General features: G+C 61.9%; 58 protein-coding genes (1 of these 58 only partly in view). 33 read left to right on the top strand and 25 right to left on the bottom strand.

The genetic code is table 11. The features are described from left to right. Positions 1–1,212: the 3' portion of an FAD-binding oxidoreductase gene (locus tag AC3WG5_RS13265; protein ID WP_492569020.1), read on the top strand. Its footprint begins 177 nt before the window's first position; 1,212 of the gene's 1,389 nt are visible here — the last part of the coding sequence; its start codon lies off the left edge, out of view; it ends in the stop codon at positions 1,210–1,212. Positions 1,213–1,517: 305 nt separating this feature from the next. Here the strand turns inward: AC3WG5_RS13265 and AC3WG5_RS13260 are convergent, their stop codons facing one another. Beyond that, positions 1,518–2,234, bottom strand: coding sequence for a glutathione S-transferase N-terminal domain-containing protein (locus AC3WG5_RS13260; RefSeq protein ID WP_492569019.1), 717 nt, complete (start codon positions 2,232–2,234; stop codon positions 1,518–1,520). Between the two features lie 360 nt (positions 2,235–2,594). Here AC3WG5_RS13260 and AC3WG5_RS13255 point away from each other — a divergent pair, with 360 nt between their 5' ends. Further along, positions 2,595–3,032: a GFA family protein gene (locus AC3WG5_RS13255; RefSeq protein WP_492569018.1), complete on the top strand. Its 438-nt coding sequence runs from the start codon at positions 2,595–2,597 to the stop codon at positions 3,030–3,032. A gap of 195 nt (positions 3,033–3,227) precedes the next feature. Here AC3WG5_RS13255 and AC3WG5_RS13250 read toward each other — a convergent pair whose 3' ends face one another. The 11 genes from AC3WG5_RS13250 to AC3WG5_RS13200 all read right to left on the bottom strand — a co-directional run bounded on the left by AC3WG5_RS13250 (position 3,228) and on the right by AC3WG5_RS13200 (position 15,615). Then, positions 3,228–4,469, bottom strand: a complete 1,242-nt coding sequence (locus AC3WG5_RS13250) for an EAL domain-containing response regulator (protein WP_492569017.1) — start codon at positions 4,467–4,469, stop codon at positions 3,228–3,230. Further along, positions 4,459–5,559: a protein-glutamate methylesterase/protein-glutamine glutaminase gene (locus AC3WG5_RS13245; protein WP_492569016.1), complete on the bottom strand. Its 1,101-nt coding sequence runs from the start codon at positions 5,557–5,559 to the stop codon at positions 4,459–4,461. The genes AC3WG5_RS13250 and AC3WG5_RS13245 overlap by 11 nt, the downstream gene beginning before the upstream one ends. Before the next feature lie 73 nt (positions 5,560–5,632). Then, on the bottom strand, positions 5,633–6,478 hold the full coding sequence (locus AC3WG5_RS13240) for a CheR family methyltransferase (RefSeq protein WP_492569015.1): 846 nt from the start codon (positions 6,476–6,478) through the stop codon (positions 5,633–5,635). Positions 6,479–6,651: 173 nt separating this feature from the next. Then, positions 6,652–7,164, bottom strand: a complete 513-nt coding sequence (locus AC3WG5_RS13235; RefSeq protein ID WP_492569014.1) for a chemotaxis protein CheW — start codon at positions 7,162–7,164, stop codon at positions 6,652–6,654. Between the two features lie 56 nt (positions 7,165–7,220). Beyond that, on the bottom strand, positions 7,221–8,861 hold the full coding sequence (locus tag AC3WG5_RS13230) for a methyl-accepting chemotaxis protein (RefSeq protein WP_492569013.1): 1,641 nt from the start codon (positions 8,859–8,861) through the stop codon (positions 7,221–7,223). Between the two features lie 39 nt (positions 8,862–8,900). Next, positions 8,901–11,069, bottom strand: coding sequence for a chemotaxis protein CheA (locus AC3WG5_RS13225; protein WP_492569012.1), 2,169 nt, complete (start codon positions 11,067–11,069; stop codon positions 8,901–8,903). A 20-nt stretch (positions 11,070–11,089) separates the two neighbouring features. Further along, the gene (locus AC3WG5_RS13220) at positions 11,090–11,407 is read right to left on the bottom strand and encodes an STAS domain-containing protein (RefSeq protein WP_008953775.1); all 318 of its coding nucleotides are present in this window, start codon (positions 11,405–11,407) and stop codon (positions 11,090–11,092) included. An 8-nt stretch (positions 11,408–11,415) separates the two neighbouring features. Beyond that, entirely contained in the window at positions 11,416–12,678 is a 1,263-nt protein-coding gene (locus AC3WG5_RS13215; RefSeq protein ID WP_492569011.1) for a methyl-accepting chemotaxis protein, read from the bottom strand. Between the two features lie 2 nt (positions 12,679–12,680). Then, complete coding sequence (locus tag AC3WG5_RS13210) at positions 12,681–13,046, bottom strand: response regulator (RefSeq protein WP_008953777.1); 366 nt, start codon at positions 13,044–13,046, stop codon at positions 12,681–12,683. Positions 13,047–13,448: 402 nt separating this feature from the next. Beyond that, positions 13,449–14,762, bottom strand: a complete 1,314-nt coding sequence (locus AC3WG5_RS13205; protein ID WP_492569010.1) for an MFS transporter — start codon at positions 14,760–14,762, stop codon at positions 13,449–13,451. 103 nt (positions 14,763–14,865) lie between these two features. Next, entirely contained in the window at positions 14,866–15,615 is a 750-nt protein-coding gene (locus AC3WG5_RS13200; protein ID WP_492569009.1) for an amidohydrolase, read from the bottom strand. Between the two features lie 103 nt (positions 15,616–15,718). Here AC3WG5_RS13200 and AC3WG5_RS13195 point away from each other — a divergent pair, with 103 nt between their 5' ends. From AC3WG5_RS13195 to AC3WG5_RS13130, 14 genes are all read left to right on the top strand, one after another. Next, complete coding sequence (locus AC3WG5_RS13195) at positions 15,719–16,978, top strand: tyrosine-type recombinase/integrase (RefSeq protein WP_492569008.1); 1,260 nt, start codon at positions 15,719–15,721, stop codon at positions 16,976–16,978. 276 nt (positions 16,979–17,254) lie between these two features. Beyond that, positions 17,255–17,605 carry a helix-turn-helix transcriptional regulator gene (locus AC3WG5_RS13190; protein ID WP_492569007.1) on the top strand — a complete coding sequence of 117 codons (351 nt, stop codon included), beginning with the start codon at positions 17,255–17,257 and terminating at the stop codon, positions 17,603–17,605. Next, complete coding sequence (locus AC3WG5_RS13185) at positions 17,598–19,694, top strand: AAA family ATPase (protein WP_492569006.1); 2,097 nt, start codon at positions 17,598–17,600, stop codon at positions 19,692–19,694. Before AC3WG5_RS13190 ends, AC3WG5_RS13185 begins: the two co-directional genes overlap by 8 nt. A gap of 158 nt (positions 19,695–19,852) precedes the next feature. Continuing rightward, a complete protein-coding gene (locus tag AC3WG5_RS13180; RefSeq protein ID WP_492569005.1) occupies positions 19,853–20,191 on the top strand; it encodes a hypothetical protein in 339 nt (112 codons plus the stop codon). 213 nt (positions 20,192–20,404) lie between these two features. Beyond that, complete coding sequence (locus tag AC3WG5_RS13175; protein WP_492569004.1) at positions 20,405–20,671, top strand: hypothetical protein; 267 nt, start codon at positions 20,405–20,407, stop codon at positions 20,669–20,671. A gap of 78 nt (positions 20,672–20,749) precedes the next feature. Continuing rightward, the gene (locus AC3WG5_RS13170; protein WP_492569003.1) at positions 20,750–21,202 is read left to right on the top strand and encodes a hypothetical protein; all 453 of its coding nucleotides are present in this window, start codon (positions 20,750–20,752) and stop codon (positions 21,200–21,202) included. A 44-nt stretch (positions 21,203–21,246) separates the two neighbouring features. Next, positions 21,247–21,729 carry a hypothetical protein gene (locus AC3WG5_RS13165; protein ID WP_492569002.1) on the top strand — a complete coding sequence of 161 codons (483 nt, stop codon included), beginning with the start codon at positions 21,247–21,249 and terminating at the stop codon, positions 21,727–21,729. Then, positions 21,726–22,214: a hypothetical protein gene (locus AC3WG5_RS13160; protein WP_492569001.1), complete on the top strand. Its 489-nt coding sequence runs from the start codon at positions 21,726–21,728 to the stop codon at positions 22,212–22,214. Before AC3WG5_RS13165 ends, AC3WG5_RS13160 begins: the two co-directional genes overlap by 4 nt. Further along, positions 22,201–22,554 (top strand): hypothetical protein, encoded by a 354-nt coding sequence (locus AC3WG5_RS13155; RefSeq protein WP_492569000.1) that lies wholly within the window; start codon positions 22,201–22,203, stop codon positions 22,552–22,554. The genes AC3WG5_RS13160 and AC3WG5_RS13155 overlap by 14 nt, the downstream gene beginning before the upstream one ends. Then, on the top strand, positions 22,547–23,440 hold the full coding sequence (locus tag AC3WG5_RS13150) for a hypothetical protein (RefSeq protein ID WP_492568999.1): 894 nt from the start codon (positions 22,547–22,549) through the stop codon (positions 23,438–23,440). The genes AC3WG5_RS13155 and AC3WG5_RS13150 overlap by 8 nt, the downstream gene beginning before the upstream one ends. A 14-nt stretch (positions 23,441–23,454) precedes the next feature. Then, on the top strand, positions 23,455–23,766 hold the full coding sequence (locus AC3WG5_RS13145; RefSeq protein WP_492568998.1) for a hypothetical protein: 312 nt from the start codon (positions 23,455–23,457) through the stop codon (positions 23,764–23,766). After that, positions 23,763–24,164 carry a hypothetical protein gene (locus tag AC3WG5_RS13140; RefSeq protein WP_492568997.1) on the top strand — a complete coding sequence of 134 codons (402 nt, stop codon included), beginning with the start codon at positions 23,763–23,765 and terminating at the stop codon, positions 24,162–24,164. Before AC3WG5_RS13145 ends, AC3WG5_RS13140 begins: the two co-directional genes overlap by 4 nt. Positions 24,165–24,173: 9 nt before the next feature. After that, positions 24,174–24,341 (top strand): hypothetical protein, encoded by a 168-nt coding sequence (locus tag AC3WG5_RS13135; protein WP_492568996.1) that lies wholly within the window; start codon positions 24,174–24,176, stop codon positions 24,339–24,341. A 121-nt stretch (positions 24,342–24,462) separates the two neighbouring features. Continuing rightward, positions 24,463–24,936: a hypothetical protein gene (locus AC3WG5_RS13130; RefSeq protein WP_492568995.1), complete on the top strand. Its 474-nt coding sequence runs from the start codon at positions 24,463–24,465 to the stop codon at positions 24,934–24,936. 386 nt (positions 24,937–25,322) lie between these two features. Here the strand turns inward: AC3WG5_RS13130 and AC3WG5_RS13125 are convergent, their stop codons facing one another. The 4 genes from AC3WG5_RS13125 to AC3WG5_RS13110 form a co-directional block, all read right to left on the bottom strand. Continuing rightward, complete coding sequence (locus AC3WG5_RS13125; protein WP_492568994.1) at positions 25,323–25,691, bottom strand: Rap1a/Tai family immunity protein; 369 nt, start codon at positions 25,689–25,691, stop codon at positions 25,323–25,325. Positions 25,692–25,898: 207 nt separating this feature from the next. Further along, the gene (locus AC3WG5_RS13120) at positions 25,899–26,951 is read right to left on the bottom strand and encodes a hypothetical protein (protein ID WP_492568993.1); all 1,053 of its coding nucleotides are present in this window, start codon (positions 26,949–26,951) and stop codon (positions 25,899–25,901) included. A gap of 122 nt (positions 26,952–27,073) precedes the next feature. After that, positions 27,074–27,397, bottom strand: a complete 324-nt coding sequence (locus AC3WG5_RS13115) for a helix-turn-helix domain-containing transcriptional regulator (protein WP_492568992.1) — start codon at positions 27,395–27,397, stop codon at positions 27,074–27,076. Between the two features lie 5 nt (positions 27,398–27,402). Then, complete coding sequence (locus AC3WG5_RS13110) at positions 27,403–27,771, bottom strand: type II toxin-antitoxin system RelE/ParE family toxin (RefSeq protein ID WP_492568991.1); 369 nt, start codon at positions 27,769–27,771, stop codon at positions 27,403–27,405. A gap of 90 nt (positions 27,772–27,861) precedes the next feature. Between AC3WG5_RS13110 and AC3WG5_RS13105 the strand changes: the two genes are divergently transcribed. Further along, positions 27,862–27,993 (top strand): helix-turn-helix transcriptional regulator, encoded by a 132-nt coding sequence (locus AC3WG5_RS13105; protein WP_492568990.1) that lies wholly within the window; start codon positions 27,862–27,864, stop codon positions 27,991–27,993. Between the two features lie 70 nt (positions 27,994–28,063). Here AC3WG5_RS13105 and AC3WG5_RS13100 read toward each other — a convergent pair whose 3' ends face one another. After that, on the bottom strand, positions 28,064–28,615 hold the full coding sequence (locus AC3WG5_RS13100; RefSeq protein WP_492568989.1) for an amidohydrolase: 552 nt from the start codon (positions 28,613–28,615) through the stop codon (positions 28,064–28,066). Positions 28,616–28,741: 126 nt separating this feature from the next. Between AC3WG5_RS13100 and AC3WG5_RS13095 the strand changes: the two genes are divergently transcribed. After that, positions 28,742–29,695, top strand: a complete 954-nt coding sequence (locus tag AC3WG5_RS13095; protein ID WP_492568988.1) for a LysR substrate-binding domain-containing protein — start codon at positions 28,742–28,744, stop codon at positions 29,693–29,695. A gap of 47 nt (positions 29,696–29,742) precedes the next feature. Here the strand turns inward: AC3WG5_RS13095 and AC3WG5_RS13090 are convergent, their stop codons facing one another. The 3 genes from AC3WG5_RS13090 to AC3WG5_RS13080 form a co-directional block, all read right to left on the bottom strand. Next, complete coding sequence (locus AC3WG5_RS13090; protein WP_492568987.1) at positions 29,743–30,732, bottom strand: CobW family GTP-binding protein; 990 nt, start codon at positions 30,730–30,732, stop codon at positions 29,743–29,745. A gap of 276 nt (positions 30,733–31,008) precedes the next feature. Further along, positions 31,009–31,212 carry a YbdD/YjiX family protein gene (locus tag AC3WG5_RS13085; protein ID WP_482582566.1) on the bottom strand — a complete coding sequence of 68 codons (204 nt, stop codon included), beginning with the start codon at positions 31,210–31,212 and terminating at the stop codon, positions 31,009–31,011. Between the two features lie 12 nt (positions 31,213–31,224). Further along, on the bottom strand, positions 31,225–33,288 hold the full coding sequence (locus AC3WG5_RS13080) for a carbon starvation CstA family protein (RefSeq protein WP_492568986.1): 2,064 nt from the start codon (positions 33,286–33,288) through the stop codon (positions 31,225–31,227). A gap of 280 nt (positions 33,289–33,568) precedes the next feature. Here AC3WG5_RS13080 and AC3WG5_RS13075 point away from each other — a divergent pair, with 280 nt between their 5' ends. Together AC3WG5_RS13075 and AC3WG5_RS13070 are read left to right on the top strand one after the other, a co-directional pair. After that, positions 33,569–34,909 (top strand): cache domain-containing protein, encoded by a 1,341-nt coding sequence (locus AC3WG5_RS13075; protein WP_008953784.1) that lies wholly within the window; start codon positions 33,569–33,571, stop codon positions 34,907–34,909. Positions 34,910–35,054: 145 nt separating this feature from the next. Continuing rightward, positions 35,055–35,702 carry a response regulator gene (locus tag AC3WG5_RS13070; protein ID WP_008953785.1) on the top strand — a complete coding sequence of 216 codons (648 nt, stop codon included), beginning with the start codon at positions 35,055–35,057 and terminating at the stop codon, positions 35,700–35,702. Between the two features lie 272 nt (positions 35,703–35,974). On the opposite strand, the gene AC3WG5_RS13065 is transcribed toward AC3WG5_RS13070, so the two are convergent. Both AC3WG5_RS13065 and tsaD read right to left on the bottom strand, forming a co-directional pair. Further along, positions 35,975–37,882 carry an ATP-binding cassette domain-containing protein gene (locus AC3WG5_RS13065; protein ID WP_492568985.1) on the bottom strand — a complete coding sequence of 636 codons (1,908 nt, stop codon included), beginning with the start codon at positions 37,880–37,882 and terminating at the stop codon, positions 35,975–35,977. A 188-nt stretch (positions 37,883–38,070) separates the two neighbouring features. After that, on the bottom strand, positions 38,071–39,096 hold the full coding sequence (gene tsaD / locus AC3WG5_RS13060; RefSeq protein ID WP_492569040.1) for a tRNA (adenosine(37)-N6)-threonylcarbamoyltransferase complex transferase subunit TsaD: 1,026 nt from the start codon (positions 39,094–39,096) through the stop codon (positions 38,071–38,073). 306 nt (positions 39,097–39,402) lie between these two features. Here tsaD and AC3WG5_RS13055 point away from each other — a divergent pair, with 306 nt between their 5' ends. The 12 genes from AC3WG5_RS13055 (at position 39,403) to flgL (ending at position 50,150) form a co-directional block, all read left to right on the top strand. Beyond that, entirely contained in the window at positions 39,403–39,822 is a 420-nt protein-coding gene (locus AC3WG5_RS13055; protein ID WP_008953788.1) for an OsmC family protein, read from the top strand. A gap of 220 nt (positions 39,823–40,042) precedes the next feature. Continuing rightward, complete coding sequence (gene flgB, locus AC3WG5_RS13050) at positions 40,043–40,453, top strand: flagellar basal body rod protein FlgB (RefSeq protein WP_008953789.1); 411 nt, start codon at positions 40,043–40,045, stop codon at positions 40,451–40,453. 2 nt (positions 40,454–40,455) lie between these two features. Further along, positions 40,456–40,866, top strand: a complete 411-nt coding sequence (flgC, locus tag AC3WG5_RS13045) for a flagellar basal body rod protein FlgC (RefSeq protein WP_008953790.1) — start codon at positions 40,456–40,458, stop codon at positions 40,864–40,866. A 17-nt stretch (positions 40,867–40,883) separates the two neighbouring features. Continuing rightward, positions 40,884–41,576: a flagellar hook assembly protein FlgD gene (locus AC3WG5_RS13040; RefSeq protein WP_008953791.1), complete on the top strand. Its 693-nt coding sequence runs from the start codon at positions 40,884–40,886 to the stop codon at positions 41,574–41,576. Between the two features lie 36 nt (positions 41,577–41,612). Beyond that, positions 41,613–42,872 carry a flagellar hook protein FlgE gene (gene flgE, locus AC3WG5_RS13035; RefSeq protein ID WP_482582559.1) on the top strand — a complete coding sequence of 420 codons (1,260 nt, stop codon included), beginning with the start codon at positions 41,613–41,615 and terminating at the stop codon, positions 42,870–42,872. A gap of 22 nt (positions 42,873–42,894) precedes the next feature. Beyond that, positions 42,895–43,635 (top strand): flagellar basal-body rod protein FlgF, encoded by a 741-nt coding sequence (flgF, locus tag AC3WG5_RS13030; protein ID WP_008953793.1) that lies wholly within the window; start codon positions 42,895–42,897, stop codon positions 43,633–43,635. Between the two features lie 36 nt (positions 43,636–43,671). Continuing rightward, complete coding sequence (gene flgG / locus AC3WG5_RS13025; protein ID WP_008953794.1) at positions 43,672–44,454, top strand: flagellar basal-body rod protein FlgG; 783 nt, start codon at positions 43,672–43,674, stop codon at positions 44,452–44,454. A 30-nt stretch (positions 44,455–44,484) separates the two neighbouring features. Then, positions 44,485–45,168, top strand: coding sequence for a flagellar basal body L-ring protein FlgH (locus tag AC3WG5_RS13020; protein ID WP_492568984.1), 684 nt, complete (start codon positions 44,485–44,487; stop codon positions 45,166–45,168). Between the two features lie 36 nt (positions 45,169–45,204). Then, positions 45,205–46,305, top strand: a complete 1,101-nt coding sequence (locus AC3WG5_RS13015) for a flagellar basal body P-ring protein FlgI (protein ID WP_492568983.1) — start codon at positions 45,205–45,207, stop codon at positions 46,303–46,305. A gap of 92 nt (positions 46,306–46,397) precedes the next feature. Then, the gene (gene flgJ, locus AC3WG5_RS13010) at positions 46,398–47,366 is read left to right on the top strand and encodes a flagellar assembly peptidoglycan hydrolase FlgJ (protein ID WP_492568982.1); all 969 of its coding nucleotides are present in this window, start codon (positions 46,398–46,400) and stop codon (positions 47,364–47,366) included. Between the two features lie 48 nt (positions 47,367–47,414). Continuing rightward, the gene (flgK, locus tag AC3WG5_RS13005) at positions 47,415–49,211 is read left to right on the top strand and encodes a flagellar hook-associated protein FlgK (protein ID WP_008953798.1); all 1,797 of its coding nucleotides are present in this window, start codon (positions 47,415–47,417) and stop codon (positions 49,209–49,211) included. Between the two features lie 24 nt (positions 49,212–49,235). Continuing rightward, a complete protein-coding gene (gene flgL / locus AC3WG5_RS13000) occupies positions 49,236–50,150 on the top strand; it encodes a flagellar hook-associated protein FlgL (protein WP_492568981.1) in 915 nt (304 codons plus the stop codon). A gap of 63 nt (positions 50,151–50,213) precedes the next feature. Here the strand turns inward: flgL and astE are convergent, their stop codons facing one another. The 3 genes from astE to AC3WG5_RS12985 all read right to left on the bottom strand — a co-directional run bounded on the left by astE (position 50,214) and on the right by AC3WG5_RS12985 (position 53,053). Next, the gene (astE, locus tag AC3WG5_RS12995) at positions 50,214–51,227 is read right to left on the bottom strand and encodes a succinylglutamate desuccinylase (protein ID WP_492568980.1); all 1,014 of its coding nucleotides are present in this window, start codon (positions 51,225–51,227) and stop codon (positions 50,214–50,216) included. Between the two features lie 225 nt (positions 51,228–51,452). Then, complete coding sequence (locus AC3WG5_RS12990; protein ID WP_008953801.1) at positions 51,453–52,244, bottom strand: enoyl-CoA hydratase-related protein; 792 nt, start codon at positions 52,242–52,244, stop codon at positions 51,453–51,455. 20 nt (positions 52,245–52,264) lie between these two features. Then, a complete protein-coding gene (locus AC3WG5_RS12985) occupies positions 52,265–53,053 on the bottom strand; it encodes an alpha/beta fold hydrolase (RefSeq protein ID WP_492568979.1) in 789 nt (262 codons plus the stop codon). Between the two features lie 206 nt (positions 53,054–53,259). Between AC3WG5_RS12985 and AC3WG5_RS12980 the strand changes: the two genes are divergently transcribed. Further along, positions 53,260–55,032, top strand: coding sequence for a GGDEF domain-containing protein (locus AC3WG5_RS12980; protein ID WP_492568978.1), 1,773 nt, complete (start codon positions 53,260–53,262; stop codon positions 55,030–55,032). Positions 55,033–55,281: the final 249 nt, after the last annotated feature.

Genomic DNA, 55,281 nt, shown 5'->3' with positions numbered 1-55,281 from the left:
GCCAACCGTGAGCAGGTGGCGCTGGTGCCCTCCGGCGGCCGTACCGGATTGTCTGGCGGGGCCGTGGCCCGGCAGGGCGAGGTGGTGGTGTCGTTCGACCGCATGAAGGCCATCAGCGACTTCGATCCGGTCGCGCGCACCGTGCGCTGCCAGGCCGGCGTCATCACCGAGGCACTGCAGCAGTTCGCTGCCGAAAATGGGCTCTACTACCCGGTGGACTTCGCCTCGCGCGGATCGAGTCAGATCGGCGGCAACATCGCCACCAACGCAGGCGGTATCAAGGTGGTGCGCTACGGAATGACGCGCGAGTGGGTGGCGGGGCTGACCGTGGTCACCGGCAAAGGTGAAGTGCTGCGGCTGAATAATGGGCTCGCCAAGAACAATACCGGCTACGACCTGCGCCACCTCTTCGTCGGCTCGGAAGGGACGCTCGGCTTCATCGTCGATGCCACCCTGAAGCTGGCTCGTCAGCCGGCCGAGCTGGGGGTAATGGTGTTGGCGGTGCCGCAGTTGACCGACATCATGAAGCTGTTTCACGCCTTCCGCGAACGGCTCGATCTCAACGCCTTCGAGTTTTTCTCGGAAAAAGCGATGCGCCACGTCCTGGCGCGCGGCCACGTGAAGCGGCCGTTCGAGGGCGAAGCCGACTACTACGTGCTGCTAGAGTTCGAGAAACTGGCCGCCGATGCCGAGGAGGTGGTCCTGGCCGTGTTTGAGGCGTGCGCCGAGCAGGGCTGGCTGGTGGACGGGGTGCTGTCGCAGTCCGAGCAGCAGGCCAAGGAGCTGTGGCGGCTGCGCGAGGACATCAGCGAGTCGATCACCCCCTACAAGCCTTACAAGAACGACATCGCGGTAACGGTGAGCCGGGTGCCGGCCTTCGTCGAACGGCTCGATGCCATCCTGTCGCGCGAATACCCGGATTTCGAGGTGCTGTGGTATGGCCATATCGGCGACGGCAACCTGCACATCAATATCCTGAAGCCCGACGAGCTGGAACTGGACGACTTCCGCCGCGCCTGCGAGCAGGTCAACGAACACGTTTTCTCCCTGGTGGGGGAATTCGGCGGCAGCATGTCGGCCGAACACGGCGTCGGCCTCTTGAAGCGCGATTATCTGGATGTGACGCGCAGTGTCGAGGAGATCGCGCTGATGCGTGCCATCAAGGCAGTGTTCGATCCGAACGGGGTGATGAACCCGGGTAAATTGCTGTAAAACCTTGCCGAAGAGGGCGCGTATGTCACGAGGGATTTCGTTGGTGTAACACGCTTTTGCCTATTTTTTAACCGGCTTGATTTTCCTCTTTTGTAACAATATCTTGTTGCTGTTTTCCACAGACTGTCCACGGCACTATTCAGCCGGGTTGTGAGTTTGTGGGGAAATCTTGCAGGATTTTGACGGTTTTTTGGGCGGTAACGGCAAGTGGCTAACCCGAAAAGGGTTTTTCGGGTTATTCATGGTTTATCCACAGGGTTATTCAGCGATGGCTGTGGATAGCTTGATGAGGCTTTCGTACGGTCTTACACAGGAGCTGCGTTTCGGCTGGGAATGGTCAGTCCTCTTGCCACGGCGGAGCGTGCAAGGAATTGATCCAACGCGCGTGTGACATGCGGAAAATCCGCAATCCCCACCAGTTCACCGGCCTCGTAGTAACCGATCAGGTTGCGCACCCAGGGGAAGGTCGCTATGTCGGCAATCGTGTAGGCCTCTCCCATGATCCACTTGCGGTCGGCGAGTCTCTGGTTGAGTACGCCAAGCAAGCGTCTGGACTCGGCAATGTAGCGGTCGCGCGGTCGCTTGTCTTCGTACTCCCTGCCGGCGAACTTGTTGAAGAACCCCACCTGTCCAAACATCGGGCCGATGCCGCCCATCTGGAACATCAGCCATTGCAGCGTCTCGTAGCGGCCCGCCGGATCCTGCGGCATGAATTTCCCCGCCTTGTCGGCAAGATGGACGAGAATCGCGCCGGATTCGAACAGCGGCAGCGGCTTTCCACCCGGACCGTTCGGATCGATGATTGCCGGAATCTTGTTGTTCGGATTGAGCGACAGGAACTCCGGCGACATCTGGTCGTTGGTTTCGAAGCTTACGAGATGCGGCTCGTAAGCCAGGCCGGTTTCTTCCAGCATGATCGATACCTTGACGCCGTTGGGTGTCGGTAATGAATAGAGTTGGATACGGTCGGGATGGCGCGCGGGCCACTTCTTCGTGATGGGAAAGGCGGAAAGATCGGTCATGGTTTCCTTGGCATGTTGTTTGCAATCAAAGTAACCAATATAAACACTGGGGCGATTTTTGTCCCGAGAGGGCTTTTTCGTCTGCTTTGGCACAGCCATATCGCCCCTCTCGATATATTGTGCCTATGATTGGTGAACATTTTTCCTGGCTAGGCAAAATTTTGCGGCGACAGTGGGGGGCTATGATGAGCTCCTCCTCTTGAAGACCGATCTCCATGTCGAGGACCGGCCCGCAGGGTGTTTCAGGGGTAGAGCAATAGCCACCGTCGGCAAGGAACAAAGCAGGTCGGGGGCGGCAGGGACATGGGAATGGATGTCTGTCAGGATGTTGTCTTTGATTCAGGCATCGGGGGAGTTGTCATGCACAGACTGAACGGCGGGTGTCATTGCGGAAATATCCACTTCGAAATGACGCTTCCCCATGCCCCGGCAACCTATCGCCCGCGGGCATGCGACTGCGATTTTTGCCATAAGCACGGCGCGGCGTATGTGGCTGACCCGGATGGTTCGCTGCTCATTCGTCTGCAAGACGAGCACATGGTGACGCGATATCGCCAAGGTGCGGGGATCGCGGATTGTCTGGTGTGCACGGCATGTGGTGTGCTGGTTGCCATTCATTATCAAGATGACCAAGGCGAGCGGCGGAGTTTCGCTGTCGTAAACAGCCGGGCTATCGATGGTGTTGTGCGCTTTGGCGAGAGCATTCCGGTTTCGCCGAAGGCGCTGACCGCCAGCGAGAAGGTGGAGCGCTGGAAAAGACTCTGGTTTCAGCGGGTCCGCATCATGACCTCCGCTTGATGTTCCTCAGGAGGGCATGGATAGAATTTGGCAAGATGAACGAGGTCTATTCGGCTTGCTTTGAAAGGGTGTGCCGCCTGTTCTGGCAGCTTCAAGCTAAGGACGGTTTGGTGCCCTGAGACCCAGGGGCAAACCCATCGAATTACGCTCGCGGCGCAACCGGCTGGGGCGGCTGGTCCGACAGACAATACGGGTTCAGCTGCCACGCCGACCATGGCGTCGCGTGTTTTGTGTTTTTACCCAGCCGGTGAAAGTTTCGCTGGGCATGGGCTTGGCAATAAAGTAGCCCTGCGCCAGGTTACATCCAAACTCCCGCAGCAATTTCCAGTCCTCGAGCGTTTCTATGCCTTCTGCCACCGTAACCAGGCTCATCTTGTGAGCCATGTCCAGGGCGGACTGCAGAATGACCCGCAGGTGCTCGCGCTGGTGGGCGCGATGCACGAAAGAGCGGTCGATCTTGAGTTCGGTGAAGGGGATGCGCGAGAGCTGCTGCATTGACGAAAAGCCGGTGCCATAGTCGTCGATGGACAGGCCGAACCCCTTCAGGCGCAGTCGTGCCAGATTGGCCAGTGCTATGCCAAGGTCGGCAGCCAGGGAGCTTTCGGTGACCTCCCAGATCACTTGTGCTGCGGGTAGCTGATACTGCTGCAACAAGGCGTCAACCTCGCTGACGAAATCGGGCAAATCCAGCAACCGAGGTGACAAGTTGACGGCAACCGTCAGGTGTACTCCGCTCCGTCGCCAATGGGCGGCCTGGGCAAAGGCCTGGCCCGCGATCTCCAGCGTCAGGTCGTGTATCAGCCTGTGCTTTTCGGCCAGTGGGATGAAGTGGTCCGGGGGAATGAAGCCCTTTTCAGCGTGGGGCCAGCGTGCCAGCACTTCCACACCGGTGATCGTGCCGCTTTTCAGGTCTATTTGAGGTTGATAATAAGGCAGGAGTTGATGGCGGGAGATGGCCAAAGCCAGCTCGTGGGCACCGGTGCTGGAGGCCTCCTTGTGGGTCTCTGGTGCTGAAGGGGAGGGGGGCGGCCGATCCGGACTGTGGTGCAATATCTCGGCAAGGTGTTGCTTGGTCAGCGGTTTTTTCCAAGCGGCTAGGATGGGTATTCCCAGTGCTTGTGCCATATTCTCGACGCTGCAGATCAAGGAAAGATCCCTGTTCGATGAGATGACCAGGGGTGCCATGACGTTGCGCTTCATCATCTGCAGGATGAATTCGACGCCATCCATGCCCGGCATCTCGAGGTCGACTACGATCAGGTGTGGGAGCGTGTCGAGACCGGCCAGCAGCTCAAGTGCCTGCATGCCATCGACGGCCTCAAGAATGCCTTGTATGCCAAACTGTCGAAGTAGCCCCACCACATGCAGCCTTTGCACCAGGCTGTCATCGACGATCAGTACCGTTTCAACCCGCGGTGGTGACATATCAGTAACCATAATGTTCGATGATTGGGGCGATGCGATGCAGCGAAACGACCTCACTGACACCGCCGAGCGCGATGGCCTCCTTGGGCATGCCAAACACCACGCAGGTCGATTCGTCTTCGGCGATCGTCCTGGCGCCGGCCTCGTGCATTTCCTTGAGGCCACGTGCCCCGTCATCCCCCATGCCGGTCATGATCATGCCGAGGGCATTGCGTCCGGCGAACTTCGCACATGAGCGGAACAGGACATCCACCGAAGGGCGGTGCCGGTTAACCAGCGGTCCGTCGATGATTTCAACGGTATATTGGGCGCCATTGCGTGCCAGCAGCATGTGCTTGCCTCCGGGGGCAATCAGGGCCCGCCCCGGCATCACGCGGTCGCCGTGGCGGGCCTCGCGCACTTCTATCTGGCACAGGCTGTTGAGGCGTTCGGCAAACATCGCGGTAAAGCGCTCCGGCATGTGCTGGACGATGACCATGCCCGGACATGTGGCAGGCAGCCGGGGCAGTACCGTCTCCAGTGCCTGGGTGCCGCCGGTGGAGGTGCCGATGGCGACGATACGTTCGGTGGTGCTGATCATGCTCGCCCCGCGACCGAGCCCGCTGCTGATGACGGCGTCGGCCGATAGCTTGGGCGAGGGGGCCAATGGCGGCCGCGCGCGTGACGCCAGGCGGCTGACATTGGCGCGAGAGGCGGCCCGGACGGCGTGTATGACGTCGTTGGCACTGTCTTCGAGAAACTGTTTCACCCCCATTTTGGGTTTGGTGATGATCGAAACGGCGCCGGCAGCCAGCGCATTCATCGCCGCGGCGGTGCCGGTTTCGGCCAGCGACGAGCAGATCACGACGGGGGTCGCCCGCTCGCTCATGATTTTTTTCAGAAAGGTCAGGCCATCCATACGCGGCATTTCGATGTCCAGCACGATCACATCCGGCCAGTCGCGTTGCATATGCGTCAGGGCGAACAGCGGGTCCGAGGCGGCTCCAATAACACGGATGCCTGGCTCGCGTTCCAGTGCCTGCCGGACGACTTGCCGTACCACGGCGGAGTCGTCGACGATCATTACCTTGATTGGCTCGCTCATTGTCTTGTGCTGGCTCATGTTGTGGATCGTTTCATCCCCTCTGCGGGAGGCTGTGTCACGCGCTGGTTTTCATCTGCCGCAACAGAGTCTTTCATCGTTTGCATTCGGGCCGGCAATACCGCGTCGGGCGCAGTGAAACCAGTTCGTCGGTCACCCCGTTCAGGGTTTCGGAGTGGCCGACGATGAACATGCCGTCGCGCTTGAGATGCGGCAGCATTTTGGCCACGACGCTGCGCTTGGTGTCGCTATCGAAATAAATCATTACATTGCGCAGGAAGATGATGTCGAACTGGCCAATGCTATTGGCGCCGAGCGCTGCCAGGTTCAACTGGCAGAAGCGAACCCGCTCACGTAATGCCTGCCCGATCAGAAAGGTTCCGGTCTGGCTGCCGACTCCTTTAAGGCAGTAGGTTTTCAGCAATTCATCCGGGATGTTCTTGGCGCGCTCGATCGGATAGTGGCCGTGCTTCGCTTGTTCCAGTGTCGGCAGGCTGATGTCGGAAGCCACGATCTCCCAGGAGGCGGACAAGCCGAGGGTTTCGGCCAGCACCATGGCGATGGAGTAAGGCTCTTCGCCGGAAGAACAGGCGCCACTCCATACCCGGAACGCTGTGCCGCGCCGACTGACGGCGAAATCGTGCAGGAAGTCAAAGTGAGCAGCTTCACGGAAAAAACAGGTTTCATGGGTGGTTAGCAGGTCGACCATCAACTGCACCTCGGCCGGGTGCTCGCCGCTGGCGAGCAGGCGGTAGTATTCGTCGAAGTGGCTCAGCCCGTGATGGCGCAGGCGTTTGGCGAGACGACCGGCCAGCAGCACCTTCTTGCCGGTGGTCAGGTTGATGCCGGCCAGGCGATGGATCAGCCGCTGGAAGAGGGCAAACTCGTGATCGGAGAGGGGGGGATTGTCCATAAGCACCTCGGTCTGGAACGAGAACACGCAATATTCATTGGCATGGCTTCAATACAGTGCTGCCGTCGTCTCATCGCCGACGAGATGACGCAAGGTGTGTGATTTGCTGGTGTGACCCGAGAGGGAACAAGGCAACGCCTGGCGATCGCTGGGCGTTGCCGGGTTCTCTCCATCCTTTCCAACCGTATCGCTGCTGTGCTTCAGGGCGGTGCCAGTGCAGTCCCGGGATGAGCGAGCGTGGCAATCTGGCTCATCTCGGTGATCGACAGCACACGGTCGAGATCGAGAATGATGACGAAACCGCCCGCCACTTTGCCCATGCCGCGGATGAAATCGGCACGGATGTTGGCACCGAAGGCCGGCGCCGGTTCGATTTCGCCGGCGGGTATCTCCAATACCTCGTTCACGCTGTCGACCAGGATGCCGATATCCTGCTGGACCTCGCTGTCATCCACCTGGTGATGCATCTCGACAATGACGATGCAGGTGCGACGTGCAACTGCGGTCGGTCTTGCGCCGAAGCGTGCCGATAGGTCGATCACCGGGACCACCGCACCGCGTAGATTGATCACGCCGCGGATGAAGGCCGGCATCAACGGGATGCCGGTCAACTGGCCGTATTCGATGATCTCCTTGATGTTGAGGATGCCAACAGCAAATGCCTCGGCGTTCAGCATGAAGGTGAGGAATTGCTGGACTCCGGGGGCGGCCACGAATGTGCCGGCGGGTCCTGACGGACAAGCGCAGTGCTCTGGTCCATGACGGCTCCTCAGAAATGTTCGAATTCCGGTTCGGTGCTCGCCAGGACGGGCGGCTTGCTCGCCGGATGGCTCCGTGCCGGAACGGGGGAATGGACCTGGGCGGCAGCGCCGTGGCGGGCAGGGCTACGTTGGCGGGCCGTGCTCTCGGTGCGGAAGAATGCCATCAGTCCTTGCAGCTGCTCTGCTTGGGCGCCCATTTCCTCGGCCGTGGCGGCCAGTTCCTCGGATGACGACGCACTCTGCTGGGTGGTCTGGTTGAGTTGGCCGACGGCCTGGTTGATCTGGGCCACGCCGGCGCTCTGCTCCTGGCTGGCGGAGGCAATTTCCTGCACCAGGTCGGAGGTCTTGCTGATCGACGGCACCATCGCGTCGAGCAGTTGGCCGGCGTGTTCGGCCAGCTTCACGCTGGAGCCGGCCAGCTCGCCAATTTCCTGAGCCGCCACCTGGCTGCGTTCGGCCAACTTGCGTACCTCGGCGGCAACCACGGCAAAGCCCTTGCCATGCTCGCCGGCACGGGCCGCCTCGATCGCGGCGTTCAGCGCCAGCAAGTTGGTCTGGTAGGCGATGTCGTCGATGATGCCGATCTTCTGTGCGATCGCCCGCATCGCGGTGACGGTTTCCTTGACCGCCGCGCCACCCTGGCCGGCTTCGCTGGCCGCTTTGGCGGCCATGCCATCGGTGACCCTGGCGTTTTCGGTGTTCTGTGCCACGGTGGCGGTGGTCTGCTCGAGGGTGGAGGAGATTTCCTCGACGGAAGCCGCCTGTTCGGCAGCGCCTTGCGACAGCGACTGTGAGGTGGCGCTGACCTGCTCGGCGGCGGCCGAGAGGTTGTCGGCCGCCGAGCGCACCTGGCCGATGGTGAGCGACAGCCGCTCGACCATGTTGCGCATCGCCGCCAGGAGGCTGGAGTTGTCGTTGGCGCGCAGCTCGATCTGCTGGGTCAGGTCGCCCTCGGCCACCTTGCGCGCAATGGCGGCGGCATGGTCGGGCTCGCCGCCGAGCTGTCGCATCAGATTGCGGGTGATCCAGAAGCCGACCGCGGCGGCGATGACGATGCCCGCTGCGATGAGCGCCAGCGTCAGGTTGCGTGCCTCGGCGTAAACCGCCTGGGCGTCCTTGGCCGAGCTGTCCATCAATTCGCCCTGGAACTGGACGAACTTCAGCGCATGTTCCTGGTAGGCGCGCAGGGTCGGCCGCAACTCGTTCTGCAAGAAGGCCCGCGCTTCATCCTGGCGTTCCTCCTCGACCAGGCGGATCAGCGTTTCCTGTCCGGCGATGTATTTGATGCGCAGTTCCTTCAACTGGGCCAGCATTTCCTTGCCGCGCGGCAAGGCGATCAACGGTTCGAGCTTGTCGAGCGTGGCGCCGATGACCTTGCGTGATTCCAGCACCCGCTCCTTGTCCCGCTGTCGATCCTCCTTGCTTGTCGACAGCATCATGTTGCGCAGGGCGATGGCGGTCTGGCTGGAGTTGTCGACGATCTGGTTCAGCAGCACGGTCTTCGGCCAACGGTCGTTGGCCATGGTATCGATCGCGTCGTTGAGGCGTCCCATGCGCACGATGCCAATGGTTGAGATGGTGATCATGACCAGAATGACGATGCCGAAGCCGAAGCTTAGTTTGGCACCCACTTTCATGTTGGCGAACATAACGAACTCCCTTCTTCCTTCTAGGCTAACGTGGTCGGCTCAGGTGGCCGAAGTGGATGCCGCTTCGCGCGACTCGCGCCGAGTCGCGATGGCGACGAGTGCGGGAACATCAAGAATCAGTGCCACCTCGCCGCTGCCGAGGATGGTCGAGCCGCCGATGCCGCGCAGGCTCTGGAACAGATGGCCGAGCGGTTTGATCACCGTCTGGAATTCGCCCAGCAGTTGGTCAACGACGATGCCGACCTTCTGCGCGCCGGTACGCACCACGACCACGTTCTCGCGCGCCGGCCGCTTGCCCGGCAGGTTGAACAGCTCGTGCAGACGGATGAACGGCAGTACTTCGCCGCGCAGGTTGAGGTAATGGTTATCGCTGGTTTGCGGCGACAACTCGAGGCATTCGACCACCATGTCGAGCGGCACCACGTAGTTGGCCTGTCCCGTGCCGACCAGGAAGCCGTCGATGATGGCCATGGTCAGCGGCAGGCGGATGGAAAAGCGGGTGCCGGCGCCGGGAGCCGAGCGGACATCGACGTGGCCGCGCAGGCTCTGGATATTGCGCTTGACGACGTCCATGCCGACGCCACGGCCGGACAGGCTGGAGACGTGATCGGCGGTGGAGAAACCCGGCTCGAAGATTAGGTTGTCGATTTCCGCTTCGCTCAGGTTGTGGCCCGGCTGGAGCAGGCCGCGCTCGGTCGCCTTCGCCACGATTTTGTCGCGGTTGAGGCCGCCTCCGTCGTCGCTGACGGTAATGACGATGCTGCCCGAATCATGCGAGGCGTTCAGCTCCAGCCGGCCGCGGGGTGGCTTGCCGGCGGCGGTACGGCGCGCGGTGGGTTCGATCCCGTGGTCGATGGCGTTGCGTACCAGATGGATCAGCGGATCGCCGATCTTCTCCACCACGCTCTTGTCGAGTTCGGTTTCTCCTCCGGTAATGACCAGTTCGATGTCCTTGCCAAGCTCTTTGGAGACATCGCGCACGATGCGGTTGAAGCGGCTGAAGGTTTCTCCAATCTGCACCATGCGCAGTTGCAATGCCGAATCGCGTGTGCTTTCGACCAGGCGCATCATCAGCGAGCTCGCCTCCAGAAGCTCGGCGCGGCCGCTGCGACTGGCAAGCAGGCTGACGCTGGCGCTGGCAATCACCAGCTCGCCGACCAGGTCGATCAGGCGGTCGAGCTTGTCGGCCTGGATGCGGATCAGCCTCGCCTCGGCGGTTTTCTTGTCGCTGACCTGAGCCTGCCGGATGATGGCCGCCTCGACCAGCTTGGGCTGTACCACCTGCTGTTGCACCAGAATTTCTCCCAGTGGTACGACTTCGGGTGGCGCTGCGCCGGCCATGGGCGGCTGCTGCATAAGCAGCCCGTCATCGAGCTCCGCTTGCGTGAGCGCGCCGATGCGAACCAGGATTTCGCCCAGCCGCATCGTGTCTTCCGGCAGGGACTGCACCAGATCGATGTAGTCGGCCAGGCGGCTGTCCGGCGGCAGGATGTGCAGGGTGCAATCGTCGCGGACGAACTCGAATACCCGCTCGATCGTCGCCTTGTCGGCGCAGGAGGCAAAACGAATCTCGAAGCCGAGATAGCAGGCTTCCGCATCCATCTGATCTGCCGGCGGCATGGCATCGGCCACGGTTTCGAGGTGCACGATGGTGCCCAGCGTACCGAGGTAGTGCAGGAAGGACAGCGGGTCCATGCCGTTCTTCAGCACATGGCGCTCGAAACGCAAGGAGATGTGCCAACATTCGCTCTCGAACAGGTCCCGGCCCAGGCTTGGCTGGGTGGTGGTGGATGCCCCGGCCGGGGGGAGGCCGGGCGGTGCGGTCCGTGCGTCGCGCTGTAAACGTGCGAGCAAGGCATCGCCGGCCAGTTGCAATTCGGCCGTTGGGTGAACCCGGCGGATTTCGAACTCGCCCAACAGCAAGCCGATATGATCGCCGCAGGCCAAAAGCAAGGCGATGAGTTCGGCGCTGACAGCGATGTCGCCATTGCGCAGTTGGTCGAGCACGTTTTCGACCACGTGGGTGAAGGCGACGATGTAGTCGCATTCGATGACGCCGGCACCGCCCTTGATCGTGTGCGCGGCGCGAAAGATCGCATGCAGCGTGTCGGCGTCGCCGGAAGCTGCTTCGAGCTGTAGCAGCGCTGCTTCGAGCGCGGCCAACTGTTCGCGACTTTCCGTCACGAACACGGTCAGGAGTTCGTCCATGGGCGTTGCCTGTTCAGGATTCAGCTTTCCCGCGCGGGGATCAGCATCGGGTCGCCGAAGTCGGCGGCCACGTTGAAAAAGTCCACCACCTCACGCACCGCCGGACTGTGCGCGACGATCAGCAGCGGCTTGTCCTGATGGCGTGCTTCCCGCTTGGCCAGCAGCAACAGCTGAAATCCGGCCGTGTCGATTTCGGCCACGGCGGAAAGATCGAGCTCGAGGCCGTCTCCCGCCTGTAGGGCGTCGAGCAGCAGCTGCTTCTGTGCCGTGGCGTTGTAGATGGTCATGTCGTCGAGGAGGGTGAGGCGTTGGTGCTCCGGAGCCGGGCTGGGTGCCATGATAGTCCTCAGAACAATTCAACCTTGGGGCTGGCCGCCACCGTAGGCTGGTGGGTGACGGCGTGATGAGCCTGGCGCTGCTGGTCCATCACGTAATCGCTGTAAATGGCTTCCAGATGGAGCGCGAGGGGCTTGTACTGGACACTGGGGTCGCCCGGCTGCTGCAGCCGCCGCACCAGTACGGCAAGGTGGTCATCCAGGCGATGCAGGGCTTCCGCCGTATGCTCGATCTGTTGACGGGTGACGTCCTGGAACTGCACGCTCGCCAGTGCATGCATGAACATCTGCATCAGCTCTGCGCTGCTGCTGCTCACGCTGTCGATGACGTGGGTCTGATGGCGCAGTAGATCCTGGTAGCTGTTGCCAAGTCCGGCGAGCTGATCGGCGAAATGCCCAAGCGTGGCTTGCTCGCGTTCAAGATTGGCCGTCGACAGCTTTTGCTGCAACTGAGCCTCGACCGTCATCCCCACGTCCATGATGCCCTGGCTGATCGCCACCACCGCTTTTTCGGTTTCGCCCGACAACTTGCGGACCTCGTCGGCCACCACGGCGAAGCCGCGCCCGGCTTCGCCGGCTCGGGCCGCCTCGATCGCCGCATTCAGCGCCAGCAGATTCGTTTGTGCCGCGATGTTCTTGATCAGAAGGGTGAGCGACTGCAACGAGCGTGTCTCGGCGACGACCCGGTGGGTTCGCTCTTGGTCCTGGCGAGCCTCCTGGAGGCGGTGATCGATGTAGTCACGCATCGCACCGATCAGATGCTGGTTGTCGGCGATGTGCTGCTCGGAGTTCTGTGCCAGTTGGCTGGCGTGCGACGAACTCGTCGTGACAAAGTCGTTCAGCCTTGTCACGACGCCATCGATGGCCTGCAGCCGGTTGGTAATGTCGTAGGCCGCTTGCTCGGTCTGCTGCACCACGCTGCCCAGATGATTGCGCAGCACGTCACTATAGGTTGGTACCGCAAGGAGCTCTCCCGCCACCTCGTTGCTGGCCGTGCTCAGCTGTTCGCTCCCCTGTGCCAGTTGTGCCAGCCGGGATGACAACCCGTACTGCTGCTGGCGGAACAGCAGGAAGGGGATCAGCCAGACGCCGAGGCTGGCCGTGCTCACCAGCAGCACCGCCCCGATGGCATTGCCCAAGGGCTGCGACAGGCCGAGTGTCGGCAACAGGACGGTGGTGAAACCGTCGTTGAAGAAGTACACGCTCAAGCCGGCCATGACGGTAACGACGCTGAACGAACCCAGGGCATATAGGAGGAAAGGTCGTTGCTGCATGATCAGCGCATCACCAGCTTGATGGTGTTGAGCAGATCGTCTGCCGAGGCCGGCTTGACGATCCAGCCTGAAGCACCGGCAGCTTTCGCCTCGGCCTTTTTCGATTGCTGTGACTCGGTGGTCAGGAACAGGATCGGCATGAAGCGATAGTTCGGCAGTTTGCGTACGTGTTGAATCAGCTCGATGCCGTTCATGCCGGGCATGTTGAGATCAGTGATCAATAGGTCGGACTTTATGCCGGCTTGAAACTGGCTTAATGCCTCTCCAGCATTCCCGGCTTTCGCGACGGCGTAGCCGGCCTTGGCGAGGATATTGGAAACGGAGAGCAAGATGGTCGCCGAGTCGTCCACGAGGAAGATGGTTTTCATGAGTCGGGTTTACTCCGGCCAAGCATGAGGGGAGGGCGCAACAGGTGGTCAGCCTAGTCTTCTTTGGTTAGGGGGCGGGGAGGTTGTTTGCAAGGACAAATGAGTAAACCTACGAAGTCGGGACAAATAAGATTGATTTAAATCAAATTTCTTCTTTGTTAATATAATTTTTATTAAAATATTTAAAGCTAATTATTAAAAAATATCGCTATATGAAAATATAGGATTACGTCATGGTGTGCTGGCGAAGGCGGCCGTTGAGGAGGGGCATTGCACCGCGACGAGCGCCGCTGAGCGGCGTGGGCGAGGTACTGGCGGGCTTGGACAGACTGCGGGGGAAAAGAAGCCCGCCGGGCCGGGTGGCGTTGCGGGCAGGGGCTTGCGTTCAGAGCCGGTGCGGGGTTATTCCAGCGGCCGGCCGGCGGTTTCGCGCACCATGGCCCAGCCCAGCAGGGATACCAGGCCGCAACCGATGACGTAGAGCGCCGGAGCGTTCGGGTTGCCGGTGAGGCGGATCAGGCCGGTGGCGAAGAACTGGGCGAAGCCGCCGAAGATCAACACGCCAAAGCAGTACACCAGGGACATGCCGGTGGCGCGTACGCGGCGCGGGAACAGTTCCGGCAGGATCACCACCGAGGGCACGCTGTTGAAAATCAGGAGCAGCGACAGTCCCGCCACCACCAGGAGCAAGGTGGCGAGGTTGGGGCTGGCGTTGAGCAGCATGAAGGCGGGGTAGATCAGCACTAGCATTGGTATGCGCGTCAGCAGGATGGCGCGTTTGCGGCCGATGCGGTCGCTCAGGATGCCGGCATACGGCGCCAGCAGCATGGAGACGGCCGCGGCGGCGAGCCCGGCCCACATGGCCTGCTTGAGCGGCAGGCCGAGCTGGGTGGCAGCGTAGTTGGTCATGTAGTTGAGGATGATGTAGTTGGCGGCGGTGCCGCCGATCACCAGCAGCACGCCGGCGACGAGTTCGCGGCGGAAGGGGCCGAACACGGCGGCCACGCTGCCCAGCCCTTCCTCGGCGTGGGTGCTGTCGGCGGTTTCGTGCAGGTGACGGCGGATGTACATGCCGATCGGCACCACCAGCATGCCGAGCACGAAGGGTATGCGCCAGCCCCAGCTCTCCAGTGCGTCCGTCGGCAGTAGATAGGTCAGCGCGAGGCCGCACAGCGAGCCCAGCAGCACGCTCAGGGCCTGGCTGAACAACTGCCAGCTGCCGTAGTAGCCGCGCGAATGGTCGTCGGCATATTCCAGTAGCAGCGAGGTGGATGCGCCCAACTCGCCGCCGATGGCAAAGCCCTGGATCAGGCGTCCCAGCACGATCAGCACCGGCGCGGCGAGGCCGATCTGGGCATAGATCGGCGTGATGACGAACATGGCCGAGCCCAGCGCCATCAGCCACAGCGTCAGCATCATGGCCGGCTTGCGTCCGGCGCGGTCGGCGTAGGCGCCGATGACGATGCCGCCCAGCGGGCGCATGGCGAAGCCGACGCCGAAGGTGGCGAGCGACAGCATGAGTTGGCCGAAAGCGGTATCGACCGGGAAGAACAGCCGGCCGATCAGGGTGGCGAAGAAGGTGTAGACAGTGAAATCGAAAAACTCCAGACCATTGCCCAGGGTGATGGCGGCGATGGAGCGGGCGCTGGCCGATCGGCTCGCCGGGGCGGTACGGTGAGCGGCCGTCCCGGCCGGCGAGGTGAGGCTGGTTGACATGATGGTTTCTCTCTCTTTGTAGATAGTGATATACGGTCCCGGTCGCCTTGTTGTTTTATTCGGCCGGACCGCCCGACCGGGTGGCGATCCGGTTGGCTATCTCTCAATCCAGGAAACGTTCGGCCAGCTTGACCCAGTAGCTCGCCCCCAGCGGCAGGCAGGCGTCGTTGAAGTCGTAGCCGGGGTTGTGCACCATGCAGCCGCCTTCTCCGTCGCCGTTGCCGATGATCAGGTAGCAGCCGGGGCACTGCTGCAGCAGGAAGGCGAAGTCCTCGCTGCCGGTGAGGGGAACCATGCCGTCGATCAGGCCCTCTTCGCCGAGCCAGTCGTGCGCCACCGCGCGGGCGAGGGCGGTTTCGGCCGGGCTGTTCACCAGTACCGGGTAGCCGCGCCGGTAGTCGACCTCGGCCTTGGCGCCGAAGCCTTCCGCCTGCGCGTGCGCCAGGGCGGTGATGCGCTGTTCGAGCAGGTCGCGCACCGCCGGGTTGAGCGAGCGCACCGACAGCCGCATCTCGGCGCTGTCCGGGATCACGTTGGCGGCTTCGCCGGCGCGGATGGCGCCGACGGTGACGATGGCCATCTCCAGCGGCGGCACGTTGCGCGCCACCACGCTTTGCAGCGCCATGGTCAGGGAGGCGCAGACCACCACCGGGTCGACCGAGCGGTGCGGCATGGCGCCGTGGCCGCCACAGCCCTGGATGCGGATGGTGACGGTGTCGGACGAGGCCATGAAGGCGCCGGGCAGAAAGCCGAAACGCCCCGCCGGGTAGCCCGGCATGTTGTGCCGAGTTAGTAGTGACTTTGTTGCCCGATGTAATCCTAAAACCCTTGCAAGTAAGGCGTTTTGTCGCATTTCTGAACAACATCGGACAACTGTGTTCTAGAATAAAACTGTGGTAGGCGGTAGTGGTAAGCGTCACCACGACCCGGCGAGTTACCACAGAGTTGAGGACACCATGGCAAAGCAGATAATGACCCGCGACGAGCTGAAGGCGGCAGTGGCGGAAGGCGTGGCCGAGGGCCAGAAAATACGCAAGATACACACCGGGCGGGGGGTCTATTTGTGGCTGACCCCGGACGGCAAGGCGTACTGGCGGTATAGGTATCAGGTCCGGGTAGAGGCCGAGGGCAAGAGCAAGAGCAAGGAACAGCTCGTGTCGTTGGGCGTGTACCCGGCTGTCAGCCTCAAGGAAGCACAGGCCAAGCGCGACGCCCTCACCGGCAAGGCCGACCCGGCTGCCGAACGCCGCCAGCAGAAACAGGCAGTGCAGGCGGACGCCGTGCACACGTTCCGAAGCGTGGCGGAAGAGTGGTATTTGAAGCGTTCCGGGCCGTGGAGTGCCAGTTATAAAGATGACATTCGTAGAAGGTTGGAACACTACTTGTACCCTGACATTGGCGACAAGCCGATGGCCACGCTGGAAGCCGCCGACATCATCGAAACGCTGGAAAAGATCGAGAAACGGGGAGCGATCAGCACTGCGCACCGGACGGCTGGCACGGTGGACGCAATCTTTCGCTTCGCCGTCGTCAAGCAGTACTGCCGCCGCAACGTGGCCGCTGGCTGTGGCGAAGCCTTGAAGACCGTGGAAGAGGGCAGCCAGCCGAGTGTGGAACTGGCCGAGCTACCGGCGTTGGTGGCTGCCATTGATACCTACGACCGCTTCGGGGACCGGCGCACCATGTTGGCCTTGCAGTTGCTGCTATTGACCGCCGTGCGTGCCAGCGAACTACTGGAAGCGACGTGGGGAGAGTACGATCTGGACGCCGCGATGTGGGTCGTGCCCGAAACCCGCATGAAGATGGGACGTGCCCACATGGTCCCATTGGCACCGCAAGCCGTCGCCATCCTGAGAGAGTTGCAGGAAATCGCGGGTGACAGTAAGTGGGTGCTGCCGGGTCGGAGCTGGGACAAGCCCATCAACATCAGCACGCTAAGAGCGGCCTTGTACCGACTGGACTATCGTGGAAAACAAAGTCCCCACGGCTTCCGGTCGCTGTTTTCCACTATTGCGAACGAACAATGGGTGAACCCCGGCGCTGCCGAAAAGGTAGATGTCATTGAGGCCCAGCTCGCGCACTTGACCGGCAGCAAGGTGCGTCGGGCTTACAACAAGGCGAAATACTTGGCCGACCGCACCCGGCTTATGGTTTGGTGGGCGGATTACATCGACGTGGCGCGGGAAGAGGGCAAACGCCTTGGTCAAGCCGCCTGACGTGTTGAACTTCAGGAAAGCGCTTGTTAGTCTTACATCGTCCGCCCGGCTCTTTAAGCCAGTGGGAACCGCACGGACGAGATTGAGGTCGCCACCGGCAGTGCTTCGATGTGGCGACCGCCAAACCGGGCAAACCGGCTGCTGTATCCCGAACATGGCGTGCTGACTGCACGGTGCGGAAGTCGAAGCCGCATAGCAAGGCCTGAGAACACGAACGGCTGGAAGCGCGAGGAAACCCCTCGCGGTTCCAGCCGTTTTGCCGTTCAGGAGGCCGCCATGCCCCGCCAGTCCACTGCATCCATCCACACGCCGTTTTCTACCCCCGCGAGCGCCACGCTCGCCCCTTGGACGCCTGCCGCCTTGCCCGCCGAGGGCTTTGTGCGCGAGCGTCAGGTTCTCGCCGTCCTGCCGTTTGCCCGGTCCACGTGGCTGAAAGGCGTCAAGGAAGGCCGCTTCCCTCAACCGGTCCACTTCGGCGCTCGCTGCGTGATGTGGAAGGTCGAAGACATCCGCGCCCTGCTGGCCAGACTGGCGGAAGGGCTGCCCGAGCTGAGCACCCCCGAGCAACGCAGCCGGATCACAACACAGATCGCCGCCAGCAAGGCAAAGGGTGGTCGCCATGCGTGATCTGGTCGAGGTGCCGGATGGCACCCATGAAAATGCCCCCGGCGTCAGGGAAGGGGCGCAGGGGGCCGAGATGACTCTGGATACTACTGCCGGTACTCAGACTAGTCTTGATTTCGTACACAATCAAGTCAGTAACAGCGCCTTCATGTCGGCGATCTTTCGCCAGACGGATACCTGTTGGACCACCAGCTTCGAGACAAACCCCAAAGCCGCCATACCAAGAGAATGGAAAGGCCGCGCCTGCCTGCCGGGTGACATGCCGGATTTCCCCGAGCGCAACACCTACTTCTCCGTGGCTTCCTTCCTTGAAGGTGCTGAGGGCCGGAAGCGCGACCAGTTTGCCGCCCTGCACGTTCTGGTGCTGGACGATCCCGACAGCGTGGCGCTCGACCCCACCTACTTGCTGGAAACATCCGAAGGCAACTATCAGGCTGGCTACCGTCTGAAAGACCCTGTTACCGACATCGGCATAGCCAAACGGCTGCACGATCAACTGGCCAAGGCGGGGCATATTCCAAACGACAAGAGTGGCAACAACGCCGTGCGATATGTTCGCCTGCCTGTCGGCAGCAACACCAAGCAGGAGACACCCTTCCGGCACGTGCTGAAGGTCTGGACTCCCGAGCTGGTTTATAGCTTGGGCGAGCTGATCGACGGCCTGAAGCTGGACAAGGATTACATCCTGCATGGTGGCCAACGGAAAGAGCCGACAGGCGCTGTCGCGGGTGATGTCATTCCCGAAGGCGCACGCAACGTCACCTTGACCAGCTTGGGCGGCACCATGCGCCACCGTGGCATGACCGAGGAAGAGATGCTGGCGGCGCTGCTGGTGGTGAACGCCAAGCGGTGCAGTCCGCCGCTGGATGAAAAAGACGTTGCCACCATCGCGCATTCGGTCGCCCGCTATGCGCCGTCTGACGTGCCGAAAGACGGTTCGGTTACTTCCTCAGCCTTTATCGGCCCCGATAAGTCGCACTGTCTTGAGTTGACCGCCGAACCCGAAAAGCGTGAAGCCATCGTCGGCGATCTGATCTACGCCACCAACGGCGTGCTTATCGCTCCGGGAGGCGTGGGCAAGACCACCCTGACCATACACGAAGCCGTCCACCTGATCCTTGGCCGCGACATCTGGCAGCAAAAAGTACACCGCCCCGGTGGCGTGCTGTTCATCACTGGCGAAGATGAGCGGGAGGAGTTTCTGCGACGACTGTACATGTTGATGGGGGCGCTCAACCTGACACCCAGCGAACGCCAAAAGGTGATGCAGAATTTTTACGTCGAGGATGTCACCGACCGGATCGTGCGGCTGGCCGAGCTGGATCAATCCGGCAACATCATCATGACGCCGCATGTCGATGAGCTGATCGAACGTTACAAGGGGGTCAATCTGGCCATGATCAACATCGACCCGCTGGTCTATTTCGGCGCAGGCGAGCGGCTGGTGAACGATGCCGAATCGGTGATGTGCCAAGTCGCAAAGCGGCTGTCGCGGAAGCTGAACGCCCACGTGCGGCTGATCCACCATACCGGCAAGGAAGTCGCCCGCAACGGCACCCATGACCAGTATGCCGGACGTGGCGGCAGCGCCTTGGCGGATAACTCGCGGTTGGTGATGCAGGTTATCGACGGCGAGAGCAAGGATTTCAGGGTGCCGGAAATGGCCAAAACGCTGCTCACCATGGGTTATCAGGCGCTGCAAGTGCACTTTCACAAAAACAGCTACGGTCGCAAACCGCCGTTTCCGGTCTGGATGATGCGGGAGGGCTGGCGCTTCCATGAATTCAACGGCGAACCGGTCAGCGAGACGGCCAACCGCAAGGAACGCCTGGACAAGATCAAGCACTACCTCGTCGGCAAGCTGCAAGCGGGCGTCTACCTCTCGAAGTCCTCACTCGTTGAAGCCTACGGCGACATCGGCGTGTCACGTAACCAGCTCCGCACGCTGGTCAATGAGGCCTTGCAGACCGGCGAACTGGTCGAACGGGACTTGCCGCCTGAGAAGGTGCAGGGGCGCTTCCAGCAGCATCTGGATATGCCAATGGGAAAAGACCGAGAACGCTTTTTCGTAGGCTATCAGGTGGCGGAATAGGGCTATGACACACGGGTCAGGAGAGGGTCAGGGAAGAGGGGTTTAATTAATCCGCCGCTTATAGACAGGCTAGGTGGCGGATTAATTGATCCGCCCCCACCTGCCATTCGGCCGCTTTGACTGGCGGATAGGTGGCGGAATAGTGGCGGAATGGCGGAATGCCCCATTTGGCATACAACAGGCAGGCCGCGCGGCTGAAAGGAGGGGATGTGAAACCGGTAAAACTAGTCCATCCGAGTCATGCAAAAACCGTTCTCACCGAAGACGACGCCCGACGCCTTCGGGCAAGCGGTTGGCTGGAGTTGCGTCAAACGAAATCGGTAACGAGCAATGCTGAAAAGCAGCGGCAGTACCGTGCAAAACAACGGTTGCTCGGCAACAAGGTTTTCGTGATCTGGTTGCCGCCTGAATCTGCTGACGCCATTCAGCGAAAACTTCGCCCCGGTGAGACGCTGAATGCCTTGTTCGCCCGGTTATTAGGTAGCGATGATCAATAACCTAGTAGGGCATACAGACTTTAGAAAAACAGCAGACTGCCAGCCCTGCCGATGGCAAGTAGCAGCTAACTGCCGGTACTCCACACCCCATTCCAGACTGCCCCCGCTGGTCAAGCGGCATGATTGGCGGCTGGAAGCCTTGGCTGGCAAGAGTTCGGGCTGGTGCGGTGTGGTACGGGGGGTTTTTTAGACCACAAAAGGGGGGTTTTTGATATGGAAAACGTACATGAAATGCACTTCAGCATCGGGACGCATGAATGCGTCGCCTCAGTCAGCGCCAGCACGGCTAACCTTGCGCTGGCAGTGCTGGTGCTCAGCATCCCCAGCACAGGCCAGTTCACCTTGCCCGACTACCACGAGTACCAACGTCAGAAGCTGCTCGCTGTTCAGTGGGCGCAACAACTCGTCGGCACCACGCCGCTGGTCATCGAGCCTGACCATGGCAGCGGGCCGCCACGCCGTCGTGGCGGTGCTGGATAACCTACCATAGCTTGAAGGTGACATAACGCGCTGTAGGCCGTTTCTGAGGCGAATAAAGGCATATGCTCTGGAGTGATTATGAAAAAGATCGATATAACTACCGGTTCTAGTGCTGAGCATCCGGCACTGATCGAGGCCTTGGCGGCGCTGCCTGAAGCTGACAGGGCGTGGCTTGAAGCGGTCCGCCTCGACCACCTGCGCCGCATGGCCAGCGACCAACGACAAGGCGCTGGTGGCCGGGAAGCTCGCACTGAACAACTTGAAGACATCGTGCGCCGCGCCATCCATGAGCATCTTCCGCAATTGAATGCGCCAGCTCGGTTACGTCGCCCACGAAGTCGGCAGCACTATCTGCTGGTGAAGATGCAGAACGACAGGGAGAACTACGGCTACAAAAACCCGGATGGTAAATACAGCCTTGATGGCGACGGCGAAATCCACATCCCCGGCGAGACTGTTATCGAGCGCATTGTGAAAGAAGCCGAGGATCAGGGCATTCTGAACCAGAACGCCGCAACACACAGAAAGTAGAGGCCTACTCTCGGATTAATGCTAACGCTTCCGAGGATTTAGTCATGGCCACTTCCACTCCCGCACCTGCTGAAACCGTACTGCCGTCTCGTAAATCAGCTACCCCGGCGCTGTCTCGTGATTGCTTCAAGTTGCGCGAGTCCGTGAACAACGTCTTCAGGGCCATCGCCGCCAAGGGCGTAACCCGCGAGCGATTACTGGATAGTGATTATTGGGCGTGCGTGTGCGGCGATCTGCATCCGTTCGATGAGATTGTCGTGGTGGCACAAGACCGGAGTTACTTCGCCCGACTTATGGTACTGGAAGCCGGTCGATCCTATGCGAGTTTGGTCGAGCTGGACTATCACCCGCTGCCTGCACTGATGGTCATGCAAGGGTCGCTTCCGCCTAACCATGAAGTGATCCACCTTGGCCCTGACGACCTATATGCAGTACGTCGAATCAGCGACCAAGTTCTACTTGGCAAAGGCTTCAGCAGTCGGGAAGAGGCTGTGGCCTTTCTCGTTGACCATGCGAGCCTGCGATGAATGCCGACCTCGACCACCAAATCAAGGCCCACGTGCAGGCATTGGCCCGACATTTTATTAGCTGGACCGGCACCCTCGATTCCTTGCTGGATTTCCTGATCTTCAGCATGGGGTCGAGCGCACCTGACCGCTACACCCTGGAAAACTCACTCCGTCGTTCTGAATTCCAGCGCGACATGGAAAGTCATTGGGAAGCAGCTCTTTGGCAATCGACAAATAAGTCTTGGCACTTGGTAACGCTCGCCGTTCCCACGGACCCCGCCATCGCCCGTCGTCGCCTGAATCATTTTCCAGCTAGTCCTAGTCAATGTCGCTGGTGCCAACAGGACAGCAAGGGCTTTGCTCATTTAGAGATGGTGCAAGAGAAAGACATCAACGGTGCCCCGGTGCCCGCCAGCTATTTACATGAACAGTGTCGCCGCCCTTGGATGCAATTAAGGGCGCTCGTTGACGACGATGAAAGGCAGCGCCATGACACCCCATGAACACGCCACCGCCGAGAAAATCATCGCCCGCGTGACCGAGTATCCGCACCGGGCGTTCAAAGGCTCGCCAGAACAGTTCGCTGCCGAGTTCGGCCTGACCCTCAAGGAAGTCGGCCACCTGTCTGCCATGGGCATGCAAATGCGCCTGCACGTCAACGGGATCGAGCTGTGGTTCTCCCGAAACGACCGCTACATCCGGTTGGTGCACCTCACCCGGCAGCGCATGTTCTGCGCCTACTGCTCGCTGCCTGAACCTGAATGTGAATTGACCTTGTGCCAAGGCCACCGGGTACATCAACGCTGTCGCGCTGCTTTCATGAGGGAATATCGCCATGTCTGATGATCTGATTCCAATTGGCGGCGGTGAACTCGTTCCATCGCATGTGCCAGACCTACAGCCTGACGTTTGGCAGGTGCCTGCCCCCGATTTCATCACCGAACACCAATATTCCGACAGCGCTCCAACCTTTTTTGGCGCACCGCTACCTGATGGTACTTCGATGTCACAGGCCGAACAGGCTGTGAATCAACTGACGACTGTGTTTTCGTCGGACATGGCGCAGTACAGGTTTGATGGCTGGCTGGTGGACGCCGCCGTAAATTGGTTTAAATCAAATGCCTTGCTGCCAATTGGCCCAACAAGTCCGCAGCATAATTACCGCCTAACTGGTTATCGGATTCCGTCGTCGGATCAAGATTCTGTTAATTCGTTTTTGAACGCCATGTCGCGGGTGAATGCGCCGCAAAGATTCGTGCAGGCCTGCCTGTGGTGGATTAATCAACTCGGACAGCAACAGCCCCAACAACCGCAACACCAGCGCCAGCAGGCCGTCACCATCGACGACCTGACCGATGCCGAATATAAATTCGTAAAAGAACGCGCTGCCCGCGATCTGGAAAATTCCACGGCTATCCTGAAACAACGCTGGGGCGATCAATACGCGCAACGTATGCGCGTGGTGTGGAATCACATTGCAAACCTACCAGCAGCGAAACGTGATTTTCTGGAATCGGCTGTCACGCAAGGCGGTATTTTGTTGGCGAACACTGTCGAATGCGTCGAGGCTTTATACAAAGAAGCAGTCGGTTCAACGGTGAATCCAAACAATTTGGCGGGTGAAATCGCCGCCATCGAGAAGACGATGAGAGAAAATAGGAAACTGTACAACGACAGTCCAAATATGCAAGAAAGGCTGAGAGTTTTGTACGGCCTGCGTGACGGCTAACAGGAGGAATAGAAATGGCTTACAGTTCAACAAATCCAGCCAGAAAAATTCTGGACGCTGGATTCAGCTCTACCAGCGGTGGCTCGATGTACCTGTACGAATCGAGTCACGCTTCGACCGATATTACGGCGACTTCATTTTTTCAAGGATGCGCTTTCGGATCAGCCTCAAGCGCCGCCATCGGCATGCAGGTTCGTGATCTGCTGTGCAATGTGAACACGGTGTCGAATGCCGTGACGTGGCACCGGGTGACTTCCATTTCCACCAGCACGTCCGGCACATTCCACCCGGTACTGCACGCGACCGTTGCGGCAGGTACATCGTGAACAAGCTCGATCTGATCGCCCGGAAACTCGGGCTTCATGAAGGTGGCCCTGTACGGCCAGCACCAGCCCCGGCACGCCAGCCGCCCAAGCTGGCGGGTGTGTTGCGTGCCCTCAATGCCATGCCAGCACCGGCACCACGGCCAGCCACACCTACACCGGCACCAGCACGACAGCCGCCTTCTCTCGCTTCTGTGGCGATCCAGCGCGATTCAAACGGGAAGATCGCCGCCGTCACCATCGCCGCCGCCAACGGCAGCCGTCACACCCTTGCCGCCCGGCGCGATGAGCTTGGCCGGATGCGCTCCATTGTCATCGATGGCCGGACGATGTGGCGGGTGCAGCGCGGTGGATACGGCGAAATCACCGGGCTGGTGCCGATTCCTGATACGCCAGACTAGGGAGACTTGATGATGAAGAACCTGATCGATGACAGCGCCGACATCGAGCTGATCGAGTTCATCCAGGAAGCGTTAGAGGGTGTCGAGCTGCCACCTGATGGGCTGCTGATCGAGATTGCCTATGGTCCCGATGGCACGTTCCCATCGTTCACTGTGACACCTCTGGAGAGTGAATGATGAAACGCCTGACACCACCCCAAGCCGTTCCATGGCAGCACCGCCGCCCGCATCGCCCTACTGTGAAGCAGGCCCAGCCGCTGCCGCCGCTGGTGCAGGCACTGCTGTCGAGGGCCGGGTGATGTCCAGACCCCCCGGCCTGCCCAAGACGGGCGGCAGGAAGCCCGGCAGCCCCAACAAGCTGCAAGTCACCGAGGCCATGCGGAAGGACATCCTGAACTGTTACAAGCGGCTGGGCGGTGCCAAATGGCTGCTCTCGTGGGCGGCGGCCAATGAAGGTGAGTTCGTCCGCCAATGCCTTAGCCGCTTGATGCCCGCGCCGCCACGAGAAGAACCGAGCGTGGTCATCAACAATCAGCTCGCCATCGATGCTGACACCCTGACCGACATGCAGGCTGCATCACGCATCGCGTTCGCGCTGGCGCAAGCCGCGCAGCAGCTCGAACCGCAAGGCCGCGTCATCGATGTGGCACCAGCCCCCGAGCCTGTGAAGCCACCACCACCACCAGCGCCCGAGTCAGCGGCAGAGCAACGTGAAATCGTCCACTTCGGCCACGGTGCCGAGCAGGGTGTCAAAAGGCGCAGTCTGCTGTAAGTCGAACAGTTCCAACTGTTCGGGCTGTCCAAGGTCTAGCTCAAGTTGGGGAGTGAAGTCTACGGTGGGGCTGTCCATGCTGGGATTCCTTAGCAGTAAATTTCTACCGCGCCCCGCAAAGAAGAAATCAGGCGCACTTTCTTTATAGGCAAAAGAAACCCGGCCCATGGGCCGGGAGTGTGGTCCGCCTTTCAGCCCTTTACCACTTCATCGTCCGCCAGCACGCCGTACTGCCGCGCCATGTCGGCCACGTTCAGGTCGGTATCCGCGATCTGGCTGTGGGTCCACGAAATCAAATAGGCCGCGCCACGCCCAGCCCCCAGCCGCAACGCAAGCCCACCGTGGCCGAGAGGGCACGCAACATCAGCGTGAAACGAAAACGGGATTTAATGTGATTTGCAGGGATAGATTTCCGCCAGCACAAAATATAAGAAAAGGTCTGTCCGGAGTTTCGGCAACTCGGGCTTTCTCTTGGCTACGATGCGGGCGCTGACGATAATTTCCTGCGGACTGGTGCCTCTTTCGGGTATGCAAATAGGGCTGTCCGGGCCACTGGCTATCGAATAGCCACCGATGAAACCTTGCACGTAGTTCACGCACATGCCGAACCGGATCAACTGTCCGGTCGTGTAGTCATTTAGGGCCACCGCCTTGTCCGCTTCGCACAGCTTCAACAAATCCTCACCCGTTTCGAGTGAGGCCGGCCCTCCGATGGCATTGCCTGCCAGCAGCAATAGCAGCCAGAATTTGTTCATACCTTCGCCCTCCTCACTTCCCGGCATAGGCAAAAAAGAACCGCACGTCAGGAGCTTGCGCGTGCGGGGTAGGAAGAGCCCCGCTGCTACTCCGTGTCGGCCGCCTTGGAGGTTTGGGGCTGGAGGACGAAGGGCGACACCGAGGCGTGCTTTCAGCATAGTCAATCACGCCCCATGAGGGATGGGTATTTCCAGCCAACGACGTTTTCAATCGTCTTTGTGCCATCCTTCGGACCCCTCGCAGTGACTACAACCAAATTGATAGCTGTATTCCAAATTGCCAGTATTGAGCTCATTGCACCAATCACACTGACCAACTTGATCAAAACTATCAAGGCAACAAGTGCAGATATAAATATCATGGTATCTGATTACGGTGTGATAACTGCCACACTCCGCACAGTTCCCAAGATCAAAGGAGTTGTCCCCATCTTGAAAGGCTATTTGGGCGCTGTCGTGGTCTAGTAAGATGCCAATTAATTCTTCTGGTGTGAATGAATGGTCGCAATGTGGGCAGTGATCATACCCCTCATTGAGTATTATTTCGTTTGAACAAGAGGCGCATTCAATTTCAATGGCAGAACCAATGTGGTCGCACACAACACATTCATGGAATGAGTAGCTCCCCGCAACTTCCTTTATTTGGGCAGATTCAAAACCGCAAAGTTGGCATTCAGCAAAATCAATGCCCTTTGCCTTCTTGTTGCGTATATCTTGTTTTAGTTGTTCATACTTTGCAGACAGGTAGCTGCGGTGATTTTTCATTGTCTCGTTAAAATGGATTATTTTTTTTGACCATTTTTTGAAATATTTTTTCCATTGACCTGTCATTAGCTGATGCAGATAAAACCACGCATTTGACTGCTCAGTTACGATTTGATCGAGGCTTTCCTTTGTTTTTTCAAGATGCTCATTGAAGAAATGGATTTGTTTGTTGCGGTGTTTTGCGAGATCGTCAAAGGATTTAAATGCTTGATCGGATATTCCACTTCTGGCGATGTTTTTAAGTCTTTGCTGTGTTTCTTTTAAACCCACTGACTGGAAGTCGCCAGTATTAAATTTCTCAATGGATGCTAGTTCAGGCTTGAGAACAATGAGCGACCAATGCTCTTTTAAGAGGCGCGCTTTGAGTATGAGTTCTACTGCGGTATAGAAGTTGATAACTGAATATTTAGGTGAGTCCGGGAATTCGCTAATAGCTTTCTCTAAAAAATCGAAGGCATTGTCAACAAGGCTGCAAAATGATTTTCTTTCAGTCATGCAGGGCACTCCTGTGCGCCATTAGAGAAAGGTGATGCTTTACATGAATTTAAATAACATTTTGATTCCTGTAGTCGACATTGTTCGATTGCAGCGTCGACACTTGGCTGGCAGTCAGCCGTTCAAGCTACTTCTACTGACTGAGCTTTAAGGTCAACCTTGAGACGGCCACGTACTGCGCCAAAAATCGCGGCTAGGTTATCCATGCTGGGATTGCCCTTAGGCGATAACATCCGGTGCAGACTCTTGCTCGGTTTCTCTGTGACTTCGGCAAGTTGCTCAAAGCCAATCGTTGCATTCACTAGGTCACGCAGAATCAGGCGCGCCGTTTCCGGTTCGCCGTTTAAGAATAGGGTTGCCGCTTCGTCAAGCAATGCTTTGGCAAACGTCGGGTCTCGCTCGACGCGCTCAACTATCGTTTGTTTGAAATCGCGTGTAAGTGCCATATCGTTCACCTTTCTCGTTTACCCGGTTTAGCCTTTTTAGCCTCTGCTGTCACAACCCGTTTTCTGCGCTTGTACTCAGCATGTAGCTCTTTAGCCTTGTCAATGTCCCTCTGCTGACCTTTCTTGGTTCCACCGCCGAACAGGATGATGAGCGTATCACCATCCTTAGCGAGATAGATTCGATAGCCCGGCCCCCAGTCGATAACGTATTCACCTATGCCATCAAACCACTTTACGCTTGAGGTGTTGCCAAGTTCCAAACGAAGCTTCGCTGTTGCTACCTTGGTAGCAGCTTGGGCATCAAGGCCATCGAACCACGCTTTGTAGGGGCTTGCGCCATCTTCTTGGAGATACTCTTTGACCTTGATTTTCATGCATTAATGGTAACCTATGTGTTACCGTGCAACAAGAAATGAATGATGCCTCACCTGCCGGGTGGGCCAACCAAAGCGTAACTTGGACGCGTGATTGGAGTCACCCTGCTGCTGTGGCGCAGCAAGGGCACCGGCCCGGCCTACGTCAAGCTGCCGGACTCTCGGCTGGTGCGGTATCGAAAGGAAGACGTGGATGCGTGGCTGGAAGGCCAAAAGAAATAGACCCGGCAAACAACCGGGTTTTTCATGTGGTACAAACGCAACCGTGGTAGAAACCCCTCCACCTACCACGTCAACTTCCCTCAAAACCCTTACAGGACAAGGCTTTCAGGCCAAAGTCGCCTCGCATGTTGTGCAGGGCGAAGACGGCGTCGCAGGGAAAGCGCTCGAACAGGCCGTCCTCGAGCATCTTGCGTGCCCCGGCCAGGCCTTCTTCGGCGGGCTGGAAGATCAGGTTGAGCGTGCCGTCGAAGCGACGTGACTCGGCCAGGTAGCGGGCGGCGGCCAGCAGCGTGGCGGTGTGGCCGTCGTGGCCGCAGGCGTGCATCTTGCCGGGGTGGCGGCTGGCGTAAGGCAGGCCGGTGGCTTCCGCGATGGGCAGGGCGTCCATGTCGGCGCGCAGGCCAAGGCGCTTGGTGCCCGAGCCATGCCGCAGCGTGGCGACTATCCCGGTGCCGCCGATGCCGCGATGCACGTCGTAACCCCAGGCGCTCAGGCACTCGGCGACGAGATCGCTGGTGGCGAACTCCTCGAAGCCGAGTTCGGGGTGAGCATGGATCTGGTGGCGCAGCGCGATCATCTCATTCTCGATGGCGCGGATGCCGGGCAGGACGGGGTCGGTCATGACATTCTCCTCGGGCTAGGCCCGCCGTGGCGGGGGATGGGCTGAACTGATCTTAGTCAGCGCCTGGCTGTCCCGGGAGTACCAGTTTTGTTATCTTGATAACCTTTGGTTGTCGGGTGGAACGGGATGAAGCTGCATCAATTGCAAGCGCTGGTGGCCATCGCCGAGAGCGGCAGCATCCGGGCGGCGGCACGGCGGCTCGGGCTGTCGCAGGCGGCGGTGACCAAGGCGGTGCGCGAGCTGGAGGCCGAGCAGCACTTGCCGCTGCTGGTGCGTCACGCCAGTGGGGTGTCGTTCACCGAGTATGGCAGCGCCTTGCTCGGGCACGCGCGGCTGGTGGTGGGGCAGCTGCAGCGCGCCGACGCCGAACTGGCACGGCTGCGCGGCCAGGCGGAGGGGCGGCTCAGCATCGGCGTGACGCCGTTCATCGAGCTGACCTTCCTGCCTGAGGTGGTGCGGCGTTTTCGCGAAAAGATGCCCGAGGTGCGCCTCGAGCTGTTCGAGGGGCTGACCGCGGTGGCGCTGCCGCGTCTGCGCAACGGCGAACTCGATTTCGTGGTGGGGCCGATGATTCCGGCGATGCCGGCGCCGGAGTTCGAGTGCGAGGATCTGCTGCTGTTCAACAGCGTGGTGATCGCGCGCCAGGGCCATGCGCTGGGCGGGAGCCGCTCGCTGCATGAACTCCTGGACGCGGATTGGGTGGTGAATTACGCCCCCAGCGCCTACGACGCCTTCATGCGCAACCTGTTCTGGCAGCACGGCGCGGCGATCGACGAGCGGCGCCTGGTGCGGGCTCACTCGCTGACCCTGTTGCTGTCGCTGATCCGCCACGCCGACATGCTGAGTTACTGCCCGGAGCCGCTGATCGTGGCCGAGCCCCTGCGCGACTGGGTGCAGGTGCTGAGGTTGGCCGAAGGCTTCGAGACCGGGCGGCTCGGCGTGATCAGCCGGCGCGACACCACGCGCAGCACTGCGGCGCAGTGCTTTGTCGATTGCCTGCTGCAGGAAATCCGCCGGCGCAGCCGCTCGGCGCGGGCAGAAGACCGCCAGCTGTGCGACCTGCTGCAATTGCTGGTGTGAGCCGGAAGAAAGGCCGCCGGCAGAGGCGACCTTGAGCGGGCAGGGCGTTAAGCCAGGCAGGCGGCGAAATCGGCGCGGATGGCGTCGGCCGGGAGTTGCTGGCCGATCAGCACGATGTCGGAGCGGGGCGTTTCGTCGTCCTGCCATCCCCGGCCGTAGTCGAAACCGGTGATGCGGTGCACGCCCTGGAACACCAGGCGGCGCGGTTCGCCGGCGATGGCCAGCACGCCCTTGTAGCGCAGCAGCTGTTCGGCATGCTGCTCGACCAGCCGGTTCATGAAGGCACTGATGCGTTGCAGGTCGAGCGGGCCGTCGTGGGCCAGATGGAGCGCGGCGATGTCGTCGGCGAACGAGCGCGTGGCGGCCGGGCGGAAGCTCAGGTTGCGCTCGCCTGTTGCCGGGCGCAGCAGGTTTTCGTCGAGGTGGAAACCGCGCACGCCGAACGCCAGCGCCGGCGCGATGCGACCCTGGACCAGCCGATGCTGCTCGGCCTGGCTGTTGATGGCGGCAAGACGCGCGCCGAGGCGCTCGAGGCTGGCTTCGTCGACGAGGTCGGTCTTGGAGATCAAGAGGCGATCGGCGAAGCCGGCCTGTTTGCGCGCCACCAGATGCTCGTCCAGCTGCTGCTCGCCGTGCACGGCGTCGACCACGGCGAGCACGCCGTCGAGGGCGTAGGCTTCGGCCAACGTGTCGTCGCTGAAGAAGGTCTGGGCGATCGGCGTCGGGTCGGCGAGCCCGGTGGTTTCGATTACCAGGCGGGTGAAGGCGAGTTCGCCGTCGCGGCGGCGCTGGTAGAGCGAATGCAGATGGCGCGACAGATCGCCGCGGATGGTGCAGCACAGGCAGCCGTTGGTCATTTCCACCAGTTCGTCGCGCTCGCGGATCAACAGTTCGCTGTCGATGCTGACCGGGCCGAACTCGTTCTCGATCACCACGATGCGCTCGCCGGCTTCGGCCAGCAGGTGGTTGAGCAGGGTGGTCTTGCCCGCGCCGAGAAAGCCGGTGAGCAGGGTGACGGGGATGGGGGTATGGGTCATGGGTATTTCCATGAGAAGGGCGTATCACACCCTGTGAGGATTAGAACCTGTTGTAGTCGGCGAGCGAGCCAAAGCAGGTTGGGCGCTGCCAGCGCACAGGAACCGGAGTGGACATATGGTCCATGAGGATTCCTGATCGCTGAGCCGATCACTGCGTGCAAATCCATCGCTGAGCCAATCGAAGATTGGCACGCAGGGATTTGCCCAGCGATAGATCGGCACGCAGTACTGCCGGCGCTCAAGATGCCAAGGCGCAGCCGCCTAATGCGACAGGTTTCAGCAGCAGCGTCCCACCTTGCCATTCCCCCCGCCGTAGCGGGCGTCCTGGCGCTCCCGGAAAAACTCCTCGTACGTCATCGGCGTCTGGTCCGGGTGGGTGGTACGCATGTGCTCCACGTAGGTGTCGTAGTCGGGCAGGCCCACCATCAGGTTGGCGGCCTGCCCGAGATACTTACCCAGTTTGCCAAGCTGGTCGAACATGGTCTGTGTCCGTCAGGCGCGGCCGGCTTCGGCCACCACCGGCGCGGTTTCCTGCGCGGTCGGGTGGGCGCTGCGCCAGGCCTGCAGGCAGGCGCGCAGGCCGAAGCCCAGCACGCTCAGCACCACCAGGATGAACAGGATGGCGAGCCCGGCGTCCAGGCGGTCGTTGAACACGATCTGGTGCATCTGCTCGATGCTCTTGGCCGGAGCCAGCACCTTGCCTTCGACGATGGCGTTCTGGTACTTGGCGGCGTGTGCCAGGAAGCCCACTTTCGGGCTGTCGGCGAACACCTTGAGCCAGCCGGCGTACAGGGTGCAATACAGCAGCCAGGCCGTCGGCACGATGGTGACCCAGGCGTAGCGCTCGCGCTTGAGCTTGAACAGCACCACGGTGGAGAGGATCAGCGCCACGGCGGCCAGCATCTGGTTGGAGATGCCGAACAGCGGCCACAGCGTGTTGATGCCGCCCAGCGGATCGACCACGCCCTGGTACAGGAAGAAACCCCAGGCCGCCACGCACAGGCCGGTGGCGATCAGGTTGGCCGGCAGCGAGTCGGTCTTCTTGAACGACGGCACGAACACGCCCAGCAGGTCCTGCAGCATGAAGCGTCCGGCACGGGTGCCGGCGTCGACCGCGGTGAGGATGAACAGCGCCTCGAACAGGATGGCGAAGTGGTACCAGAACGCCTTCATGCCGTTGCCGCCGAACACGCCGGAGAGGATTTCGGCCATGCCGACGGCCAGCGTCGGGGCGCCGCCGGCGCGCGAGATGATGGTGTGCTCGCCCAGCGTCTGCGCGGTGTGGGTCAGCATCTCGGGGGTGATGACGAAGCCGAACTGCGACACCGCCTGCGCGGCCGATTCGGCGGTGTGGCCGAGCAGGGCGGCCGGGCTGTTCATGGCGAAGTAGACGCCCGGCTCGATGCAGGCGGCGGCGACCAGCGCCATGATGGCGACGAACGACTCCATCAGCATGCCGCCGTAGCCGATGAACGGCGCGTGGCTTTCGTTTTCCAGCAGCTTCGGCGTGGTGCCGGAGGAGATCAGGGCGTGGAAGCCCGATACCGCGCCGCAGGCGATGGTGATGAACAGGAAGGGGAACACGCTGCCCGACCACACCGGGCCGCTGCCGTCGATGAAGCGGGTGACCGACGGCATCTTCAGTTCCGGCATGACGATGACGATGCCGATGGCGAGGCCGAGGATGGTGCCGACCTTGAGGAAGGTGGACAGGTAGTCGCGCGGAGCCAGCAGCAGCCACACCGGCAGCACCGAGGCGATGGCGCCGTAGCCGATCAGGATCCAGGTCAGTTCCTTGCCGGTGAAGGTGAACAGGCTGGCCAGTTCCGGATGCGACGCCACCTGGCCGCCGCCGACGATGGCGAGCATCAGCAGCACGAAGCCGATCAGCGAGATTTCGCCGATGCGGCCCGGGCGGATGTAGCGGGTGTACACGCCCATGAACAGCGCGATGGGGATGGTCGCGCCCACGGTGAAGGTGCCCCACGGGCTGTCGGCCAGCGCCTTGACCACGATCAGCGCCAGCACGGCGAGGATGATCACCATGATCATGAAGGTGCCGAACAGCGCGATCACGCCGGGAATCGGGCCCAGCTCGGACTTGATCAGGTCGCCCAGCGAGCGGCCGTCGCGGCGCGTGGAGATGAACAGCACCATGAAGTCCTGTACCGCGCCGGCGAACACCGCCCCGGCCAGGATCCACAGCATGCCGGGCAGGTAGCCCAGTTGCGCGGCGAGCACCGGGCCCACCAGCGGACCGGCGCCGGCGATGGCGGCGAAGTGGTGGCCGAACAGCACGTTCTTGTTGGTCGGCACGTAGTCGAGGCCGTCGTTCAGGCGCACCGCCGGGGTGGCGCGGCGCGGGTCGAGCTGCATCACCTTGGTGGCGATGAAGCGGCTGTAGTAGCGGTAGGCGATCAGGTAGACGGATACCGCGGCGGCAACGATCCAGAGCGCATTGATCGTTTCGCCGCGATGCAGGGCGACGGTGCCGAGCGCGAACGCGCCGACAAGCGCCACCAGAAACCACCCGAGGTGGCCGGCAAGGCGTTGCATAGTGTCTCTCTCCAGTGTGGCGGCATGGTGTGTGGACATGCCTTCTTGTGTGCGTGCCGACGACGTCGGTGTAGGACGGTCGGCGGACGGCTCTACTATTCGCCATGTCGCGGTAAAGGAAAATTCGCACTACTACCGCAGTCGATCTACGTAGTTCTGCGTAGAGGCGGCTGGGCGCCCTGTTTTGCCGGGTGCGCGTAGTAGGGCTGGCGTTACAATGCGTCGTTGGCAGCACGGCATTGCGGCCGTCTGCCGGTCTTCCATCACCCTTGCCGTCGCCATGCAGACCAAACACAAAGTCGTGCTGCTCACCATCCTGCCCTTGCTGCTCGCGATGCTGGCGCTGGGCGGCTTGCTGGTGCATCGCAGCCAGCGCCTGACCGAGCAGCAGACCCAGCTCATCGAAGAGACCCTGCTCGCCAGCAAGCAGGCCGAACTGCAGCATTACACCCAGCTGGCGATGACGGCGATCGGGCCGCTCTACGCCTCCGGCCGCAACGACGCCGCTACCCAGGAGCAGGCCAAGGCCATCCTGCGTGGCATCAGCTACGGCGAGGACGGCTACTTCTTCGTCTACGATCTTTCCGGCAACAACCTGGTGCATCCGCGCAAGCCGGGCCTGGTCGGCAAGAACCTGTGGGACCTGACCGACCCGCACGGCCGCCACGTGATCCGTTCGCTGCTGGCCGCGGCGACCAGCGGCACGGGGTTCCAGCGCTACGACTGGGAGAAGCCGTCGTCGCACCAGATGACCGAGAAGCTGGGGTACGTGGTGCTGCTGGAGCGCTGGGGCTGGGTGCTGGGCACCGGGGTCTACATCGACGACATCGAGCACGCCACCGACCAGTTGCGCAGCCGCGCTTCGGCCAACGTGCGCGACACCCTGTGGGGCATCGCCGCCGTGGCCGGGGCGGCGGTGCTGCTGGTGTTCGCCGGCGGGGTGGTGCTCAACGTCAGCGAGCACCGCGTCGCCGACGCCAAGCTCAAGGCGCTGACGCAGCGCCTGGTGAATTCGCAGGAGCAGGAGCGGGCGCGCGTGTCGCGCGAGCTGCACGACGGCATCAGCCAGCTTTTGGTCTCGGTGAAGTTCCAGTTCGAGCTGGCGCAGCACAAGCTGGAAGCCGGCGAGCCGGCCCTGGCCGAAGTGGAAAAGGGGTTGGGCGGACTGGGCGACGCGCTGAGCGAGGTGCGGCGCATCTCGCACGATCTGCGGCCGTCGGTGCTCGACATGCTCGGCTTGTCGGCGGCGCTGGGACAGCTCTCCGCGGAATTCGAGCGCCGCAGCGGCATCCGCGTGGCGTTCGACAATACCCTGGACGATACCTGCCTCGACGATCGTCAGGCGGTGGCACTGTTCCGCATCGCCCAGGAGGCGTTTACCAACATCGAGCGCCACTCCCGCGCTCGCAACGTGACGCTGACCCTGTCCCGCGAGAGGTACGGCGTGCGCATGGCGGTGCGGGACGACGGCTGCGGCTTCGACGTCGACAATGTCGACCGCTCCCAGACCCGCGGCATCGGCCTGCGCAATATCCGCGAGCGCGCCGAGCACCTGGGCGGCAGTTGCCTGCTCGGTTCGCGTCCGGGAGAAACCGAGCTGGAAGTGCGGTTGCCGGTATGAGCGGGTGCCCGTCAGCGCAGGCCGACGGACCCGGTGTAACGGCGGGCTCCCCCGGCGTGCAACGAAAACGGGAGTTGCCGTGAGCACCATCGCCTAGGCAAGATGGCGGCTTGTCCGGCCTCGCCGGCCCCTGCTGGAGTCTGAAATGAGTCTGCAACAACCGAATGCCGTGCCCCGTATCCGCCTGGTGCTGGTGGACGACCACCCCTTGGTGCGCGACGGGCTGCGTGCTCGTCTGAGCAGCGTGCCGCGTCTGGACGTGGTGGGGGAGGCCGGCAGCGGTCGCGAGGCGCTGGAGCTGGCCGACACCCTGCGCCCGGACATCATGCTGGTCGACATCGGCATGCGCGACATGAACGGCATCCAGCTCACCGCCGCGCTGCGCGAGCGCCATCCCGGCGTGGTGGTGGTGATCCTCAGCATGTACGACAACGCCGAATACGTTTCCAGCGCGGTGCGCGCCGGCGCGCGCGGCTACGTGCTGAAGGACGCGCCGTCGCAGGAGATCATCGCCGCCATCGAGGCCGCGGTGGCGGGCGGCAGCTATTACAGCCACGCCGTGACGCACGCCCTGATCGAGCCGGCGCCGCAGCCGGACCCGCTCACCGAGCGCGAGCGCGAGGTGCTGTTGTTGCTCGCTGCCGGGCACAGCAACAAGATGGTGGCGGCGAGCCTGGAGATCAGCGTGCGCACCGTCGAGGCGCACCGCTTGAACCTGCGCCGCAAGCTGGGGGCGGAGAACGTCGCGGCGCTGGTGAAGTACGCCATGGAGCGCGGCTGGATCAAGGGGTAAATCTATCCCATTAGGCGGCTGCGCCTTCGCATCGTGAGCGCCGGCAGTACCGCGTGCCGATCTATCGCTGGGCAAATCCCTGCGTGCCAATCTTCGATTGGCTCAGCGATGGATTTGCACGCAGTGATCGGCTCAGCGATCAGGAATCCTCATGGACTCCGGGTCCATCTCGGTTCCTGTGCACTGGCGGCACTCAAGCTGCGTTGGCCCGCTCGTTTACTGGAATAGAGGCTTACTACTGTGAGCTCCACGTGCCCGGCGCGTGCCAGTCGCTACGCCAGGTTGGCCGAAACCCCTTCCAGTTCGTCCTGCAGCAGCAGCCATTCCTCTTCGACCTCGGCCAGCTGCGCTGACACCTCTCCCTGGCGCTTGATGCTGTCGGCGAGCTTGGCCTTGTTGCCGTCCTGATAGGCTTCTTCCGAGGCGAGGAAGGCATCCAGCTCGGCCTTCTCGCCGGAGAGCTTTTCCAGTTCCTTTTCCAGCTTGCCAAGCTTGGCAAGCAAGGGCTTCTTCAGTGCCGATAGGCGTTGGCGCTCTTCAGCCTCCTGGCGCTTCTGCTCCTTGCGGTTGACGCTCTGGGCGTCGCCGGCGGAGGGCCTGGCGCCTTCGGCCAACTGCTCGAGGCGCCACTGGCGGTAGTCTTCCAGGTCGCCGTCGAACGGCCGCACCGTGCCGTCGGCGACCAGCCAGAACAGGTCGGTGGTCGATTCCAGCAGGGCGCGGTCGTGCGAGACCACCACCAGCGCGCCGGGGAAATCCTGCAGCGCCAGGGTCAGGGCGTGGCGCATCTCGAGGTCGAGGTGGTTGGTCGGTTCGTCGAGCAGCAGCAGGTTGGGCTTTTCCCACACGATCAGCGCCAGCGCCAGGCGCGCCTTCTCGCCGCCGGACATCGGCCCCACCGGGCTGGTGGCGGCGTCGCCACGGAAGTTGAAGCCGCCGAGGAAGGTGCGCAGTTCCTGTTCGCGCGCCTGCGGCGCCAGCCGCGCCAGGTGCTGCAGCGGCGTGTCGTCCATGCGCAGCGTTTCCAGCTGGTGCTGGGCGAAGTAGCCGATCTTCAGCATCTGCGCCCCGATCACTTCGCCTTCCAGCGCCTTCAACTCGCCCGCCAGCAGTTTGACCAGGGTCGATTTACCGGCGCCGTTGACGCCCAGCAGGCCGATGCGGCTGCCGGCTTCCACCGACAGCGACACGCGCTGCAGGATCGGCGTGGCGCCGTAGCCGATGGCGACCTTGTCGAGCCGCAGCAGCGGGTTGGGCAGGGAGGCCGGCGTGGCGAAGGTGAAGTCGAACGGCGAGTCGACGTGCGCCGGGGCGATGCGTTCCAGCTTCTCCAGCGCCTTGACCCGGCTCTGCGCCTGGCGTGCCTTGGTGGCCTTGGCCTTGAAGCGGTTGATGAACGATTCGAGGTGGGCGATCTGGCGCTGCTGCTTGTCGAACTCGGACTGCTGACGCGCCAGCTTCTCGGCGCGCATGGTCTCGAACTGGCTGTAGTTGCCGGTGTAGAGCGTGAGCGTCTGGTTGGCCACTTCGACGATCTGGCCGCACACCGCGTCGAGGAAGTCGCGGTCGTGCGAGATGACGAGCAGCGTGCCGGGGTAGGCCTTGAGCCAGTCCTCCAGCCACAGCACGGTCTCGAGGTCGAGGTGGTTGGTCGGTTCGTCGAGCAGCAACAGGTCGGAGCGGCACATCAGCGCCTGCGCCAGGTTCAGCCGCATGCGCCAGCCCCCGGAGAAGCTGGCCACCGGCCGCTCCTGGGCTTCCGGGGCGAAGCCGAGGCCGGTCAGCAGCTTGGCGGCACGCGCCGGGGCGGCGTAGCCGTCGATGTGGTCGAGCTCGCCATGCAGCTGGCCGATGGCGGCGCCGTCGTTGGCCTGTTCGGCTTCGGCCAACTTGCGCTGCAGTTGACGTAGTTCGGCGTCGCCGTCGAGCACGTAGTCGAGCGCGGAGCACTCCAGTGCTGGCGTTTCCTGCGCCACGTGGGCGATGGTCCAGTGCGCCGGCACCGAGGCGTCGCCGCTGTCGGCGTGCAACTGGCCCATCAAGAGGGCGAACAGGCTGGACTTGCCGGCGCCGTTGGCCCCGACCACGCCGACCTTGTAGCCGGGGTTGAGGGTGAGGCTGGCGTTGTTGAGCAGCTCTTTCAGCCCGCGGCGCAGGCTGAGGTTTTGCAGTTGGATCATGGGGTTTCCTGCGCCGCTGACGGCGCGGTTCAAATCATCGTCGTGGAGACTATTTCAGTAGGTGAGCGAGCCAAAGCAGGCTGAGTGCCGCCAGCGCACAGGAACCGGAATGTACACGGAGTACATGAGGATTCCGAGCACTGCCGGCGCTCAAGATGCGCAGGCGTAGCCACCTAATGGGATAGGCTCTAGGCGGCGGGCAGGCTGCCCAAATCCCACCTCGGCTTGACGCTGTAGCCGCCGGCCGGCTGGGCGTACTTCAGGCGCATGGCGCCGGCGTAGGCGATCATCGCGCCGTTGTCGGTGCACAGCGCCAGGGGCGGGTAGAACACCTCGAAGCGGCCCTTGGCGGCCAGCGCGTCGAGCGCGGCGCGCAGCTGCTTGTTGGCGCCGACGCCGCCCGCCACCACCAGCCGTGCCATGTTGGCCTGCTTCAGCGCCTTGAGCGACTTGCCGACCAGCACGTCGACGATGGCGTCCTGGAAGGCGCGGCAGATGTCGTTGCGGGTTTGCGGGTCGATCAAGCCATGCTCGGCCTCCTGGTGCCGCACCAGCGTCAGCACCGCGGTCTTCAGGCCGGAAAAGCTCATGTCGAGATCGTCCGACTTCAGCATCGGGCGCGGCAGCGAGAAGCGCGCCGGATCGCCGCTTTCGGCCAACCTGGAGAGCGTCGGGCCGCCGGGGTAATCGAGGCCGAGCAGCTTGGCCGTCTTGTCGAAGGCTTCGCCGGCGGCATCGTCGAGCGTCTCGCCCAGCACGTCGTAATCGCCGACGCCGCGCACCGCCATCAACTGGGTGTGGCCGCCGGAGACCAGCAGGGCGACGAAAGGGAAGGCCGGCTTCGGCTCGGCCAAGAGCGGCGAGAGCAGGTGGCCCTCGAGGTGGTGCACGCCGACCACCGGGATGCCGAGCCCGAAGGCCAGCGCGTTGGCGATGCTGGCGCCGACCAGCAGCGCACCGCCCAGGCCCGGCCCTTGGGTGTAGGCCACGGCGTCCAGGTCGGCGAGCTGCTTGCCGGCCTCGGCCAGGCAGGCCTCGGTGAGCGGGATGGCGCGTCGGATGTGATCGCGGCTCGCCAGCTCCGGCACCACACCGCCGTATTCGGCGTGCATCGCCATCTGCGTGTGCAGCTGATGGGCCAACAGGCCCTGTTCCGTGTCGTACAGTGCGACCCCGGTTTCGTCGCAGGACGATTCAATACCCAGTACCAGCATGGTCAATGTTTTCAAACCTGTTCATGATCTTGCCACGCCCCTGATCGGGGCTCATGTGCATTGCGTGCGAATCTCTGCGGGCACACCTGAAGATGTGCCCGCAGAGATTCGCTCAGCGATCGGAAATCCTCACGTACTGCGTGTAGATGCCGGTTTCTACGCTGCGCTTCGCCCCCGCCGAGGCCCGGTCGCGACAGGTCGCGAGCAGGTTCCCAGCGGGAAAATCTTTTCATTTTACCGGCGAATCTTTGTGAGCCCAAATCGGCAATGGTAGTCTTGCAGGCTTGATTGACCAGGAGGACAACAATGCAGGCCAAACTGAGATGGATCGACGGGGTGTGTTTCATGGGGGAGACCGGCAGCGGTCACGCCGTGGTGATGGACGGCGCGCCCGAAGGCGGCGGCCGCAACCTCGGCCCGCGCCCGATGGAACTGCTGCTGCTCGGCACCGCCGGCTGCACCAGCTACGACGTGCTGGGCATCCTGAAAAAGTCGCGCCAGGACGTGCACGACTGCTGGGTCGATATCGACGCCGACCGCGCCGACACCGACCCCAAGGTGTTCACCCGCATCCATTTCCACTTCGTCGTGGTCGGCCGCGAGCTGAAGCCCGACGCCGTCGAGCGCGCCATCAAGCTGTCCGCCGAAAAATACTGCTCGGCCTCGATCATGCTGGGCAAAACCGCCGACATCACCCACGATTTCGAGCTGCGCGAACCCGCCTGAGCCAGCGGGCTTCGGCCAACGTTGGCAGCGTGTCACGGCGCCACCTTAAGGGTGGCGTTTTTCATCGCTGCCGCTAGGGCGGCAATAGTTGCCGCTTTGCCGTCCTGTCCAGCTTGCCGCTCCGTCGTCCTTCGGGCGAATTCCCGTCTTTTCAAGCCCTTGCCCCTAGTGATCGTGTTGGCATGAAAAATGCTTTTGGGGTGTCATCCAGGAGAAGGTCATGCTCGACAAGATTGCCCACTATTTCGATTTCCAGCAGCAGGCGCTCAATCTGCGCGCCAAGCGCGCCGAGGTGATCGCCAGCAACATCGCCAACGCCGATACGCCGAACTACAAGGCGGTGGATCTCGATTTCGCGTCGGCGCTGCAGTCGGCGCAGGGCACGCAATCGCGTCTGGCCCTGAACGTCACCGACCCGGCGCATATCGCCTCGTCGTCTGGCGCGGGCGGAGCCGGCGCTCCCGAGCTCAAGTACCGCAGCGCGGTGCAGCGCAGCCTGGACGGCAACACCGTGGACATGGACGTCGAGCGTGCGGCCTTCACCGACAACGCCATGCAATACCAGTCCACGCTGACCTTTCTCAATCGTCGCATCTCCAGCCTGAACGAAGCCATCAAGGGAGGTCAGTAAGCATGTCGCTGAGCAACGTCTTCACCATTGCCGGTTCGGCGCTGACCGCGCAGTCGATGCGCCTCAACGTGGTCGCGAGCAACATCGCCAACGCCGAGAGCGCCACCAGTTCGACCGGCCAGCCCTACCAGGGGCGGCACGTGGTGTTCACCGCCATCCCGGTGTCGGCCACTCAGCCGCAGGTGGCCGGCGTGCGCGTGACTTCGGTGGTGGAAGACACCACCCCGCCGCGCCTCAAGTACGACCCGGGCAATCCGCTGGCCGACCAGCGCGGCTACGTCAACCTGCCCAACGTCAACCCGGTGGAGGAGATGGCCGACATGATTTCCGCCGCGCGGTCCTACCAGACCAACGTCGAACTGATGAATACCGCCAAGAACCTGCTGCAGAAGACCCTGCAGCTGGGGCAATAAGCCTGGAGGGCTGAGACATGACCGTGACGTCCACGACCAATAACCCCTACACCGTTTTGAACACCGGCAACAGCACCTCGTCGTCCTCTGTCTCGGCGTCCTCGGCGGAAGGTATCCAGAACCGCTTCCTGACGCTCTTGACCACCCAGCTCAAGTCGCAGGATCCGCTGAATCCGATGGAAAACAATGAGATCACCTCGCAGATGGCGCAGATCAGCCAGGTGACCGGCCTCGAGAACCTCAGCAAATCGATCAACTCGCTGCTGCAGAGCCAGTACGGCACCCAGTCGCTGCTGGCGGCCTCGCTGGTCGGCAAGAGCGCGATGATCGACGGCAATACCCTCACCCTGGCGCAAGGCGGCACGGCGCAGGGCGGCGTGATTCTCGACGGCTCGGCGCAGAACCTGGCGATCACCGTGAAGAACGCGAACGGCGAGGTGATCGATACCTTCACCATGAACAATGTCGACAGCGGCCTGACCACCTTCAACTGGGACGGCACCGACAAGGACGGCAACGCCGCCGCCGCCGGGGTGTACACCTTCAGCGTCGCCGCCACCAACGAGAGCAACGGCAAGACCACGTCGGTGACGGCCGAGCCGCTCTCCAACCAGCACGTCGACGCCGTGGTGTGGGACAAGGGCAGCCCCTACATCGTGACGCCGCAAGGTGGCCGCGTGGCCATCGCCAATATCGTTCAAGTGTCTTGATGCTGCAGTACTGAAAGCGTACCGGGAGAGTAAGAAATGGGTTTCCAACAGGGTTTGAGTGGCCTGGCTGCAGCGTCCAAGCAACTGGAAGTGGTCGGCAACAACGTGGCCAACGCCAGCACCAACGGCTTCAAGCGTTCACGCTCCGAGTTCGCCGACATGTACGGCTCCAGCCTCTACGGTGTCTCCAACGCCCAGGCCGGCATCGGCGTACGCACGGCGGAGGTCAGCCAGTTGTTCGACCAGGGCAACATCAACTCCACCGGCAACAACCTGGACCTGGCCATTTCCGGCAAAGGCTTCTTCGTCCTGAAGTCGCCCAGTGCGGCGTCCAGCCAGGATGCCTACAGCCGCAACGGCGCCTTCCAGGTCGACGCCAACGGCTATCTGGTCAACGGCGACGGCTACAAGCTGCAAGGTTATGCCGCCCAGAACGGCGTGATCCAGTACACCGCCACCCCGGTCGACCTGCAATTCCAGACCAGCCTGATTTCGCCGACCGCGACCAGCAACGTCGATCTGGGCGTCAATCTGAACTCCAGTGCGACGGTCATCAGCCCGACGCCGACGGTGAACCCGACGGATACCAGTACTTACAATTCCGCCACCTCGGTCAAGGTCTACGACAGCCTGGGCAATACCCACGACCTCAGCTTCTACTTCGTCAAGGGCACGCCCACCGCGACCGGCACCGACTGGACCGTCAACCTCTATGTCGATGGCACGGCAGTCACCTCGCCCGCCGGGCCGCAGACGCTGAGCTTCGATACCAACGGCGTTTTGACCAGCGGTGGCGTACTCAGCAACATTCAGTACACGGCGACCACGCCTAACGGCAGCACGACGCCGATGACCATTGCCACGGTCGATCTCAGCAAGTCGACCCAGTTCAACTCCTCGTTCGGGGTCAACTCGCTGTCGGCCGACGGCAATGCGCCCGGCACCCTGACCAGCACCAACATCAACAACCAGGGCATCATCGAGGCCACCTATTCCAACGGCAAGACCGTAGCCATCGGCCAGGTGGCCTTGGCCAACTTCACCAACGTGCAGGGCTTGCAGTCGATGGGTGGCAACCTGTGGAAGGATGTGGCCAGTTCCACCGGCGGCGCCAAGGTCGGTGCGCCGATGTCCGCCGATCTGGGCGAAATCCAATCCCAGGCGCTGGAACAGTCGAACGTCGATCTGAACTCCGAACTGGTGGACATGATCGTGGCGCAACGCTTCTATCAAGCCAACGCCCAGTCGATCAAGACCGAAGACACCATCCTGCAGACCCTGATCAACCTGCGCTGAGCATTAACGGGATAACGGCACCATGGACCGCATGATCTACCTGGCGATGACCGGCGCCAAACACGTGATGACGCAGCAGGCCACCACCTCGCAGAACCTGGCCAACGTGCACACTAACGGCTACAAGGCCGACCAGGTCTCGTTCCGCGCCTTGCCGGTGGTGGGCGACGGTGCGCCGACCCGCACCTACGTGGTCGACAACACCATCGGCCATGACCTGTCACAGGGCAGCCTGCAGCAGACCGGCAACGACACCGACTTCGCCCTGGGCACCCCGGGTTTCTTCACGGTGCAGACAGCCGATGGCCGCGAAGCCTATAGCCGCGACGGCGGCTTCGTCGCAGATCCCAACGGCATGCTGCGCACCCGCAGCGGCTTGCCCATCCTCGGCGATGGCGGGCCGATCACCGTCCCGACCGGCTCCAGCGTGGTGATCGGTCCGGATGGCACGGTGGTGACCACACCCACGAGCGGTGCCGATCGCACCCCGCAGATCGCCGGCCAGCTCAAGCTGGTCAACCCGGGCGAGCGCGCCGTGTACAAGGGTGAGGATGGCCTGTTCCGCCTCAACGCGGGCGGCAACGCCACGGCCTCGGACGACGTCAAGGTGGTGTCGGGGGCCTTGGAAGGCAGCAACGTCAATGCGGTGGAGAGCCTGGTGCAGATGATTTCCCATGCGCGCCAGTTCGATCTCAACGTCAAGCTGATGCAGACCTCCGACCAGAACGAACAAAAAGCCAGCCAGATTCTCGCCTTGAGCTGAGAGGTTGGCCGAAGCCCAAAATAAGGAACACTCGCCATGATGCGCGCCCTTTACATCGCCAAGACCGGCATGGACTCCAGCCAGTTCCAGCTGGACGTGGTCTCCAACAACCTGGCCAACTCCAATACCAAAGGGTTCAAGAAAGGCCACGCGGTCTTCGAAGATTTGTACTACCAGACCCTGCGCCAGCCGGGGTCGCAACTGACCAACGGCAACAGCCTGCCGACCGGGCTGCAAGTCGGTACCGGCTCCACCGTGGTGGCGACCGCGCGCATCCACTCGCAGGGTAACCTGGAATCGACCGAACAGCCGCTCGACCTGGCCATCAACGGTGACGGCTTCTTCCGCGTGCAACAGCCGGATGGCACCATCGCCTACACCCGCAACGGCGAATTCCGTCGCAACGAGAACGGCGACATCGTCAACTCGTCCGGTTATCTGCTCGATCCGGCGATCAACATCCCGGCTAACGCCACCGGCATCACCATTTCGGAAGCGGGCGTGGTGCAATATACCCAGCCCAATAGCACCGCCCCCACCACCGCCGGCACCATCCAGCTGACCACCTTTATCAACCCGCAAGGTCTGCAGAGCATCGGCCAGAACCTCTACCTGCAAACCCAGGCGTCGGGCGACCCGCAGGATGGCGACCCCAATACCGATGGTCGCGGCAGTGTGCGTTCGGGCTTTCTCGAGGATTCCAACGTCAACGTCACCGAAGAGCTGGTCAACATGATCACCGCCCAGCGTTCGTTCGAAATGAACTCGCGTGCGATCAAGACAGCGGACGAGATGCTGCAGCGGATTGCCCAGTTATAATGCTGGCGTCGACCAGCTAGAGGCCCTGTGATGAAAGCGATTTTCGGTGTGATGGCCATGCTGGCCGCGGCGTTGTCCGGGTGTGCCGTGCCCGAGCCGCCCATCGTGCAGCAGCCGATGAGCGCGCGGCCCCAGCCGGCGCCGCAGGCCCTGCCCGGCAACGGCTCCATCTTCCAGGCCGGAAGCTACCAGCCGATCTTTGCCGACCGCGTCCCGGCACGAGTGGGCGATACGCTGACGGTCACCATCGAAGAGAAAACCACCACGGCGGCCTCCGAGCAGACCACCGGCAAGCGTACCTCGTCGCTCAGCAACAGCATGGGGGCGGGCCTGCAGCTTCCCTTCGTTCCCGATTATCTCGAAAAGAAACTGGCAGGGGCCTCCCTGTCGGCCGACGGCTCGGCCAGCTCGGGCGGCAAGGGCACCAACCAGGCGAGCTCCTCGTTCGTCAGCTCGATCACGGTGACCGTGATCGACGTGTTGGCCAACGGCAATCTGGTGGTGAGTGGAGAGAAGCAGGTACGGCTCAATGGCGATACCGAATACATCCGGCTGTCCGGTGTGGTGAATCCGCGTGATATCAAGACCGGTAATACGGTCTCGTCCACCAAGGTGGCCGATGCCCGTATCGAGCAGCAATCCAAGGGCAACAACCGCTCGTTTGCCGAGCCGGGCTGGCTGACCAAGTTTTTCATGACGGTGCTGCCATTCTGATGGTGGCGATGGCCGGTGCTTTATAGCGGGATGGGAATGAAACGTTTTCTAGGTATGCTGCTGGTCGGGGTGTTGGCCATGTCTCCGGCCTTGGCCACGCAGCGGCTCAAGGATATCGCCTCGATCGGCGGTGTTCGCACCAACCAGCTGATCGGCTATGGTCTGGTGGTCGGGCTCGACGGCAGTGGTGACAAGGCCACCTCGTCACCGTTCACATCGCAGTCGATGTCGAGCATGCTCAACCAGCTCGGGGTGCAGATTCCGGTCGGAACCAAGCTTGATCCGAAGAACGTCGCCGCCGTTACCGTCACCGGAACCCTGCCGCCGTTTGCGCGCCAGGGGCAGGCCATAGACGTCACCGTTTCCTCCATCGGTGACGCCAAGAGCCTGCGCGGCGGCACGCTGCTGATGTCACCACTGAAAGGTGCGGACGGGCAGATCTACGCGATGGCGCAGGGTAACGTGGTGGTGGGCGGCGCCGGGGCCTCTGCTGCCGGCAGTTCGGCACAGGTCAACCATCTGAGCGTCGGCCGCATTCCCGCCGGGGCGACGGTGGAACGCGAGGTTCCGACCGCGCTCGGCTCGGGCGGCGTAGTCCAGCTCGAGCTGTTCGAGTCCGACTTCACCACTGCCAATCGGGTGGTGCAGGCCATCAACCGCGAGCTTGGCGATGGCGTGGCCCGTGCGTTGGATGGCAGGCTGGTGGAAGTGGTCGCTCCGCAAGACGCCAATCGCCGCGTGCAGTTCCTGTCCCGGATGGAAAATATTGCCGTGACACCGGCAGAAGCTTCCCCTCTGGTCATTCTCAATGCCCGTACCGGTTCGGTGGTGATGAACCAGTCCGTGACTATCGACCCCTGCGCCGTGGCGCACGGCAACCTCTCGGTCTCGGTCAGCAACACCCCGCAGGTGAGCCAGCCGGCGCCCCTATCGGGTGGGCAGACGGTCGTCACCAACCAGGCCAGCGTCAACGTCAAGAGCGAAGGGGGCAAGGTGATCGGGCTGCCGCGCGGGGCCAACCTGTCCCAGGTGGTGAACGCGCTGAATGCGCTCGGCGCCACGCCACAGGACTTGTTGTCCATTTTGCAGGCCATGAAAGCGGCCGGCGCGCTCAAGGCGGAGCTGCAGATCATCTGAGTGAAGCGGCCGGTGTTTGGTGGCAAGGGGAGGGATAGCCCTCCCTTTTTCGTTGGCCCGTTTCTTGCTTTTTCTGCACCGAGGAGATCAGGATGAGTGTCAGTTTTCCAACGTTGCCGAACGATGCCAGCACGGCCAGCCAGCGCCTCGCCGTCGACCCCGGTCAGACCGCCGCCTTGCAGGTAGCCGCACGCAAAGACCCGCAAGCCGCGATCAAGGCCGCCGCACAACAGTTCGAGTCCCTGTTCATGGGAACCTTGTTGAAGACCATGCGCGAGACGTCGTTCGATGGCGAGGAGGACAGCAATGCCATGGGCACCTACCGCGGCATGCTGGACCAGCAATTGCTCCAGACCATGAGCAAATCGGGAGGGGTGGGCTTGGCCGATGTCCTGTCGCGGCAACTGGCCCATGCCGCGCAACTGGATGATGATGCGTCCCCCACGGTCGAGCGCTTGGCTCCGGCGTCCTCGATGCTGCCGATGGTCAACCAGGCCATCCGTGTGTATCAGACCATGCAGTCGAAGGCGGCTGCCGGGTTGACCAACACCGCAAGCGAAGCCCCAAGCCCGACGACGGGCGCCGTGGGCGGCACGGCCGAATCCTTCGTGACCTCCCTGTTACCTCACGCCAGGGACGCCGCCCAGCAACTGGGGGTCGCGCCGGAACTGGTGCTGGCGCACGCCGCGCTCGAGAGCGGCTGGGGAAAACGCTCGATCAAGACGGCTGACGGCAAGGAGAGTCACAACCTGTTTGGCATCAAGGCCGGCGCCAACTGGCAGGGCGATTCCGTCGATGTCTTGACCACCGAGTACGTGAACGGCAATGCCGTCAAGAAAATAGATAAATTCCGCGCCTACGCGTCCTACAGTGAGGCCTTTGCCGACTACGCCAAGTTGCTCTCCGGTTCGTCGCGCTACCAGTCCGCCCTGAACCAGGGGGGCGACATGCTGGCATTCGCGCGAGGGCTGCAAAGTGGAGGCTATGCCACCGATCCCCACTACGCCCAGAAGCTGGTGGGGGTGATGGGGGCGGTTTCCCAGCGTTCTCGCGGGGCTTAAGGCTCAAGATCGTGCCGGGCAGGCCGATATAGCAATCAGAGGTGCGATATGGGTACGAGTATTTTTTCGATCGGCGTCAGCGGGCTGAATGCGGCGCAAGGCGCCCTGACGGTGACCAGCCACAACATCAGCAACGTCAACACTGCCGGCTACACCCGTCAGGTGACGCAGCAGGCTGCGCGTTACCCGCAGAGTGCCAGCTACGGTTTCATCGGGCAGGGGGTCGACCTGACCCACGTCAACCGGGTCTACGACGATTACCTGACCCAGCAGGTGCAAAGCGCCCAGGCCACGGATAGTTACTACTCGGGCCAGCTGGATTTCCTCAAGCAGGTGGACTCCCTGATGGCGGATTCGACGGTCGGTGTCAGTCCCTCGCTGCAGGACTTCTTCGGCAGCCTGCAAACCCTGTCGTCCGACCCGTCCGCCATCCCCAGCCGGCAGACAGCGATCAACAATGCCCAGGCATTGGCCACCAAGTTTCGCACCCTGGATGGCCAGCTGCAGGAAATGGCTAGCGGGGTGAGCACCCGCATCAAGGCCTCTGTGGACACCATCAATGGCTTGGCCAGCCAGATCGCGGACCTCAACCAGCGCATCTCCGGGCTGACCGTGAAGACCTCCGGCGGCACCACGCTCAGCGCCCCCAACGATCTCTTGGATCAGCGCGACCAGGCCATTCTGGAACTCAACAAACAGGTGAAGGCCTCGGTGGTGCCGCAATCGGATGGCTCCTACAGCGTGTTCATCGGCAATGGACAGACCCTGGTGCTAGGTAACCAGGCCAACCAGCTCGCCACGCAGCCGGACCCGGCCGATCCACAGCAACTGCAGCTGGTGTACCAGAGCACCAGTGGCAGCAATACGGTGATTCCGACCAGCCTGATCCAGGGCGGGGCGTTGGGTGGGTTGTTCGACTTTCGGGATAATACCCTGACCGAGGCACGGACCCGGCTGGGCAATCTGGCCATCGATTTCGCCACCGCGATCAATTATCAGCAGCAACTCGGGCTGGATCTGAATGGCCAGCCCGGCCAGCCCTTGTTCACCGACCTGAGCGCTTACGCCAGCGATCCGCGCGGTGCGGCCAGTGCCTTGCAGGTGACTATGACCGATCCGAAGGGATTGGCTACCGCATCCAACCTGAAACCGGGCAGCCCGGCGGTATCTCCGACCGGTAGTGGCCTCACCATCAGCGGGGTCTACAGTACCTTGCCGGGTAATTATGGCTGGTCGTCCGCCAGTGCCGCCGGCGCACCGGACGTGACCGCCCATCCGTCTTACAACCTGACCAGCCTTTCGATCGACAGCACGACCATGACGGCGACCGTCGTCAACGGTGCCGGGACGACCACGTACAACGTGGTGCCGCAGCCGAACGTCGAGAACGGATACAAGCTGGTATCGGGTAGCCCGGCCGTCGATGCCGGCATTGCATTCAAGCTCTCGGGCCAGTTGACCACGGGACTGACGCTGTCCGTCGTTCCCAATGCGGCCCCGATCGGAGCCGGTGACAACGCCAACCTGCTGGAAATGACCAAGCTGCAGACGCGGCCTCTGGTCGACGATGACCGGGCCGATACCAGTTCGTCGCTGACCTCCTTCGCGTCCCACTATGCCAGCATGGTCAGTTATGTCGGCAGCGTGACCAACGAGGTGGCGGTGACCTCCACGGCCCAGACCAATGTCCTGCAGGAGGCGCAAAAAGCGCGCGACGCCATATCAGGGGTCAATCTCGACGAAGAGGCCGCCAACCTCATCAAGTATCAGCAGGCCTATCAGGCCTCGAGCAAGGTCATCCAGATCGCGCAGCAACTTTTCTCTTCGCTGCTGCAGATCGGCTAAGGCCAATACCGGAGACGTATAGCGATGCGAATCAGTACCAGCATGGTGTTCACTCAGGGCTACACCGGTATCCAGGGTAACCAGTACACCCTTAACAAGCTGCAAGAGCAATTGTCCACCCAGAAACGGGTCGTGGTGCCGTCGGACGATCCGGTGGCGTCGGCCCAGATGCTGGAGGTATCCCAGTCGGAAGGGCGTAACCTGCAGTTCGTCAAGAATGGCGACGCGGTCGAGTCCTCTCTGGCCATTTCTGAAACCTCGCTCAACAGTGCCAATGGTCTACTGGCCAGCTTGAAGGAGCTGGCAATTCAGGCCGGCAACGGCGGGCTGGCCACGACACAGCTGAAGATGATCCAGACTGATGTGAAAGAGCGCTTCAACCAGCTGGTGAGTTACGCCAACACAAGCGACAGTCGCGGTAACTATCTATACGGTGGCAACGCCATCGACAGCCCTCCCTTCGTGGCGGACAGCTCGCTCAACGTGACCTACACCGGCGATACGGGGCGTCGCGATGTGCAGATCAGCGCGGAACGGCAGGTGCCGATTACCGAGGTCGGGTCGGCCGTGTACGGAAACGCTAGCAGCGATACCGCGGTGTTCAATACGGTGCGGGATTTCTACAATCTGTTGGGTCAGGATCCGAAGCCGGCAAATTTTTCGACCCAGCTGAGCAGCATCCTCTCCGGGCTGGATGCCGCCCAAGTGAACCTGTCGACGGTCCAGGCCTCGATCGGTTCGCGGCGTAGCGAGAATGAAACACTGCAATCGGTCGGGCAGGATCTGGATGTCCAGTACAAGACGCGGCTCAGCAATTTGGACGATCTGGATCTGCCCAAGACCATCAGCGATTTCACCCTGGCACAGTCAGCGCTGCAGTATTCGCAGCTGACCTTCCAGAAGGTCAGTGGCTTGTCGCTGTTCAACTACCTGTCGTGACCCTAGGGGTGTGCTATCAAAACAGCCGGGAAATCCCGGCTGTTTTGCTTTTAGGGCGGCTCTTCAGATGGCCACTGGCTCGATGACGATGCCGGCGCGCAGGCCATTTCCGACCTTGGGGTTGGGAAACAGGATGCGCTCGTTGCCGCCGTGGGCCTGGTAGCGCACGTCCAGGTCTTCGGCGATGACGAAGCCGTCTTCGAGCAGGGTGAAATTCTCGACCTGATCGTGCAGATGGAGACGGAACTGGTCGCTGTGTTTGACCAGGTCGTATTTGGCTCGGAACAGCTGGAAGCGTTCGTTGGCAAAGGCTGGCAGCGGATCCCGCTGGCCGCTCAGCAGCCGTCGCAAGGCCTGGTTGATGCCTTCGAAGCGTGACAGGTCGTTCTGGCCGAAGGGGCGGGCCTTGCCCAGTTCGAGGGTCAAGGCATCCGTCTGACAGTGACGGCTGGTGTAGTAAGTGAACGTGGCGGCAGGCTGGCTGTGCAGCAGCACCGTGGTGATGTCGGCCGACTCCAGCCAGCACAGCTGTTCGCGGTTGTAGTCGCGCTCGTGGAGGTAGGGGTAGATGGCAAAGCGCTCGAAGACCGAGCCGCGAATCGCGGTGTGCAGGTCGTAGTGCAGCCGCTGGCAGTCGTTCGGGGCCTGCTCGAAAAACGCCGCGGCGGCATTTTCCAGAACCTCCGCGCGCTGCGCTTCGCGGGTGGCTGGGTGCTTGGCGTGCTGGCCGTTGAACAGGCGGTTCATGTCGTAATCGAGGTAACGTTCGCCCGCCTGCATTGCGTCCGGATTGCCGAACATCAGCAGCAGGTGCACCGCCAGCGGCAGTCGGCCTTGCTCGATGTCGCGCAGAATGCCGTTGGCAACCTCGATTGGCGCGGTTTCGTTGCCGTGAACACCGCAGGAAATCAGTACGCGGTCGGTATGGTCGTCCAGTTGGGGCGGGACCAGCTCGAGAATGCCTCGCTCGCGCCAGCGTGCCGTCACACCGTTTGCCAACGGCCATTCACGTGCCATGGGAGGCTGGTCTTGCAGGGTGGCGGTCAGGAAATCGTAGGAGAGGGAAGGCTGGTTCATCGGGCACGCTTTTCGTGAGGAGGATGGCCTTATTCTTCACGAAAGGGCCGGTGCCGTCTGTAGCGGTGCCGCAGAGATGAAGTTTGATGGCGTAATTGCGGAAGTCCTCCTGCCTGGCCGGCAAGGTTGGCCGAAACGCGACCATGGCGGCGATCAGGCCGGCCCCACGTCACGCCCGTGACCGGGAGCTTGGCCGGTGCAATATCGCCGTGCCGCGGCTTGGGCTCACTCTCGATGAATCCAGGATGGTGCGCGTTGTTCGATAAACGCGGCGACGCCTTCCTGGCCTTCGGTACTGGCATGAACCTGGGCGATGCGCGCGATGGTCGTCTCGATCGCGTCAGCCGTGATGGCCCTGCCGCCCAGTTCGCGCACCAGCTGCTTGGCCTCTGCCATCGCCTGAGGGCCGTTGAGCAAGACCTGGCGGCACATCTGGGCCACCGCCATGTCCAGCTCCTCGTGCTCCACCACCAGATGGATCAGCCCCAGGCGCTTGGCCTTGCCGGCGTTGAAGCGCTCAGCAGTGATGAAGTAGCGCCGGGTGGCGCGCTCGCCGATGGCGCGCATCACATACGGTGCCACCGAGGCCGGAATCATGCCGAGCTTGACGTCGGAGAAGCAAAACAGCGCTTCGGATGCGCCGATCGCGACATCGCAGCAGGCCAGCAGGCCGGCGCCGATGCCAAAGGCCGAGCCCTGGACACGGGCGATGGTCGGTTTCGGGCAGTTGTCGAGGGTACCGAGCAAGGTTGCCAGCAAGCGCGCATGCTGCTTGATCTCCTCCTGGCCGAAGCCTGCCATGCGCTGCATCCAGGCGCTGTCGTGGCCGGCGCAGAAGCTGATGCCTTCGGCCGCCAGCACGATGGCGCGGATGCGCGCATCCGCGATCAGGGTTTCCAGCGTGCTCGTGAGCTGGACGATCATCGTGTCGTCCAGGGCGTTATGCAATTCCGCCCGGTTGAGCCGGAGGGTGGCAATGCCCTGGTCGTCGACGGAGTGCAGGATGGGATGCAGCATGGCGGGTTCTCCCGAGTGTGTCAGGGCGTGCAGAAGCGCAGAATCTCGTGGGCGAAGATGTCCGGTGCTTCGATGTGCATGACGTGGCCGATGGCCGGCAGCACATGCAGCGAGGCGCCGGGGATGCTGTTGGCGAGGATTTCCGACTGGTAGAGCGGCGTCAGGCGGTCTTCGTTGCCGACGATGACGCGGGTGGGAACCTTGATCTCGGCGAGCCAGGTGCGCGCGTCGTGGCGCTTGACCCCGGCGATCAGGCGGGTGACGGCGGGCCAGTCGACCATGCCGGCGATGATCTTCAGCTCGGCCAGCTGGGCGGCGTTGCCGACCAAGAAGCGGCTGGAAAAGAACCAGGGGATGCTCACGTCGTAGCGCAGGTCGAGGCCGCCGATAGCATCGGCGGCGATCCAGCTGTCGCTGATGCGGGAGTTCACCTCGTCCGACCAGGCCAGGGTCGAGGCCAGGAGCAGGTGCTCAAGGCATTCCGGGTGGCGGTGGGCGAAGTACTGCGCCACCATGCCGCCGTAGGACAGGCCGGCCAGGTGCACCTTGTCGATCGACAGGTGTTGCAGCAACTGCCACGCCAGCTCCGCCTGCTGTTCCAGCGGGTAGACGTCGGCGACCGGCTTGTCACTCAGGCCCTGACCGAGAAAGTCGAGCCGTAGCAGCTGGTAGTGCGCTTCGAGCGGCGGGGTCATCATGGTCCAGGCGGCCGTGGACATGGTGATGCCGTTGAACAGCACCAGCGTCTTGTCGCCGTGGCCGCTCAGTTCGTAATAGATACTTTGTCCGTTCAGTGTGGCATGAGGCATGGCTGTGCGTCCCACCGGCATTATCCAGATTTCATTCTATTCCCAAGATTCGGCGCATGGCCAGTCAGCGTATTCCCGGCCTGAGACACTGCACCGGCAAAATCTGCCTTTGTAATGATTGGGCGTTCATCGTCACGATCCTGTCATCCTTTAACGATATATTTCACTGCTGTTAAAAAAGTAGTTACACCAGGAACGAGCTTCTTATGCCGGTTTGCGATACCTCCCTTTGCCAGGAGCTGGAAATCATCATCAACGAGCGCAAGCTGTTGCCGGTCTTCCAGCCCATCGTGGACATGGAAGAGGGGAGTATCCTCGGTTATGAAGGGCTGATCCGCGGGCCTTCCAACAGCCCGCTGCACTCGCCCCTCAATCTGTTCGCCGCGGCGGAACGATGCCGTGCGCTGGTCTCGCTGGAGCGGGCCTGCCGGCGTGTCACCGCCGAGGCGTTTATCGAGCATCAACTGCAGGGTTGTCTGTTCCTCAACATCAGTCCGCAGACCTTGCTGGCGCCGGAGCATAAATCGGGCGAGACGCTGGCGTTTCTCAATATGCTGGGGTTGCCCAGCGAACGCATCATCATCGAGCTCACCGAAACCCACCCCAACGCCACGTACCAGGCGCTGCGTGAGGCGGCGAGCCATTACCGCGACAGTGGCTTCCGTATTGCGCTGGACGATTTGGGCGAGGGCTTCTCCAATATGCGGCTGTGGTCCGAGCTGCGTCCCGACGTGGTCAAGCTCGACAAGCATTTCGTCCAGGAAATCCAGCACGATCCGCTCAAGGAGCAGTTCGTGCGTTCGATGGTCGACATCGCGAGGCAATCCGGTGCCTTGCTGGTGGCCGAGGGCATCGAGACGGTAGACGAGTTGCGCGTACTGCGGCGGCTCGGGGTGCGCTACGGGCAAGGCTATCTGTTTGCCCGGCCGGCGCTGCTGCCGGCGCGCGAGGTGCCGGCCGAAGTACGTTCCCTTTTATACGCCGAGGCGCGCGAGCGCTTGGGTGCGCCACGCCAGGCGATGGCGCGCGATCTGCTGGTCGAGGTCATGCCGTTGGAGCAGACGGTGGCAAACGAAGTTGCCTACCGGCTGTTCGTCGAGGCGCCGGAGCGCTTTGCCATTCCGGTGGTGAGTGGCGGCGTGCCGGTCGGGCTGCTGCGCCGTCACGATTTCCTGGAAAGCTTTGCCCGGCCGTTCAATCGTGAGTTGTACGGCAAGAAGCCGTGCCGCACCCTGATGGATCAGCAGCCGCTGATCGTCGGTGCCGAGATGGGCGTGCAGGAGCTGTCGAGCCTGGTGGTGGCCGCCGAGCGCCGGCACCTGATCGATGGCTTCATCATCACCGAAAACGGCCGCTATCTCGGCATGGGTACCGGCTACGACCTGATGCGCAAGATCACCGAGATGCAGATTTCGGCGGCGCGCTACGCCAATCCCCTGACCGGGCTGCCCGGTAACGTACCGATTTCCGAGACCATCGACCGCCTGCTCGACAGCGGCGAACCTTTTATCGTGGCCTATGCCGACCTCGATCATTTCAAGCCGTTCAACGATCTCTACGGTTATGCCGCCGGCGATGACCTGATCCGCCTGCTGGGATACTTGCTGCAACAGGTGGCTGACCCGGCCCGCGACTGGGTGGGGCATATCGGCGGCGACGACTTTGTGTTGCTGATGCAGAGCGAGGGCTGGGAGGCGCGTCTGCTCGACGTGATCGCGGCCTTCGATCGCCAGGTCCAGGTGCATTTCGGGCAGGAGCACCGCCTGATGGGGGGCTTCGAAGTGACGGCGCGCAACGGCGAGCTGATCTTCTTCCCGCTCACCAGTGTGTCGATCGGTGTGCTTCCCGCCAGGCCGGGACAGTTCCTGTCGCATCATGAGGTCTCGCTGGCGGTGGCCGATGCCAAGAAGATGGCCAAGAAGCAGGCCGGCAGCAGTCTGTTCATCGAGCGCCGGGGGAAGGGTACGGACAAGCGCTAGTCCATGTGCTTGATCGTTAAACAGGGCGGACCGGCATAAGCCGGTCTTTTTTATTGCCCGCTCTCGATGAAGGGGTCAGGCCTTGTGGCAAACCGTCGTTTCCTTGTGCGTTTCCGTCGTTCGGGCTGTTTTTGAATTGTCAATTTTATTGAACGGCACTACTCTTTTCCCATGCTGGCGGTCGCTGCCGGCGGTGCTTGCCGCTAGAGAGGGCGATGCGGATGCCGCGTGGTGGCTCGGGGGCGGGAC

The organism is Pseudogulbenkiania sp. FW507-F1, assembly GCF_058781125.1.
Note: the sequence above shows the minus strand (reverse complement) of the source record. Positions and strands in the feature narration are given on the sequence as shown.

Bases quoted from the DNA above. Each gene is read 5' to 3' on its own strand.
- AC3WG5_RS13125 (WP_492568994.1), bottom strand. From the start codon at position 25,691: ATGAACAAATTCTGGCTGCTATTGCTGCTGGCAGGCAATGCCATCGGA.
- AC3WG5_RS13250 (WP_492569017.1), bottom strand. From the start codon at position 4,469: ATGGTTACTGATATGTCACCACCGCGGGTTGAAACGGTACTGATCGTC.
- AC3WG5_RS13115 (WP_492568992.1), bottom strand. From the start codon at position 27,397: ATGGCACTTACACGCGATTTCAAACAAACGATAGTTGAGCGCGTCGAG.
- AC3WG5_RS13220 (WP_008953775.1), bottom strand. From the start codon at position 11,407: ATGGCACCCAGCCCGGCTCCGGAGCACCAACGCCTCACCCTCCTCGAC.
- AC3WG5_RS13020 (WP_492568984.1), top strand. From the start codon at position 44,485: ATGAAAGCGATTTTCGGTGTGATGGCCATGCTGGCCGCGGCGTTGTCC.
- AC3WG5_RS13065 (WP_492568985.1), bottom strand. From the start codon at position 37,882: ATGATCCAACTGCAAAACCTCAGCCTGCGCCGCGGGCTGAAAGAGCTG.
- AC3WG5_RS12990 (WP_008953801.1), bottom strand. From the start codon at position 52,244: ATGCTGCATCCCATCCTGCACTCCGTCGACGACCAGGGCATTGCCACC.
- AC3WG5_RS13090 (WP_492568987.1), bottom strand. From the start codon at position 30,732: ATGACCCATACCCCCATCCCCGTCACCCTGCTCACCGGCTTTCTCGGC.
- flgG (WP_008953794.1), top strand. From the start codon at position 43,672: ATGATGCGCGCCCTTTACATCGCCAAGACCGGCATGGACTCCAGCCAG.
- AC3WG5_RS13155 (WP_492569000.1), top strand. From the start codon at position 22,201: ATGACACCCCATGAACACGCCACCGCCGAGAAAATCATCGCCCGCGTG.
- AC3WG5_RS13070 (WP_008953785.1), top strand. From the start codon at position 35,055: ATGAGTCTGCAACAACCGAATGCCGTGCCCCGTATCCGCCTGGTGCTG.
- AC3WG5_RS13260 (WP_492569019.1), bottom strand. From the start codon at position 2,234: ATGACCGATCTTTCCGCCTTTCCCATCACGAAGAAGTGGCCCGCGCGC.
- flgE (WP_482582559.1), top strand. From the start codon at position 41,613: ATGGGTTTCCAACAGGGTTTGAGTGGCCTGGCTGCAGCGTCCAAGCAA.
- AC3WG5_RS13130 (WP_492568995.1), top strand. From the start codon at position 24,463: ATGTCCAGACCCCCCGGCCTGCCCAAGACGGGCGGCAGGAAGCCCGGC.
- AC3WG5_RS13095 (WP_492568988.1), top strand. From the start codon at position 28,742: ATGAAGCTGCATCAATTGCAAGCGCTGGTGGCCATCGCCGAGAGCGGC.
- AC3WG5_RS13160 (WP_492569001.1), top strand. From the start codon at position 21,726: ATGAATGCCGACCTCGACCACCAAATCAAGGCCCACGTGCAGGCATTG.
- AC3WG5_RS13040 (WP_008953791.1), top strand. From the start codon at position 40,884: ATGACCGTGACGTCCACGACCAATAACCCCTACACCGTTTTGAACACC.
- tsaD (WP_492569040.1), bottom strand. From the start codon at position 39,096: ATGCTGGTACTGGGTATTGAATCGTCCTGCGACGAAACCGGGGTCGCA.
- flgC (WP_008953790.1), top strand. From the start codon at position 40,456: ATGTCGCTGAGCAACGTCTTCACCATTGCCGGTTCGGCGCTGACCGCG.
- AC3WG5_RS13165 (WP_492569002.1), top strand. From the start codon at position 21,247: ATGGCCACTTCCACTCCCGCACCTGCTGAAACCGTACTGCCGTCTCGT.
- AC3WG5_RS13205 (WP_492569010.1), bottom strand. From the start codon at position 14,762: ATGTCAACCAGCCTCACCTCGCCGGCCGGGACGGCCGCTCACCGTACC.
- AC3WG5_RS13170 (WP_492569003.1), top strand. From the start codon at position 20,750: ATGAAAAAGATCGATATAACTACCGGTTCTAGTGCTGAGCATCCGGCA.
- AC3WG5_RS13110 (WP_492568991.1), bottom strand. From the start codon at position 27,771: ATGAAAATCAAGGTCAAAGAGTATCTCCAAGAAGATGGCGCAAGCCCC.
- flgF (WP_008953793.1), top strand. From the start codon at position 42,895: ATGGACCGCATGATCTACCTGGCGATGACCGGCGCCAAACACGTGATG.
- AC3WG5_RS13135 (WP_492568996.1), top strand. From the start codon at position 24,174: ATGATGAAGAACCTGATCGATGACAGCGCCGACATCGAGCTGATCGAG.
- AC3WG5_RS13120 (WP_492568993.1), bottom strand. From the start codon at position 26,951: ATGACTGAAAGAAAATCATTTTGCAGCCTTGTTGACAATGCCTTCGAT.
- AC3WG5_RS13245 (WP_492569016.1), bottom strand. From the start codon at position 5,559: ATGAGCCAGCACAAGACAATGAGCGAGCCAATCAAGGTAATGATCGTC.
- flgJ (WP_492568982.1), top strand. From the start codon at position 46,398: ATGAGTGTCAGTTTTCCAACGTTGCCGAACGATGCCAGCACGGCCAGC.
- AC3WG5_RS12985 (WP_492568979.1), bottom strand. From the start codon at position 53,053: ATGCCTCATGCCACACTGAACGGACAAAGTATCTATTACGAACTGAGC.
- AC3WG5_RS13185 (WP_492569006.1), top strand. From the start codon at position 17,598: ATGCGTGATCTGGTCGAGGTGCCGGATGGCACCCATGAAAATGCCCCC.
- flgL (WP_492568981.1), top strand. From the start codon at position 49,236: ATGCGAATCAGTACCAGCATGGTGTTCACTCAGGGCTACACCGGTATC.
- AC3WG5_RS13100 (WP_492568989.1), bottom strand. From the start codon at position 28,615: ATGACCGACCCCGTCCTGCCCGGCATCCGCGCCATCGAGAATGAGATG.
- AC3WG5_RS13255 (WP_492569018.1), top strand. From the start codon at position 2,595: ATGCACAGACTGAACGGCGGGTGTCATTGCGGAAATATCCACTTCGAA.
- AC3WG5_RS13215 (WP_492569011.1), bottom strand. From the start codon at position 12,678: ATGCAGCAACGACCTTTCCTCCTATATGCCCTGGGTTCGTTCAGCGTC.
- AC3WG5_RS13150 (WP_492568999.1), top strand. From the start codon at position 22,547: ATGTCTGATGATCTGATTCCAATTGGCGGCGGTGAACTCGTTCCATCG.
- AC3WG5_RS13175 (WP_492569004.1), top strand. From the start codon at position 20,405: ATGGAAAACGTACATGAAATGCACTTCAGCATCGGGACGCATGAATGC.
- AC3WG5_RS13180 (WP_492569005.1), top strand. From the start codon at position 19,853: ATGCCCCATTTGGCATACAACAGGCAGGCCGCGCGGCTGAAAGGAGGG.
- AC3WG5_RS12980 (WP_492568978.1), top strand. From the start codon at position 53,260: ATGCCGGTTTGCGATACCTCCCTTTGCCAGGAGCTGGAAATCATCATC.
- flgB (WP_008953789.1), top strand. From the start codon at position 40,043: ATGCTCGACAAGATTGCCCACTATTTCGATTTCCAGCAGCAGGCGCTC.
- AC3WG5_RS13075 (WP_008953784.1), top strand. From the start codon at position 33,569: ATGCAGACCAAACACAAAGTCGTGCTGCTCACCATCCTGCCCTTGCTG.
- AC3WG5_RS13195 (WP_492569008.1), top strand. From the start codon at position 15,719: ATGGCAAAGCAGATAATGACCCGCGACGAGCTGAAGGCGGCAGTGGCG.
- flgK (WP_008953798.1), top strand. From the start codon at position 47,415: ATGGGTACGAGTATTTTTTCGATCGGCGTCAGCGGGCTGAATGCGGCG.
- AC3WG5_RS13210 (WP_008953777.1), bottom strand. From the start codon at position 13,046: ATGAAAACCATCTTCCTCGTGGACGACTCGGCGACCATCTTGCTCTCC.
- AC3WG5_RS13190 (WP_492569007.1), top strand. From the start codon at position 17,255: ATGCCCCGCCAGTCCACTGCATCCATCCACACGCCGTTTTCTACCCCC.
- AC3WG5_RS13200 (WP_492569009.1), bottom strand. From the start codon at position 15,615: ATGCGACAAAACGCCTTACTTGCAAGGGTTTTAGGATTACATCGGGCA.
- astE (WP_492568980.1), bottom strand. From the start codon at position 51,227: ATGAACCAGCCTTCCCTCTCCTACGATTTCCTGACCGCCACCCTGCAA.
- AC3WG5_RS13055 (WP_008953788.1), top strand. From the start codon at position 39,403: ATGCAGGCCAAACTGAGATGGATCGACGGGGTGTGTTTCATGGGGGAG.
- AC3WG5_RS13085 (WP_482582566.1), bottom strand. From the start codon at position 31,212: ATGTTCGACCAGCTTGGCAAACTGGGTAAGTATCTCGGGCAGGCCGCC.
- AC3WG5_RS13080 (WP_492568986.1), bottom strand. From the start codon at position 33,288: ATGCAACGCCTTGCCGGCCACCTCGGGTGGTTTCTGGTGGCGCTTGTC.
- AC3WG5_RS13145 (WP_492568998.1), top strand. From the start codon at position 23,455: ATGGCTTACAGTTCAACAAATCCAGCCAGAAAAATTCTGGACGCTGGA.
- AC3WG5_RS13225 (WP_492569012.1), bottom strand. From the start codon at position 11,069: ATGGACGAACTCCTGACCGTGTTCGTGACGGAAAGTCGCGAACAGTTG.
- AC3WG5_RS13230 (WP_492569013.1), bottom strand. From the start codon at position 8,861: ATGTTCGCCAACATGAAAGTGGGTGCCAAACTAAGCTTCGGCTTCGGC.
- AC3WG5_RS13015 (WP_492568983.1), top strand. From the start codon at position 45,205: ATGAAACGTTTTCTAGGTATGCTGCTGGTCGGGGTGTTGGCCATGTCT.